Source organism: Campylobacter corcagiensis (genome assembly GCF_013201645.1).
GTDB classification, from domain to species: Bacteria; Campylobacterota; Campylobacteria; order Campylobacterales; family Campylobacteraceae; genus Campylobacter_B; species Campylobacter_B corcagiensis.
Window position 1 is genome coordinate 1,553,160 of sequence record NZ_CP053842.1, and the last position, 54,665, is coordinate 1,607,824.

Below are 54,665 nucleotides of genomic sequence, written 5' to 3' on the forward strand. Positions count from 1 at the left end.
CTTAAAATATCAAAATCTGTTACAACCCAGTAGTATCTACCATCTTTTGCAAGGTTTTTTACAACTGCTGCCATATTTTCACCTGCTTGAATTCTCTCCCACATAATCTTAAAAATAACTCTTGGCATATCTGGATGGCGTATTATACTATGTGGCTGACCTAGAAGCTCTTCGGCAGAATAACCTGAAATGCCTTTAAAATATGGATTTGCAGATGTTATAATGCCTTTTGTGTCTGTCGATGAGATAAAATATCTATCTTTATCTAAATTTATCATCTCATCAATCGGAGTTGGTCTTATCATTTTATATCCTTTTATAAATTTTATTAATGTACTAAATTTTGCCTTAAGAATTGTTTAAATTTTTGCATTTCATATTTTGAAATTTCATCTTTAAGCCATCACAATTTTCATAGTAGTTTGGAAGTATTTTTATAACCTTAAAACCAAATTTTTTATATAAATTTATAGCTGTTTTATTATCACTTCTAACTTCAAGTCTTAAAGAGTTAAATTTAGTAGTAAGATAGTTTAAAATTTCACTTCCAACTCCTAAATTTCTACTACTTTTTGATACAGCTATAGAGTAGATACGAGGTGTTTTAAGATAAGTAAAAACCAAAGCATAGCCTAAAATTTCACCATTTTTTTCATAAACAACTAAGAAATTTCGCTTTATATGATAGTAAAAACTAGCTCTACTTAGTTTAAACTCACTAAAGCTCTCTTCTTCTATCTTTAAAAGAGCGTTTACATCTGCGTTTGTAGCTTTTCTCATTTTTGGTAAATGGTATATTTTATGTCAAGTTTATGTGGACGATAACTCATTTTTACCTTTTTTAGATTGCTAAAGCCCATATCATCGCCAACATTGATAAACTCACACTCAAATTTATCCTTTAAAACCTTAGAAAATTCTCTAAATATAAACTGAGCACACCCCAAAGTCTCAAAATCAGTCTTTTCTATCAAAACACTAGCTACACCTTTATTTATCATCTCACCAACAGTAAAACCTTTCATCTCACCTTCTATATATAAAACAATTCCGATAAGTTCTAGCTCTTTATAGTAAGTAAGCATTCTTTTTATAGCTACATTTTCTTGATAAATTCCCTCCATAAACTCATCAGTTCTTTCTTTTGGCATATATTTTATACGCTCTTTTGCCCAGATATTTGATAAATTTATGATCTCATCTTTGTGTTTTAAAGGGTCTAATCTTTCAACTCTAAAATTTGGATAAGTTTTTTTAAATTTGTTAACTTCAGTTCTTTTAGTGTGGTAGGCATTGCCTTTTAACTCTATTAAATCATCACTTTTATAAATATAATCATTTAAAGCCTTTTCAAATACAAAATCTTCAAACACATCAAAGATATTTGCACTCTCATCCAAAGAAGTAGCAAATTTCTCTAAAATACTCTCAGCAACATAATCTATCCTTGACAGATATGGACTTGAGTTATTATCATTCATAAGCTCAAAGCACTTTAATATTGCGTTTTTAAGGTCTGAAATTCTACCAAGTGGAGGTAGTAGCATGCTTAGTTCTCCACCACTCATCGCAAAAAGACAAAAGCTATTTTCAACTATAGCATAAAAACCACTCACATTTTGAAGCCATATAAAATTTGAAGCAAAGGTATAATCACTTATATCAACCTGTAAATCCTCACCAAGCCTTAGCAAATACTCTTCCATTAAAGGTTTTGAGTTTATGTCAAATTTGCTAAACTTAACATTTTTTACACTAAATTCCATCTATTAATCCTTTTAAAAATAGTGATTATACACCAAATTTAGCAAATTTATTCTGCTTTTAAACTATCGTCAATATAGCGTTTTTTCTTAATATCCTTTACCTTATCAATATCTACAACAATAAACCCATCTGTGCAGTTTTCAAACTCAACATCTACTCCAAAATCCAAAAATTTAGCCCCACCTTCATCGCAAAGTTCGCTGTATTGCTTATATAAAGTAGGCACACCAAGACCATAAATCGCAAGACTTTCTTTTAAAATTTTAAAGTCTTCTTCGTAGTTTTTTCCACTAAAAAGCTCTTCTAGTTCGCTATACTCTTGCTTTGGGATGATATATCTGTTTTTAGATAAAACAATATCGCCACTTAAACCAAAGTGTTTTTTATAAAAATAAATCATCATATCGCGCGCTGTTTTGTGGTAGTTTGCACTTATGCTAACAGGACCAAAAAGATACCTAGTTTGTGGAAAATTTCTTATATAAGCACCTATTCCATACCACAAATAATCAAGTGCTCTTGTACCCCAAAATTTAGGCTGAACAAAGCTTCTACCAAGCTCTACTGAGTCTTGAAAAAGATACGTAGCATCATCTTTAAACTCAAAAAGAGTTTGAGTGTAGAGTTTTTTGCTATCTAAATTTGGCTTAATTTCGTTTGTAATACCTAATCTATAAGCACCAACTATCTCTTTTTGCGTTGCATCAAAAAGCACAAGATGCTTATAATAAAAATCAAACTCATCTACATCATAAGCCCCTCCGGTTCCTTCTCCAACCTTTCTAAATGTAAATTCTCTAAGTCTTCCTATCTCTAAAAGAAGCGGGGTTTTAGTGGGAGTTTTACAAAGATATATCTTTTTGCCATCTTTGGTTTCGCCTAAAAGCTCGCCCTCTTCTATCTCTTTACTAACAATATCTTTATTTTGTGGCTTTAAAAGGCATTTTTGAGTTTTAAAAACTCGCTTTTTATCTTTACCAACGCTATAAAGATGCTTTTGTAAAAGCTTTAAAGTATCGCTATTTCTACGAATTTCAGGCATGATTATGTTTTTAAACGGTATCATTTCGCCAACTTTTATAGTTAGGCTTTTTCCTTTTTTATTAAATAGCTCATTTCCTAGCAAAAGTCCAGCTAAAGGTTTATGTATGGCTGAAACCGCATAAAAAAGCGTTGAGTTTTTAGCATTTACAAAAATAGGAACTATTGGGACTTCTCTTTTTTTAGCAAATTTTAAAAATCCACCTTTCCATTTAGTATCTTTTATGCCAAAAGGACCAACTCTTGAGACCTCTCCAGCTGGAAATACTATAATAGCCCCTTCATTTTTAAGCGTATCATCGATCTGTTTTATAGCATCTTTTGAGTTTTTGCCGCCGATGTTGTCTATTGGTATTAGCATATCGCTTATTGGATCAAGTGCTAATAAAATTTCATTTGCTAAAATCTTAACATCTGGGCGAATTTTTCCTATAAAGCTCATTAAAGATAGTGCATCAAGTCCGCCTAGTGGGTGATTTGCTATAAATATAACCCTGCCTGATGTAGGGATGTTTTCAACTGAAATATTATCGATATTATAACTAAAACCTAGATAATTTAAAACAGCATCTATAAACTCTACATTTTTAAGGTGAGAATTTTCTTTTAAAAAGTTATTGATCTCATCTTCATGAAAAAGTTTTCTAAGCAACCATACAAAAGAATTTGATATAAATTTTGGATATTTCTCAAAAATTCCTGGATATCTATCTTTTAATTCTTGGTTAAAATTAATCATTTTAAAACTCCTAAACCCTAATAATAGCATAGTTTAGTTTCAAATCAAAAACAAAATTTTAACTATTAAAGATAGAAAGCTAGGTAAATTTACCTAGCTTTTAGTTTTAGTATTTCATCTCTTTAAAAGGTCCATATTTATGCTGCTCATCGCTAAATTTATCATCGTGCGGTCCAACATCCATATCTATAGCTTTTACCTTTCTATTTGGAAAATCATTTTCTCTGCCATCTTTTATTGGGCGAGGTTTGGAGTTGATATAAGCTGCCACATCAAACGCCTCTTCATCTGTTAGAATTTCATTAAATTGTGGCATATTTTGTTTTATAAATTGTGCTGCTTTTATCATCCTATACATTCCAGCTCCTGTGTTGTAGCTATCATCACCCCATAATGGTGGATAGATGTAGTAATCTGCCGAAGCAAACTCTGGATTTTTCATACCCTCGCCGTTTTCGCCATGACAAACTGTGCAGTGAGTCTCATAAACCACCTTTCCTTTAGCAAGATCAGCTGGTCTATCAAGAAGTTCTACTTTTTTAAGGCTTTGACCTTTGATGTTAGCACCAACTGGAACGCCTACGCTTAAATAGTGCATATATGTTACAATTGCACGCATTTCTGGCGAGTTAAGTGGCAAAGTTTTACCATTCATGCTTCTTTGCATACAGCCATTAATTCTATCTTCTAAGCTTACGATTTTATCGCCTCTTGCGTTGTATTGTGGAAATCTTGCAGTAATACCAATAAATCCAGCTGAGTACTGTTTGGTTCCGCCTTGGGCATGACAGCTATTACAGGATAGGTGATTTCCAGCGTAGCGTTTTGACTCATCTTTTGCATTTGGACCGATATAGTTATGTGTTTGAGAGATTAATTTATAACCATACTTTACCATATCGCCATAAGGTGAATCTGGAAGTTTGCTCTCATCTAAAACGCCCGACTCATCAAATGCTGGTGGAAGTTTCCACTCTGCTACAGGTAGGCTGGTGCCTGTTTGCTTTTTTTGATTATCTAGTGCCAAATCAAGACCAAAAGCAACACTACAAGCTAACATACTAGCGATGACTATATGAATTGTTTTCATGCATCTCTCCTTAACCATAAAGTTTATAGAATTATATGTTAAAAGCATTAAAATGGTAATTAAATAAAATATATAAATAAATTTTTAAGAATCTTATAAGGATTGCATCGCTTTAAATTTAAAAAATTGGTGGAGTTAAGCGGGATCGAACCGCCGACCTCTTGAATGCCATTCAAGCGCTCTCCCAGCTGAGCTATAACCCCAAAAGAGTCGTAATTTTATCTTATTATTTCTTTATTTTGAATTAAATAAGCAAATTTTTACAAAATAAATAAAATTTTAAGGTTAAATTTGATATCATTTCATTTCGCAATTAAAAAGCATATATTTTGCGGGAATAGCTCAGGGGTAGAGCACAACCTTGCCAAGGTTGGGGTCGCGAGTTCGAATCTCGTTTCCCGCTCCATATTTGAGTTTATAATTGTGCCCGGGTGGCGGAACCGGTAGACGCAAGGGACTTAAAATCCCTCGGATCTTTTCATCCGTGCCGGTTCAAGTCCGGCTCCGGGCACCACTAGATGAGCATTTGTAAGGCGACATCGCCAAGTGGTAAGGCAGAAGCCTGCAAAGCTTTTACCCTCGGTTCGAATCCGAGTGTCGCCTCCAAAACTAAAACAAGGAGTTAGGTATGCGTTATGTTTTAGCTATTGTGGCTCTATCTATATTTTTCGTAGGCTGTTCAAACACTGCAAAAGGTGTCAAAAAAGACATTAATGAAGGTGCTCAATACGTAGAAAAAAATACAAGATAGCTCTTTATGGAGCTGTGCATAACTACGATGATAGCTCCAATAATTATCGGGAGATGGCTGAGTGGTCGAAAGCGGCGGTCTTGAAAACCGTTGAGGTGAAAGCCTCCAGGGGTTCGAATCCCTTTCTCCCGGCCATTTATACTACACAATATTTCAAAATAACAATACTATCAATCTCTAAGATTTATAATTTTTTAAATTTAATGTCTATTGAAAAATAAGAATTGAGAGTCAAGTCTAGGTTTTTTAAAATAATTAAATAGAAAATTAAAATATATAAAAGCTTTAAATAAATAATTTAATTTTAAAATCAGTTATCAAAAAATAATAGTTATTAAATTTTAAAATAGTTTTGCCAATTATAACACGCTCATACAAATCGCAATAAATATAGAGAAGTCTGATTTTATTTAATAAAACTAGATATACAAAATATTAAACTCTTATAAAGGTAGGAATTTAAGAATTTCAATAAGTATCATTTTTTAGTATGGATTTATAAAAGTCTTAAAATGTATTGTAATAAATTTTAGCCCACAAAAAGGGGCTAAATTCTATTTCTTTTTCTTATCAATCTTATTTAGATTATCTTTTGCTCGTTTTAGATAATCATCCCTAAAAAGCTCATCTCTCATACTTTTTGTAAGTGGAGATGACTTTTCAAAGTGTGCATCAACAGCCATTTTTTGGGTGCCATTTTCATCTAAAATTTGCATAAAGTCGCCATTATGTAGATTTTTAATAGCATTTATTTGCGGAGTTGAATGTTTGCTTAAAGGCTTACCATCTTCGCCCTTAGCGTCCATATAAAATGGCTCACTAGGATTTGCATCGTAAAATCCATATCTCATACCAAAGCCCATAGTTTGTGGGTTTTGATGACACTCTTCACACTCTCTAGCCTGCCTTGTAGAAGTGTGAGGATTAAGTGGCTGCATATCAATCGTTACAATCCCATCTTTATTTGTTGCGACATTATTAAGTAGTGCGATCTCGCCATCTGGTGCGATCACAGTCCCAACCGTTTGTATAACGCCAACTAGTGGTGTAACTCTACCTTCGCCATTTATACCTAAAACTGGATCTTCCCACCTAGCATGTGAGTAATTCCCAGTTGAGCCACCTGGCTGCATAACAGGATCGCCATAATAATCACTTGGAGTGCCATCTTTTGCTATTTTCTCAGCTGATTCTATCCAATCAACGAATTTATTGTCTTTTGAGTAATCCACGCTGTAATCATATCCGTAATATGACGACGCCCAAGTTGAGTGACATGCGTAGCATTCCATCGTTTCAAGGTGTTTTGAAGCCCCAACCATAGCAAGTCTTCCCTTTTGGTTTTTCCATAAATTTTTATCTTCTATATCTTTTAAAAGTGGCACTTCCAAGGTCTTTCCAGAAGCTGAGTGAAGCACGACTTTACCCCCATCTTTTACCACATTACCCAAAGGATTTCCCCTTGCACTTAGCAAATATCCATCTTTTGGCTCATAAATTTTGGTATGTGCTGAAGTTTGAGAAAGTGGCTCTTTTCCAAGCCCCCTTTGATTAAACAGCATATCTTTGATCTCATTAGTAACTTTATTTGGATCAAGAAGTTCGTCCCCATAACCCAAAGCTAACTCCCACGGATATTTTGTAGGTGTTCCATGGCAATCACTACACTCTATCTCTATTTCTCCAAGTGCGACTGTGCCGATGTTTCCATTGCCGTGCATATCAGGACTTGTGTGGCAGTCTTGACAGAGCATCCCAGCGTCATAATGCACATCTGCTTTAATGTGCTTATAAAGATAAGTCCCATTTGGTTGTTGAAGTGTTCCATCATCGTTAAATGGCACATACGCACTTCCTCTATCAACCGCAAAAAGCCCTTGATACTGCAAGCTTACACGACGCCCTGAGCTGTGACATGCATTACAAGTTGAAATTTGTATGCCTGAGTATTCCTTACCATTTACTTTTACTTTTGAGTTTTCGCCTGATTGCATCGTATGGACTAGCATATGACCTTTTTTGGTTTTATCAATAGTTGGATCGCCCCCTTCATAGTAGCCTTCCGCTCCATAAACAGCGTGACATGCAAAGCACCCAAGCCCTCTAAAATGCCCTCTTACTTGCTTTCCTTTTGACTCTAAGTGGCAAGCGTTACAATTTCTAAGGTAGCTATAAGCTGCCTCGTTTGGATTTTCTTTTATGGTGTTTAAGTTGGCTTGAGGAATTTTATCAAGCTTTGCAGGAAATTGATCTTTATGAAGTTCAACCAAAGCCATTGTATATTTTTTATACTCATCAGTGCCATAAATTGGCTCAAAGCCGTCCTCATCGATCGTTTCATGATTTGCATAGCGGTGCAAGAAATCATCATTATCAAGCCCCCAGCCATAAGTTATAACTTTGATCTTTCCAGCATCAGTGTTCATCATCGCTTTTTTCATACTTGAAATTTGCTCAAAATGGCAAAGCCCACAGGTTTTATCATTTAGCGCAAATGACCCAGGAGCTGGAGTAAAATACTCAAGCATCGCACCATCAGGAGATTTTCCATGAGCGATATTTTTATCTTTTGCTTCATTTGGATTTCCACCATGGCAGATTATACAGCCATTTGGATCGCCAAAAGCACTTCCCATCGCATAAATTTGCTGTGCCATGTCAGAATCGTGATCTTTTATCGGTTCAATTCCTTGATGACAACTAAGACAGCCGGTTTTGTTTGCTGGATAGGCGTTTGGGTCTAAATTCCCAAACGCCACGCTACAGCAAAAAACTAAAAATAGAACTATTTTTTTCATTGTTTTGCCTTTTTTGTAAAATCAAATTTAACAAATATTTTATAAAAATTTAGTTTTATTTTAGCTGAATTTAATTAATTTTTCATTTTATTAATTAAGTTTTTATAAAATTTTTACAAATATAATAATTTATAAAAATTTATGGCAATTACGCTAAAATTAAAGAAAAATTTTAAGGTTAAAAATGGAAAAAAATTTGATTTTAGGCATTGAAAGTAGCTGTGATGATAGCTCGGTTGCGTTAATGGACGCTAAAACTTATGAGTTGGTTTTATACAAAAAAATCTCACAAGAGAGTAGACACTCTGAATTTGGTGGTGTTGTTCCTGAGCTTGCTGCTAGACTTCACACAGCAGCTTTGCCAAATTTAGCTCTTGATTTAAAGCCATATTTTGAGGATATAAAAGCTATTGCTGTAACAAATGAGCCTGGACTTAGCGTAAGCTTGATAGCTGGAGTTAGCATGGCAAAGGCTCTAAGTATATCTTTAAATATCCCGCTAATTGCTATAAATCACCTCATCGGTCATATTTACTCGCTATTTTTAGATCAAAAAATCAAACTTCCACTTGGAATTTTGCTAGTAAGTGGCGGTCATACTATGGTTTTAAATATAGATAGCCACGGTAAAATCACTCTTTTAGCTAGCACAACTGATGATAGTTATGGAGAGAGCTTTGATAAAGTGGCTAAAATGATGAATCTTGGCTATCCAGGAGGGGCTGTTATAGAAAGCTTTGCTAAAGGCTGTGTAGATGATATGTATAAATTTACAGTGCCGTTAAAGGGCAATAAAAAACGCCTTGAGTATAGTTTTTCAGGGCTTAAAAATCAAGTTCGTTTAGCTATAGAAAATTTGGGTAAAAATTTAAGTGAAGATGAAATTTCAAAAGTTGCATTTTCATTTCAAAAAGCAGCAACGGAACATATCATTGACAAGCTAAAAACAGTATTTGACATATATAAATTTGAAAATTTTGGGGTAGTTGGCGGTGCAAGTGCAAACCAAACGCTCCGCGGCGAACTAGAAAAAATATCCACCAAATATAACACAAACCTACTTTTTGCACCACTTAAATTTTGCTCTGATAATGCTGCTATGATAGCAAGAGCTGGGGTAGATAAGTATGAAAAGAAAGAATTTATAGACTATAAAAACCTAAGGATAAGTCCTAGGTCAGATTTAAATGGAGTTATTATATAAAAAGTGGAGCACTTTGGCGTTTTGCTCCATCTTTACTACTATTTAAATCTTTTAAAATATCATCTTTTATGGAGTTGTAGGTATCGTTTATATCTTTTTGTAAGCTTTTAGTAGTGGCGTTTATATCAGACTCTTCTAGCTTGTTCATCATAGAATTTATTGTTTTATTCGCATCACTTTTTAGCTCTTTTAGGCTCTTTTTAGCACTAGCTGTAGCGTTATTAAAGGTATTTATTGTTATATCTATAGATTTTGAAGTCTCTTCTTTTATATTTTCTTTAAAATCTTCAATACTTTTATTTACCTCTTTTAAGCTTTCTTCCGCTAGTTTATTAGCCGCATCTACGCTCCTTTTTAAACTATCTTGGAATTCGTTTTTAGCCTCATCTATCTTTGATGATTCGCTGTTGTTATCACACCCCGTTAAAAAAAGAGCTATAAACATTAAAATTATAAAACAATTTTTCAAAAATCAACCTTTCTATAACTCATTAGCTATATATTTAGCTAATGAGTTAAGCTCTTCATATTTGAGATTTTTAATATTTGCCTTCATAGTAGCTGCAAACTCTCCACCATAAGTTCCATCTTTAAAGCCCTTAAGAGCGAAATTTATCTCATCTTCGCTTAAATCTGCTATAACTCTACTTCTACTTAAAGCACTTCTTTCACCATAGTTTCCATGACAGCTTGAGCAGTGATTATCAAAATAGTTTACTACAGATTCTCCAGCTATTTTTTGAGATAAACTGTTTTGAGCTATATCATCATTTTTGGGCAAATCTTCCTTAGATATCTTTTCATAACTAACCACTTCTTTGCTAGTGCTACTATCTTTGTTGCATCCAATAAAAATAAATATACTAGCTATCCAAACTACCGCTACTATCTTCTTCATCATTACTCTTTTCTGATTTTATTGTAATTTTTACAAGACTTATGCTATTTCCATCCATCTCTAAAATTTCATACTCACAGTTTTCATCCACAGCTTTATCGCCAACTTCAGGCAGTCTTCCTATAAGAGTAAAAACATAACCACCAATAGTTAGTTCTTCAACATCATCTTCAAATTTAACACCCGTAATATCAGAAACATCTTCTAAATAAGCTTTTCCCACAAACTCATAAACGCCATTTTGTATAGCTTTATACTCAAGTTCAGCATCATCGTGCTCATCGTTTATATCGCCAAAAATTTCTTCAATAATATCTTCCATAGTAATAAGTCCTGAAGTCCCACCAAACTCATCTATAACAAGCCCAGCTGAAATTCTCTCTTTATTCATCATCGGTAAAATCGAAGCAATAGAGGCATTTTCAGGAAAAATCAAAATTTTTCTTACTATCTTATCAAAGTCTTTCTCGCCATCTTGTTGGATAATATCTCTTATATGAACCATGCCTAAAACGCTATCTTTACTACCATCAACATATGGAAAACGAGTAAATTTAGACTCTAAAACTCGCTTATAGTTCTCTTCATAGCTTTTTTGCTTATTTAAACAAACCATATTTTTTCTAGGTGTCATAACCTCTTTTGCAACTGTATCACTAAAATCAATAGCATTTTTTATAATCTCAGTTTCTACACTATCAAGAACACCGCCTTTGAGGCTTTCACCAACGATAAATCTAATCTCTTCTTCAGAGTGAGCAACTTCGCCACCACCAGCTGGTTTGATACCAATAAGCTTTAAAATTCCTTGAGCTAAAACATCAAAAATTTTAATAAAAGGCGAAAACATAACCCAAAATGCATGAAGTGGTTGTGCTATTAAAAGAACTGATTTTTCAGGTTTAGCTATGGCTATACTTTTTGGAACAAGCTCCCCTAAAACAACATGTAAAAGCGTAACAAGGGTAAAAGAAATGATAAAAGATATGCTATGAAGTGCAACAGAACTCTCACCTAAAATCATAACAACAGGAGCTTCTATAAGACCTGCTACAGCTGGTTCTCCTATCCAACCAAGAGCAAGAGAACTAATAGTAATGCCAAGCTGAGTAGCACTTAAGTATGAGTCAAGAGAATTTGTAATATTAAGAGCTAATTTGGCGTTTTTAACACCATCATTTACCAACTCTTCGAGTTTACTTTTGCGAATTTTAACTATCGCAAATTCAGAAAGAACAAAAAAAGCGTTTAAAAACACAAAAACAAAGGCTAAAAAAAGCATCAAACCCGAACTATCCGTGTCCAATTATATATCCTTAAAAATAAAATAATCTGATTATATCAAAAATTTTAAAATTTATATAAAATTTTGATTTAAATTTAGCCAAAAACCATAAGTAGCATTATAGAGATAATTCCAAGCAGTATGCCAGCAAAATTTAGCCTGTTTAACTGCTCTTTAAAAACCAAACTTCCAACTAAAAGGCTAACACAAATCACTCCAATATTCATAGCTGTAAATACCAAAGATGGATTATCTTTTAATGTCTGATGAGCTTTGATATAAAAAACAATATTTAAGAAATTTAGCACTCCTAAAAGTAGACCCAGTAAAACAGCTTTTATCTCAAATTTTACATCTTTAAATTTAAGGTAAGAAAATAGCAATACAAAAGCTAAAATAAAAGCTATAAACAAAGTAGCAGAAAACTCGCCACCTTGCTTTGAAATAAGCTTAAATATAATATCACAACTGCCATAAATAATCCACACTAAAAATAGATATAACGAACCGCCTCTATAAGTGCTACTTTTTTTATAAACTAAACAAAATATCGCTAAAAACGCTAGTGATATAGCTATAAAAAGTCCTAAATTTAGCTTTTGTCCTAAAAATAAAAAAGATGCAACTATGGGTAAAAACAAAGAAAGCCTAGCTGCCGAGTCAGCTCTAGCAATCCCTGTAAATTTTACAGCTCTTGCCATGATAATAAAGCCACTTGGAAGCAAAATTCCAAGAATTAAGAATAGATATGGAAATTTTATCTGTGTTAAATTTGCTAAATTTGGGTGAAAAACAAACAAAGTGAGCAAACTAGCAGAGGCGTAGTTAAAAAGCACCATAACCTCTGCTTTTAAAGTCTTAGTAACCTTTAGCAAAACTGAAACTAAAACATTTGCAACAACTGCTAAAACAAGATATATCAAATTTAGTTCTTTTTAGCTGCTAGATATATCGGGTTAAGCTTTTGTGCTATTTTAGTTAAATTTGCTATCCTGCTTGAGTGAGATGGGTGAGTTGACATAAATTCTAATGGTTGTTTTGAATTTAGTGCTGACATCTTTTTCCATACATTTATAGCAGAATTTGGATTATACCCAGCTCTTGCCATAAGTTCAGTTCCAATATTATCAGCTTCTGTTTCTTGTTCTCTTGAAAAAGGTAGTAAAATAGCATATGTTGCAGCCATGTTGGCTAAATTTGCTATTTCATTGCTTCCTGTTGCTATACCAACAGCAAAAATTCCTACATTTTTAAGCTGATCGCGGCTTGCTTTTTCTCTGCTGTGCTCTCTTAAAGCATGACTCATCTCATGACCTACAATAGCAGCAAGCTCAGCATCTGTTAGTTTTAATTTATTTATGATTCCTGTATACACAGCCATCCTGCCACCAGGCATACACCATGCATTTGCTTCATCGCTTTTGATAACATTTATCTGCCAGTTCCAATTTCTAGCATCAGATCTAAAGACATCTACATGATTTATTAAATTCTTTGCGATTTTTTGGACTCTTTTAGTTTGAACTGGGTCTACATTTAGAGCTTTTTTAGCACTTGATTCTCTAAGAATTTTAGTATAAGCCATGGCTGCTCCTTTATCCATTTCAGCAGCACTTACTAACATCATTTGAGAGCGGTTAACTCCAACTGCACCTGAATTTGTTGTTGATGCACAACCTGTGATAACTAATGCTATCACAACTGCATAAATGAATTTTTTCATCTTATCTCCTTTAATATCCGATGTTTTCTTCAAATTCCTTTAATCTTTTGTGAATACTTCTTAGCTCCGTAATCGTCGTCCAGTTCTCTATAAATACGCTAAAACTCTCTCTAACCTGAGAAAAAGCATTGCTTACTTGAACCAAAATTCCAAGAGTTACAAGCCCAGTAAATAGCCCTGAACCCATTATCATATATGGCACAATGACCATAAATTGTGATAGCGAAATAAGCCAAATATTAAAATACCCGTAGTGTAAAAATAATCTATAATAGTTGGTTTTAAGACCAGTAAAGAGCGAAAAAATAGTTGGAGTTGCAGCGAAATTTACCTTATCATCTTCAGCATATACTAACTCTTTTCTAAAGGCTGCTTCTGCTTTTTGATTATTATACTCAAGACCTGGAAGCTTAATACCTACAAACCATGACACTATAATTCCACCTATACTAACAATAAGAGCTATCCAGACTAAATTTCCAGGAATCTCTCTTAGCCACTCAATTGGCATCTTATCACTTAATGCCCAAAGTATCGGTATAAAAGCTATCAAAGTCATAAAAGCCCTTACAACTCTAACTCCTAAGCTTTGGATAATCTTAGCGAAGTTATATACATCTTCTTGCATTCTTTGGCTACTTCCTTCGATATCATCTTCACACTCCTTCCACTTAGAAAGGTATGAAAATGTAATCGCTTCACGCCACCTAAATGCCCAGTGACTCGCAAAAAATGTAGTTATGGTATAGACTATAACATATGGCATCGCTATATATAAAAACCGCCAAATCTCAGCCCAAAACTGATCTAAAGTGTGATTTTGGATATTTTGCATCATGTCGTAAAAATCTTTATACCAGTCATTTATCGCTACATTTAGCTGAGTTTGAAAAACAAGCGAAAGGAGTATAAAAACTACGCCGCCATACGCCCAAAGTGCCCATTTTTTATCTTTAAAAAATGCCTTTATCATTTAACCTCATCTTTGCTATCTGGTACACTCTGGCTAGTTTCTTTACTCTTTTTTACCTTATCTTTTGATGCTTCAAATGCCCTATCAGCAAGCTCTTTTGTGCTTTCGTTTTTACTAAATTTAGACCTTATATTTTTATCAAGTTCTGCCATCTCTTTTTTAAGGCTTTCGATCTTCTCATCAAAGTCAAAATCATTTAAAAATTTAGAGCCTTTTTTCTTTAGTTCATCAAGTTTTTCAGAAGCAATTTTACTAAATTCTTTATAACTATCGCCAAATTCTACCTTTTCTAAGCTCTCTCTAAGTTTAGCTGTTGCATCGCTTGAAATTCTAACCATCTTAGCAAGATAGTTATCATAATCTCTTTTTAAAATAGTCTCTAGTTCGCTTTTTGCTGGATCTTGCGTAGTAGCTGCTAAGCTTCTTAAAATCTCTATATACTCACTATCAATACCAGCTAGTTCTTTAACAGTCTCATTTAACTCCAAGCTTATCTCATCAGGAGCGAATTTGATACTATCTTTAAATTTTTCCATAGCTTTTAAAGTGCCTGCATTAATGCCATCAACTGTTCCACAAAGCAGATCTGAAGTATAAATTTTACTCTCATTTGCCACGCTTACAGCTGTACTAAGGACGGTTTTTGCAATAGAAATAGCATTGTATTTTTTAAACTCACTCTCTCCTAAAGTCTTATAAACGATATTTTTGCTAAATTCAAAAGCGGTCTCTTCAACATCATCACCATTTTCTAAAATACTTAAAAACACGCTCTCGCTTACCTCTTTTATCACATCTGTTAGTTGGGCTGACTCAACTAAAGTTTCATTTATGATAGATAAAACAGTTTGAGCTTCGATTGTGTTTTTACCTTTTATAATGCTTTCAATGTCTTCAAAACTCTCAAAAATAGCCTCTTTTATAGCTCTACCGCTACAAGATATCTCTTTTCTTATCTTTTCGCCTTCGTAAATAAGAGCTAAAAGTCTTTCTTCTTCTTCTTTTATAAGGGCTGATTTTAGCATATATAGCAATGTTTCAAGGCTATCTTTATTAAGCAAATCTTGAGTTTTTAACTCATCATAAGCTTTTTCAAAAATTTTGCCACATAATGCCTTTTTCTCTTCTAAATTTTTTCCTTTAAATTTGCTATTTATCTCCAAATTAAGTCTGTTTTTTAAATTTTCCATTAAGTTTCCTTTTTATAACACAAATTTTGCAATACTTTTAAGAGCGTTAAAAATCTCAACTCTTTCATTTTCGTTTTTAACAAATACGCTAACTTCAAAGCTTATATACTTCCCGCCACTACTAAATTTAGAGAAATTTATCTTATGCTCTTTACTAGCTACTACTTTTTCAATTTTATCTCTAATATCACCACTTCCTATAACTCTATAACTCCAAAACAAAGGATAATCAATCTCGGGGGTATTGTTAAGCTCGCAAATAGTTGCCACTTTTACCCCCTTCTTTGCTTTCTAAAACAATATCAGTTATTATCATTGATTTATCAATAGCTTTTACCATATCATATATCGTTAAAAGCCCCACGCTAACGCCTGTTAAAGCCTCCATTTCAACGCCAGTTTGACCTTTTATTTTAACAGTCACAAAAAGCTTAAAAGCTGAAATTTCACTAAGTTCTACGATATCGGTATCAACACTGCTTATTAGAAGCGGATGGCACATTGGTATAAGCTCGCTTGTTTTTTTAGTTCCCATAATAGCCGCAACTACGGCTGTTTGAAGTACTGGACCCTTTTTTGCGGTGTTTGTTTTGATAGCACTAAAAGCATCTTTATTCATCTTGATAATGCCACTTGCTGTTGCTACTCTTAAAGTTTCACTTTTTGGAGTGACATCAACCATTTTTGGTCTATTTTTTTCATCAATATGTGTAAGCATAAATTTCCTTAAATTTTTAAGGTATTTTACTATAAAATTTAAAATAAAGTTAATTTTTGAATAATTTGTGAAATTTTGTAGTTTTATAAAAGACCCAGGTGTTAAACACCTGGTTTCTACAAAAAGGAGGTTTTTATCTTGTTGGACGGCAAAATTATATTCTGATGACTTTAACCTGCTATGAATTTATTATTAATATTTCATAACAAGATGAATCTACTCTTAATTAGCCTAATCTTGCTCTAAAATTTCAGCTTTTTGAGCATTTTTAACTATTAAATCAATAACCTTTAAGCAGTCCTCTTTGGCTTTAAAATCCTCACTAGTTGCAATGACTTGTCCATTGCTTGCTTTTAGTCTAAATCTAAATTTACCAGCTTTATCTTTATAAACCTCAAATTTAGGATTTGTGACTTCATCGCCTTTTACATCTAAATCATCAATTTTATTTAATGAAGCGTTTTTCTTTACGCTATCAATGCCATTTTTACAAGCTTGCAAACTAGTATAAACTTCTGAAGTAAGGACTATATGACCATTTATGTCTAAGTCAAATTTAGTGCCAGTTGGGGTAGTTTTGATGATAAAATTTGCCATTTAAAATCCTTTATAAAAATTTCAAATATTGTATCTAAAGTCTTTATCATTTTGGAAACAAAAATCTAAATTTTAGTAAAATTTAGGTAGAATTTCAGCATAAATAGTAAGGTTTTATATGGAAATAGTAGTTAATATTTATATTTTCATAATGGTAGTTTTTGTAATAATCTACTATATGTTTGATTTTTTATTTAAATCAAAACTCTCTTTTAGAGAGATAAAAGGTGGAAATTTTATATATAATCAACCAAAGATGCTTAGATACTCTAGCACAGTTTTATTTTTTGGAACGAGCACTTTGATAAGTGTTGCTATGGTTGTGAAAAATCACTTTGATTTTATGCTATTAATTTTTGGAATTTTAACTTTGTATGTTTCTTTTTATACCATAAATATCCAAAAAATTATCATAAATAAAGAGTATTTTACAGTAAAAAGATTATTTACAAAAGACACTAGCATAAAACTTGAAAATTTATCTTACGAGCTAAAAAGAGAGTGGGCTTATAAGGCAGGTTACGTGCTAAGGCTTTATATAAGTTATGATAATAAAACCAAGCAAATCACTGCAAATTTCACAGAACCTGATCTTTATAATATGGTTAAAATTTTAGATAAATATAAAGCGTTAAGAGAAAACAAGCTTTAATGGCGGATAGAGTGGGATTCGAACCCACGGCGAGTTGCCCCACACACGCGTTCCAGGCGTGCTCCTTCAACCACTCGGACATCTATCCTTAAAATGCAGGTAAATCACCTGCGTTAAGTTAATTAAGATAAATTTCTTCTTTTACTGTTATGTTTTGAGTTTTGTTTTTACTAAACTCAACTATACCATCTTTTCCTTTAAAATGAATATTCACACCATTTTTATCTTCCATATAAATGCCATTTGCTGATGGCTTTCTAGTTAAGTAGTAAGCGTTGTTGTCCTTATCTTTCATAAGTGCACTATCAAACATATCTGTTGTAACTAGCTCTATTCCATCACTAAAGATAACTCTTTGTGCCATGCCTGTTGGTTCTGTTTTGGCAAACTGTGCACACCCTGTGATAAATATAGCTAAAAAAGCTACTAAAATAAAATTTCTCATCTATTTCCTTTCTACTAAAAATTTAACTATTTTTAATCATATCATCAAAAGTATTAAAACAAATTTAATGATATGATAAATTTATAGCTTTTTAAAGTAGATCTTTGGCAAATTTAGCGATATTTTCACCAGTAAAGCCAAAGTGCTTGAAAAGATCACTAGCTGCGCCACTTTCTCCAAATGTCTTCATAGAGTAAATTTCATCAGCAAATTTATACCATTCCAAAGCACTAGCTGCTTCAACGGCTAAGACTTTACCAACAAAAAGTCTATTAATATAACTATCATCTTGCCCACATAAAAGCTCAAAACAAGGAGCTGAAACGACATTTGCTGTTATGTTATCTTTACTTAAAATTTTAGCTGCTTCTAAACATACCTGAACTTCACTTCCGCTAGCAACTAGCGTAATGCTAGCGTTTTGCTTTTCTTCTATTAAATAAGCACCATTTTCTACGCCGCCAAATTTAGCCTTTGGAAGTGCTTTTAACTTCTGCCTTGAAAGCACAAAAGCACTAGGAGCGTTTTTATTTAAAGCGATTTTCCAAGAAGCTACATTTTCATTTCCATCAGCTGGGCGGAAAGTATAAAAATTTGGCATAGCCCTAAGAGATGATAGATGCTCTATTGGTTGATGTGTTGGACCATCTTCACCAACGCCGATGCTATCGTGAGTAAAGATAAAATAGTGTCTTAAACTCATAAGAGCAGCAAGGCGAGCACCTGTTTTTAAATAATCACTAAAGACAAAAAATGTAGCCGAAAACGGTATAAAAAGCCCATATCTTGCATATGCGTTATTTATCGCTGCCATAGCGTGCTCTCTTATACCATAATGGATATTTCTACCACATGGAAAATCCCCTAGACCTTTTAAATCACTCTTATTTGATGGCGCTAAATCAGCACTTCCACCTAAAAATCCAGGCACAGCATTTGCAATAGCATTTATTATTTTACCATTACTATCTCTTGTGGCTAAATTTTCACCTTTTAAATCTGGAAATTCTATCTTAGAAAAATCTGGATTTTCAAGAGCTTTTAAAAGCTCTTTTTTCTCACTACTTAGATTTTTAAGAGAGTCCTTCCAAAGAGCTTCAGCTAAATCACCTTTTTCAACCGCCATTCTTGTTTCAAACAAAACATCTTCGCTTACAAAAAATTTAACCTCTGGATCAAAACCAGCTTTGATTTTTGCTCTTTTAACAATATCTTCGCCAAGTGGTGCACCGTGAGTTTTTTCACTTCCTTCAAGCTCTAAAGCTCCTTTGCCAATCTTAGTATTTGCAATGATAAGATAAGGTTTATCTTTGTTTTTAGCTTCATCTAAAGCAAAAGCTATCTGCTCATAATCATGCCCATCAATTCTTGCTACATCAAATCCCATCGCCTCAAATCTAGCCTTAACATCTTCGCTCCACGCGATGTTAGTTGATCCTTCAATAGTTATCTCATTTGAGTCATAAATGATAACTAAATTATCCAAAAGGTGCCTGCCAGCCAAAGAACACGCTTCATAGCTTATACCTTCTTGTAAATCCCCATCGCCACAAAAACAGTAAACTTTATGATCAATAACTTTTAACTCATCTGTATTTAGCATACTAGCTGCGGTTTTTGAGGCCATAGCAAAGCCAACTGCGTTTGCAATGCCTTGACCTAAAGGACCAGTAGCTATCTCAACGCCTGGGGTTGTAATTTCTGGGTGACCTGGAGTTTTTGAGTGAAGTTGGCGGAAATTTTTAAGATCATCAAGGTCTAAATCATAGCCAGTTAAATATAAATAACTATAAACTAAAGCGCTTGCATGCCCGCCTGAGAAAACCAGTCTATCGCGGTTTAGCCAGTTTGGATTTTTAGGGTTGTGGTTTATAAATTTCATTAACACACTCATCACATCACTTAGACCCATCGGTGCTCCAGGATGACCTGAATTTGCAGCTTGAACCATATCAGCACTTAAAAATTTAATGGTATTTGAGATTTTTTCTAACATTTTTATCCTTTTAGGTATTTTTCTATTAAGTTATCTAGTAAATTTTGAACTTTTTTATCATCTATTTTTATCTCAGATATAAGTTTATCTCGCTCATCTTGAGCACCTTTAAGACCTAGTAAATTTACAAATGAGTTTTTATCTTCATCATGATGAGTAGGTTTTCCTGCTTCATCTTTTGTCATAGTTACATCGATTATATCATCAACTATTTGAAATAAAAGTCCTAGTTTTAGCCCTACTTCTTTAAATTTCAAGCTATCTTTAACTCCAGATATAACAGCTCCTAGTTCAAAACTAGCAGAGATTAAAGCACCAGTTTTATGAGAGTGTAAAATTTTAAGCTCTTCATAACTTAGAGTCTTTTTTTCAAAATAGCAATCAAGTGCTTGCCCTAAAACCATCTGGGTTGCAGCAAAACTTAAAATTTCTACACATTTTATAGCTACTTTTGGCTCTAAATTTGCTCTTGAAATTTCATAAAATGCTCTTGAGTTTAACGCATCTCCAACAAGTAAAGCCGTAACTTCATCAAATTTTTTATGAGTTGTTAAAACCCCTCTTCTTAAATCCGAATCATCCATAACAGGTAAATCATCATGAATTAGCGAGTAAGTGTGTATCATCTCAACACCCAAAGCAACTCTTAAAGCACTATCAATCCTACTTGGATTTAAAGTTTCAACCACGCCTAAAAGTAGCTGAGCACGAAAGTGTTTTCCGCCGCTTAAAAGCATGTAATTAAGTGCTTCTTCGTAGTAAGGGTGATAACTTTTAGCTTGAATTTGGTTTGCTTTTAAAAAGCTTTCAAATTTCTCTTTCACTTCTGCTCTCCAAAGTTACCTAAATTTCCAAACCCGCCCATCATCTTTAAAGCTAGGTTTTTCTTTTCATTTTCTATGAGTTTTACAGCATCATTCATCGCTGAAATAAGTAAAATTTGCAAGCTCTCTTTATCTTCAAGCAAGCTATCATCGATGTTTAAATCCATAACTTCGCCTTTACCATTTATCTTTATTTCAACCATTCCAGCACCACTTTTTACAGAAAATTCTTTATTATCGTTTTCATTTTCTAGCTCTTTTGCCTTGTTTTGAAGCTCTTCGAGCATATCTGTCATCTTGCTAAAATCAACTCCATCAAACATTTTAGTCCTTTAAAATTTGGTTTTTAGTATCAACTTGTACAATTGTCGGTTTAAATTTATCAGCCTCTTCTTGGCTCATATTAGCATATGCTACAATGATAACTATATCGCCTTTTTGCACCTTTCTTGCAGCTGCTCCGTTTAGGCAAATTTCACCCATTTTGCCCTCTATTACATAAGTTGAAAATCTCTCACCATTATTAATATTTAGAATTTCAACTTTTTCAAATTCTCTTAAATTTGCTGCTTTTATAAGTACTTTATCTATCGAAATAGAGCCTACATAGTTTAAATTTGCATCTGTAACTGTGGCCCTGTGAATCTTGCTTTTTAACATATTTATTTGCATAAAATTTCCCTTACTACTTCTTTGTCTGAAAAATGGTGTTTTACTCCATTTATCTCTTGATAATCTTCATCGCCTTTGCCTAAAATAACAACAACTTCACCATTTTGTGCTAAATTTAGTGCTGCTTTAATGGCTTTTTTTCTATCTACTTCTCTTAAAACTTTACTTGAATCTTTAAAGCCTTTAAAAATATCATCAATAATAGAATTTGCATCTTCGGTTCTAGGATTATCGCTTGTGACTATAATTTTATAAGCAAAATGCTCTGCTATAGCCGCCATTAAAGGGCGTTTAGTCTTGTCTCTATCTCCGCCTGCACCAAATACTACGATTAATTTATCATGTTTTAATGCATTTAAAACCTTTTCAACGCCATCAGGAGTGTGGGCAAAATCCACAATAACTCTAGGATTATCTGAGACTAGTTCCATTCTGCCAGCAACTCCAGCAAAATTTGAAAGTGCTTTTGTAATCTCTAAATTTGGCTTTTTAGTTAGAATTGCTACGGCACTAAAAGCAGCTAGTAGGTTATAAAGATTAAACTCGCCAACCATATCGCTTTCAAGTTCGCCATCTTGATTTAGAGTTTTGATAGTTGCATCAATGCCTTTATCTATACTATAAGCTACAACCTTAAAAGTAGCTATCTCTTTAATGCCGTAAGTATAAGCGTTTTTTGGGTTAAAAACTAAGCCATTAAGCTGATCTTTGTTGATAAGTTTAGGGGTTTCATCCATAAAAAAGCTACTCTTTACAGCTAAATACTCAGCCATGGTTTTGTGGTAATCAAGATGATCTTGAGTGATATTTGTAAAAATTTTAAGGGCAAAATTTAGCCCTTCTATGCGGTTTTGAGCTATTGCATGAGAGCTGACTTCCATTATGAAATAGTCACATTTCTCATACGAGGCTGTTTTTAGATAGCTAAGAATTCTAATAGGACTGCTTGTTGTTAAGCCCTTTTTATCAACTTGTTTTTCATTTACAAATGCCCCCCTTGTGCCACATAAAAACACGCTATATCTAAGATCTAAAAGCGTTGAGTAAATAGCGGCTGCGGTTGTGGTTTTGCCATTTGTGCCTGTAATGCCAACGATTTTTATATTACTATCAATACCTAAAAGCTCTTTTGCCTTATCTAAATTTATAACTTTTACACCGTTTTCTTTGGCTGTTTGTTCAAATTTAGCATTAAATTTTGAGCTTAAAAAATAGCACCCTTTAATAACTTCTCTAGTATCGTCTGTTATAAAATTATCTTTTAATTCTATTTTCATAATCTTGTATCTTTCTTGCTACTGCTTGAGTTTTATCATCAAATGAGCCATGAATTTCTAAAAATGTCTCAAAATAGTTTATTGCACTCTCTTCCATGCCATTATCTAATAAATTTAGAATAAAATCAAGAAAATTATCACTATTTTTAATTACGAGTTTTGTTGATGCCATAACCCCCTCTATAGCGTCTTTGAAATTTATACCTTTTTTTATGATATTTCTTAGTTCATCATAAGTTATTACATTTTCAGAAGTTAAACTATCATCTAAATGTTTTATCTCGATGCTTTCTAAAAGCTCCCAAAGCTCACTCATATCTTTAGCATCTTTAACTAAAAATGTGTAAAAATCAAAAAGCATATTTGCATCATCAAAGCTATGTTTAGCAACTTCACAAAGCGATACTAAAAACATTATTTCATCTTTATTTTTATCATTTAAAGCTAAAGAAAAATAGTTTTTAGCCGCATCAAATTTTAAACTCTTAAAGGCTTTTATGCCTAAAATTTTATACTCTTTGGATGTCAAAATCTTGCCCTAATGGAATGTTTACAACACTAAGTTCTGGATGGATATCGATTCTTAGCTGTCTTTCCACGCCGTGTTTTAGAGTGCTTGTGCTTGATGGGCAACCATGACAAGCTCCAACAAGCTGAACATACACAACTGCGTTTTTAATGCCTAATAACTTCATATCGCCACCATCATTTTGAAGCATTGGACGAATTTTATCAAGGCTATCTTTTACTGGACCTAGCAGATCTTCATCACTAAATGGTATCATCTCATATCCTAAATTTATTTCTGGGTATTTTAGCGTAAAATTTATTAAGAATCTTTAAAAATGGGTAAATAAGGGAAAATAAAATGTAGGTAAACCACCTAAATTTAGGCGGTTTTAAAAATTATACTAGCTCTATATAAGCCATCTCAGCAGCATCGCCTCTTCTAACTCTTGTTTTAATAATTCTAGTATAGCCACCATCTCTATCTTTATAAGTTGGTGCAACTTCTGTAACTAGCTTATTTGTTGAAGTTTTATCTTGAAGTTTAGCAAAAACTGCTCTATGAGCATTTGAGTCCTCAAGTCTTGCTCTTGTGATAAGTTTTTCTACATAGCTTCTAAGCTCTTTTGCTTTTGGAAGTGTAGTCTCAATCTTACCATTCTCGATAAGAGCAATAGCTAAATTTTTAAGCGTAGCAGCTCTGTGGGTTGAAGTTCTGCCTAGCTTTCTATAACCGTGTCCGTGTCTCATTATCTTATCCTTGTTTTTTTAATTCATTTATCTTTCTTAGCAGTCCATCTTTTTGATCAGATAGAGACATATCGCCGATAGGATAGCCAATATCTTCCATAACTGCTTTTATCTCCTCTAGGGATTTTTTACCTAAATTTTTGATATCTTTAAGCTCACCTTCTTCCATCAAGACAAGTTCACCTATAAATTTAATACCTGCTCTATCTAGGCAGTTAAAGCTTCTAGCACTTAAATTTAGGTTTTCAATATTTTCAAAAAGCTTAGCGTGTTCACTACTTTGACTTGTTGAAATCGGCGCAGATGGAATTTCAATATCCACAATACCACCAAAAACTGAAAGTTGTTGATACATAGCTTCTAAAGCATTTTTAAACGCTGTAATAGGATCAACTTGACCATTTGTTGTGATGGTAAATATAATCTTTTCATAGTCAGGATTATCCTCAACTAAGATATTTTCTATATCATAAATAGCTCTTTTTACGGGCGTAAAAAATGCATCAAGTGCCATATAGTCAGAATCTATATAATCAGCCAACTCTTCACTTGGAACATATCCAATACCTTTTTCAACAATGACTTTAAATTTAAGATCGGCATCTTCATTTAGTGTGGCGATATAGTGATCTGGATTTACAATATCAACTACATCATTTGCTAAATCTTTGCCTCTAATCTCAGCAGGTCCTTTGAAGCTATACTCTAAAATTTCTCTTTTTGAGTCACCTTTAATCTTAAATCTTAAGTTTTTTAAATTTATGATAAATATAGCAACATCTTCAAGCATTCCTCGAATAGAGTCAAACTCATGTTCAACTCCTTCTATCTTAACAGCAGTAGGTGCAAAACCAACAGAACTTGTATATAAAAGCCTTCTAAGTGGATGTGCAACTGTCACAGCATAACCCGTCTCAAACGGGTATGCTATAACTTTTGCCACATTTTCACTAACATTTTCAACTCTTATCTCGGTTGGCATATATGCTGATGTTGTAATCTTTCTCATCTTTACCTCCTACTATTTTGAGTAAAGCTCTACGATGAATCTCTCTTCAACTGGAATTTGAATCTCTTCTCTTTCAGGAATTCTAGTAAAAATTCCAAATTTTTTATCTTTTTCTACATCTACCCAGCCAGCAATTCCTGTTTGAGCTGTTAAATCAATAGCTCTTTGAATTTGTGGATTTTCTTTACTTTTTTCTCTAATCTCTACTTTTTGACCAGCTTCAACTCTATATGAAGGTATATCAACCCTTCTGCCATCCACTAAAATATGACCATGGCTAACAAGCTGTCTTGCAAATCTTCTAGTTGTAGCAAAGCCCATTCTATAAACAACATTATCAAGTCTTTGTTCTAACATTTTAATGAAAATCTCTCCAGTATTTCCTTCTTTTCTTGTTGCTTCTTTAAAGAGATTTCTAAATTGCTTTTCATTTAGACCATACATAAATTTAGCTTTTTGTTTCTCTCTTAGTTGAAGTCCATACTCACTAATTTTCCCTCTTCTTTGCCCGTGCTGACCTGGTGCAAAAGGTCTTTTAGCAAGAGAGCTCTTACCTGCTAATCTTCTTTCACCTTTTAGAGCCAAATCAACGCCTAAACGTCTCTCAATTTTCTCTACTGGTCCTGTATATCTTGCCATTTTAACCCCTTACACTCTTCTTCTTTTTGGAGGACGACAACCATTGTGTGGAAGTGGGGTAATGTCTTTAAAAAATGTTACTTTAATTCCTTCTACGCCACCAACACTTTTAACCGCTGTCTCTCTACCACTACCTGGTCCTTGAACCTTAATACCAACTTCTTTTATACCATGCTCTTTTGCTTTATTTAGTGCATCTTCAACTGCTTGTTGTGCTGCGTAAGGAGTTGATTTTTTACTACCTTTAAAGCCAAGCGCACCTGCACTACTCCAAGAAATTCCATTTCCCATCTCATCAGTTACAGTAACCATTGTGTTATTAAATGAAGCACTGATATAAACTATACCTTTAGCTATACTTTTTTTAGCTACTTTTTTTCTAACTACTTTTCTTTTTGCCATATCTTAACCTTACTTAGTTGCTGCGCCGACAGTTTTACGCTTACCTTTTCTGGTTCTTGCGTTTGTCTTTGTTTTTTGACCACGAACTGGAAGACCTTTTCTATGTCTTAAACCTCTATAGCTTCCTAAATCCATAAGTGCTTTTATATCCATAGCTACACTTTTTCTAAGATCACCTTCAACCATATAGTGCTCTTGGATCTCTTTTCTTATCGCAGCAGCCTCATCTTCACTTAACTCATGAACTCTCTTATCATAAGAAATTCCAACTGCATCAAGGATTTTTCTTGATGAGAAAAGCCCTATGCCATATATGTAAGTTAAGCCATATTCAACTCTTTTTTTCTTCGGTAAATCAACACCTGCTATACGAGCCATATTTTAACCCTGCCTTTGTTTATGTTTTGGATTTGAGCAGATAACAAATACTACTCCTCTTCTTTTGACAATCTTGCAATTGTCACACATCTTCTTTACAGAAGGACGAACTTTCATCTGAATTCTCCTAAAAATAATTCCACTGTAAATGCTTGTGCTCTTAGGTTTAAAGAGATTTTTTAAACCAACTGTTTTTAAAATAGTGGTGATTTTAAAAACACTTCTTCACACAGTTTTTTGCAAAGCTATGATTGTATCAAATTTAAGCTTTAAATTTACTTATATCTGTAAGTAATCCTACCTTTATCAAGGCTATAAGGCGTAAGTTCGACTTTTACTCTATCGCCTGGCATGATTTTTATATAGTGCATTCTCATCTTGCCTGCGATATGGCATAAAATAACATGCTTATTGTCAAGTTCTACTTTAAAAGTAGCATTTGGTAAGGCTTCTATAACATTACCATCTATTTCTATGACATCATCTTTTGCCACATTTTCTCCTTTCTTTTGAAATTTTTATTTTACAAAATAGTAAAAAGCCTAAGTTTATCATAAATTTACTTTAAAATTAATTAAAGGTTAAATATCTATTGTTGCAACTCATAAAATATAATTAAATTTAGAGTAGTCAATCCCATAAAGTGTGGAAATATTTTCCTCATTTAAAATTTCAGCATTGCCAAATTTAAAAATAATCTGGTCTTTTATCATCAAAACATTTGAGTTTATAAATTTAACATGTCTTGGATGATGCGATCTCATAACTATCATGTAGCCACTTTTGATAGAGTTTTAATTAAATTTAAAAGCTTTATTTGATTTCCAAAGTCAAGCCCGCTAACTGGTTCGTCCATAAAAATAATTTTAGCTTTTGAAGAAAGCACTCTTGCTAAATAGACAAGCTGTTTTTCACCACCGCTTAAATTTGTAAAAATTCTCTCTTTTAAATGTGAAATTCCTAGTTTTTCAAGAGCGTTCTGGCAAATTTCATAATCTTTTTTAGAGTAATTTTCAAAAAACTCTTATGAGAAATTCTTGACATCAAAACAATATCTATAACTTCATACTCAAATGGCAAGTTTTGAGACTGCGGTATATAGGCGATTTGCTTGGATAAATCTTTTCTTTTAATGCTTTTTATATTTTTACCATTTAGTAAAATTTCGCCACTATAAGGAAGTAGGTTTAACATACATTTTAAAAGTGTGCTTTTGCCAGAGCCATTTTCGCCTAAAATAGCTAAATTTTCCCCACTTTTTAGATTAAAATTTATGCCATTTAAAATCACTTTTTTAGAGTAGAAAAATTTTAAATTCTTAACTTCAATCACACTCTACCTCTAACTTTAAAAAGTGCAATGATAAAAATTGGAATCCCAAAAAGCGATGTGATAAGCCCCAAAGGAACTTCATAACTGAAAATCTCTTTTGCAAAAGTATCACAAACTAGCAAAAACAAAGCCCCAAAAATCGCTGATGAAATTATGACATATCGGTTATCGCTTCCATAAAAAACCTGCAAATATGAGGTACAACAAGCCCAACCCAGCCAATCACACCAGCTAAAACCACACAAAGCGAACTTGACAGAGTCGAAGTTGTAATCAAAATAAGTTTTAAATTTCTAGTGTTAATGCCAAGGCTTTTTGCCTCTTCATCGCCCAAACTTAGGGCATTTATCTGCTTTGATAAAAAAATATTTACCAAAATACAAAGTAAAATCACCCAAGAAGTTGCAAAAACTAGCTCTTTATTTGCAAAACTTAAGCTTCCCATTAAAAAATAAATTATATTTGGCAAAACTTCGTTTGGGTCGGCAAAATACTTTATAACTGAACTTAAACTTGTAAAAATCGCCCCACTTATAATGCCACCTAAAATAAGCATCAAAACCCTTGAAGTTTGGCTAATTAGCGAGATCAAAACCGCGATAATAACAGCTAAAACTCCAAAAATAAAAGTTAAAATTTGAGTGCTATAAATGCTTAAATTTAAAATCATCCCAAGTCCAGCACCAAATCCAGCCCCACTTAAAACGCCCAAAACACCAGGACTTACCAAAGGATTTACAAACATCGCTTGATAGGTCGCCCCACTTACTGATAAAGCCGCTCCAACCATAATAGCAGCTAAAACTCTAGGAAGTCTGATTTCAGTTATGATGACATTTGCTAGGATATTTTCTTCATTAAAAATTCCCAAATAATCGCTTAAATTTAAAGAGTATTTTCCAATAAATAGCGACGCAAAAGATAAAACTACTAAAATCAAAAACAGAGTTATTATGCTAAATTTTCTCATTTAAAATATCTTTTATCTCATCATCGCTTAAATCCAAATATAAAAAAAGTTTATAAAACTCTTTTGTTTTATCGTATAAATTTATGCTTACTAGTTCTGGATATAGCGTCTTTCCAAGCCAGTAAATTCCTAAAAACCGCATAAATGAAGCTGGTTTTCCAACCCAGGAAAATGGCTTTCTAGGGATTAAATAAACCTCTTTATTTTGAACTGCTTTTAAAAGCTGCCACTTTTTATCGCTAAAAATTTTATCATAAAATGCTTTGTGATAGACGATGATTGCGTCTGGGTCGTAAGATAAAATTTGTTCGAAATTTAGGCTAACTCTACTATTTTGCTTTAAGTTTTCACATTTATGGACTAAATTTGCCCCAACTAAATTTAAAACCTCTCCAAAGCCACTTTTATCACACTCAGTTTGTAAGCCATCATCTCCAAAAGCGTAGTAAATTCTTTTAGGATTTTTAACATTTTGTTTTAAGTTTTTAGCAAATTCAAGCGAATTTAGGGCGAAATTTTTAAGTTTTTAGCTCTATTAGAAGCATCTAAAAACTCGCCTAAAATTTCAAATGAGTTTAAGCTATCTTCGATAGTTAATGCGTCTAAATATAAAACTGGAATTTTTGTTTTTTTAAAGATGTTTTGATAAAGTTCGGTTGTATTTGTTGAGGCTAAAATCAAATCTGGCCTTAAGGCTAAAACTTGTTCGATATTTGGCGTTCTACCTTGCCCAAAAAAGCCACCAACAACAGGTAAATTTGTAAAATTTTCATCCAAAAACTCCTTTTCAATATCCCAAAACTCAAAAACTAGCCCAGCAGCCTTGCTTTTATCAACGGCGTAGAGTTGATATAAAATAACAGGATTTGATGCATAGACTTTTTGGACTTTGTTTGGGTCTAAATTCTCGCAGTTTTCGCAATTATAATTTGCATTTAGACTAAAAATCGCTAAAAATAAAAACAGTAAAACTCTCACAAAATCCCTTTTTTTAAAATTTATCTAAAAATCATACCTTAAATTTACAAAAAATGTTCTACCATCTTCGCTGTAGCCCTCTGTATATTCATAATATTTATCAAATATATTATTTACTCCAGCATTGATTTTAAGCCCTTCAAATGGCTCATATCCCACTTTTAAATTTGTCACGCCAAAACCCCTTGCATAGTATTTTTCATCATTATTATAGCTACTTAAACTCTTACTTTGGATCTCCCCACTTGCATATAAACTCCATTTTGGTGCAAATTCCCAGTCTAAATATGCAAAGAATTTATGCCTTGGAACATCGCTAAGATAGACCTCTTTACCATCTTCATCGCTTGAGAGATCATAATCCATATAAGTATAATTTGCTCCTAGTTCTAACTCATTTGCCAAAAACCAAACCGCACTTAACTCAAAGCCGTAAAACTTAGCATCTCCTACATTTTTAAACTGTCTTAAAAGTTTGCCTTGGCTATTTTTCTTATTTATATACTCGCTTTGAATTTTATCTCTAACATCTGAGTAAAAAATCGCCCCGCCTAAATTTAACTCATCAAAAAATGTTCTATTATAGCCTATTTCATAGTGATAAGCGATCTATTCTTTTAAGTAAGGATTTGGTTCTGTGCTATCAAAACGCCTTGAGTAGCGATCTTTTATAGTTGGAAAGCGTGATTTTTTAGCAAAACTTAGGGTTAATTCATCATTTCCATCAAAGCTATGTTTTAATAAAGCTTGGTAGTTAAACGCTTTAATTTTATCTTTATCAAACTCCCAAACATAAGGATTTTCATCCCATAAAAGTCTGCCTTTTTTATTTGTTTTTTGTTTTCTTGTTCTTTTGTCAATCACAGGTTTTGGGTCAGAATAGTTTTGGGCCTTTTTTGCATCTCTTATATCGTAAGATAACCCAACAATTAAGCTTGTATTTTCGCTAAATTCGTGAGTATCTTCTAGGGCAAAAGATAAAGTCTCATCTATCATTTCTTGCCATGGATCGCCGATATTATGCTCTTTATGGAGATCTTTTTTATAATTTGAGGCAAATTTTAGCGTGTTATTTGTAAAAATTTCGCCACCTATCTCAACTCCAAAGCCGTAGCTATAATCATCATAAATGCTTGTCCATGTGTTTTTAGAGTAAGTTTTATCAGTGTAATTTTCCAAAGTATTTTCAAATTTATCATAAAATGCTTTTGTTTTTATGTAAAAATTATCAAATTTTGTATTTGATAAGAAGTAAAAACTCTCTTTATCCCAGTCTTTCCACTTCCAGTAGCGATCTCTTCCAATATTATTGATATCTCTTCCTTCGTAAATTCTTTATTTTTTTTCGCCTTCTTGTTTTGAGTAGATAAATGCATACTCATCTGTTTCATTTGGCGTTAAAGCTACTTTTAAACTGATTTTATAATCATCGCTATTTGAGCCAGGGATTTTCTCATATTTTGAGTCTTTACTTGCTTGGCGACCCTCTACATCGTAAATTTGACCGCTAAGTTGAATATAAAAAAGCTCTTGTTTGCTTCATAGTCTAAATCCACCTAAATTTGAGTAAGTATTACTATCTTTTCCAGTTGTAAAGCTGTAATATAGGCTTCCTTCAAACTCTTTTGTTGGCTTTGTGCTTACTAAATTTACAGCTCCACCTAAAGCATTTGGTCTATAAAGAACAGAACTTGCTCCTTTGCTGATATTAACCTAACTTAAATCCCCAGTTAAAAAGCGGTTTAAATCCATATTTTCATCACAAGGAATATAGATTGGAACTCCATCCATATAGATAGGAATTTCAGTTGATTTAAAGCCACGAATGATTAAATTTGTCTCATTTCTTGAACCCTAGCACCTTGTAAATAAACGCCAGGAGTTTGCTTTGCAACTTCGCTAACTCTTTTAATGCTATTTTTTTTTGCATGTTTTTTTGATCAACTACAACAACATTTGTGTCTGCTTTTTGTTCTTTTTTAGCACCAACTTCTATAACGCCAAGTTCGAAAACTTCGGCGTATAAAAAACGAGCTTAAAACTAAAGATATCGTTAAAGCTTTTTTCATTTTATAATCCTTATTTAAGTTTAAATATGAGATTATAATGAATTTAAAGTTAAATTTAGCTTTAATAAATTTTTAATGTTAAAAGTTAATAATGGATTAAAATCTAAAAAATAATAGGATAGTTAAATTTTTATAGATATTTCTATGAAATTTATTACAAAATAAGAGAATTAATATAGCCTAAATTTAAAAGAAAATCCTTTTAAATTTAAGCTATACTTAGAATTTCAGCTTTGCCGTTTATTACAGCGATGCAGTGTTCATAGTGGCTAGTTCTAAGTCCATCTTTACTAGTAACTGCCCAGCCATCACTTGCCACAACAGCTTCACCACTTTTTTGACAAATCATCGGCTCAATGCAAAAAACCATTCCATTTTTTATCTTTGGACCTTGTTTTGGATTTTTGCCTGTTAGGTAGTTTGGAATTTCTGGTTCTTCGTGAGGTCTTTTTCCAATCCCATGACCACAATATCCCTGTAATGGCACATAGCCTTTTTCTAGGATAAAATTTTCAATTAAAAAGCTTAACTCTTTAAAATGCATTCCTACTTTTATATTTTTAATAGCAAAATAAAGAGCGTCTTTACTACAATTTATAAGATCCTCATCGCTTTTTGAAATTTTGCCAATCCCAAAAGTCCTAGCACTATCACCATAATATCCATTTAACTTAGTCCCAACATCAACGCCTAAAATATCGCCTTCTTGCAAGATAGTATCATCAGGAATTCCATGGATACAAACTTCATTTAGCGACAAACAAGCTGCATTTGGAAAACCATAAAGTCCTTTAAATGCTGGATAGGCTCCATTTTTTGTTATAAAATCGTCTATTTTTTTATCAACTTCTAAAAGGGTCATTCCAGCTTTTAAGAACTCACCTGTATAATCAAGAGTGGCTGCAACTAATTTGTTTGCAGCCCTTAATCCTTCTAAATCTTTAGCGTTTTTTAGAGTTATTGCCATTTTATAGGTCCATTGCGCTTAGAGTTTGGTATCTATTCATATAAATTTGAGCTTCTATCTTTCTCATCGTATCAAGTGCAACTGATACAACAATTAAAACTGAAGTTCCGCCAAATCCAAATGGTACACCCATAAGCTTAACTAAGAGCCATGGAAGAGTAGCAATTATTCCTAGATAAATAGCACCCCAAAAAGTTAGACGACTAACTACATCATTTAAGAATGTTGCAGTTGGCTTTCCTGGTCTTACTCCTGGTATAAATCCACCTTGTTTCTTTAAATTTTCACTAATATCATCTGTTTTAAATGCAATTGAAGCATAGAAAAATGCAAAGAAAACAACAAAAATAAACATTAACAGGTTAAACATAAATCCATTTGGATTTAAAAAGTCATTTATCTTCATCATTACTGGATTTGTGCTTGCTTGAAAAATAGTTGCTGGAAACATTAAAATCGCACTAGCAAATATTGGCGGTATAACTCCACTGATATTTACTTTAATAGGTATATAGTTCATAATGCGTTTGTTTTGGTTTTGCATAACTACTTTTCTTGAGTAAGAAACTGGCACTCTTCTTTCGCCAAGTTCTACATAAATAACAGCTCCAACTGTTACTAAGATAATCAAAATTATAGCTATAAGTTTTAAGAAATTCATCTCTCCAGTATTTACTAAATTTATAGCACCACCAATAGCTGTTGGAATACCACTTACAATACCTGCAAAGATTATAAGACTTATTCCGTTTCCAATACCTTTTGAAGTTATTTGCTCACCTATCCACATTAAAAGCATAGTTCCAGTAAGCATTGATGCACAAGCTATTATTACAAAAAGGCTTTTATCTATCATAATTGCACTTTGACCACCGCTAGAGTTCATAGCAAAAAGTCCTGCACTAACACCGATTGCTTGAATTACAGTTATGATGACAGTTGAATATCTTATAATTTGCATATATTTTTGCATACCGTCACGCTCTTTTTTTAGAGCTGCTAGCTTAGGAAATGTAGCTGATAAAAGCTCCATTATAATCGAAGCAGTAATATAAGGCATAATACCTAATGATATAATACTTAAGCGTTCAGCAGCATTACCACTGAACATGTTAAACATTCCAAATGCGTTATTGCTGTTGTTTTTAAAAAATTCAGCAATAACATCAACATTTACCCCAGGAACTGGGACATATGCTAGAATTCTATAGATAAACAAAAATCCAAAAGTTATTAAGATTTTGTTTCTTAGAGATGCGTTCATATTATTTTCCGCTCGTACTTACATTTTCATCTTTAATCTTAGAAGCTAAATTCCTTGCACTTGCTCCAATTAACTTAATTTTTTTTGTAGTAGCTGGAAATTTATGAACACTTCTAATGCTTTCAAATGTAATCTCACTCAACTCTTTAATGCTACTTATTTTTTCTACATTTATAACATAAGGCTTTTGAAATTTTGTTCTAAAACCAACCTTTGGAAGTCTTCTTTGAAGAGGTTGTTGACCACCTTCAAAACCTCTTTTTTCTGAGTAGCCTGTTCTTGCAGTTTGACCTTTACCACCTCTACTTGAGGTTTTGCCCCAACCGCTTCCTTGACCTCTACCAACTCTTTTTTTGCTATGAGTTGAGCCTGGAGCTTTTTGTAAATTCTCTAGTCCCATTTATTATCCTTTTAACATACTAAGAGCTTTAACTGTAGCTCTAACAACATTTGATGAGTTGTTTGATCCAAGAGACTTAGTTAAGATATCTTGAATACCTGCCAACTCTAAAACTGGTCTAGTTGAACCACCAGCGATAACACCTGTACCTTCACTTGCTGGTTTTAATAAAACTCTACTTGCATTAAATTTAACTTCAATATCGTGAGGTATTGTTGTACCATTTAGCTTAACTTCAACTATGTTTTTAAATGCATCATCAACTGCTTTCTTAATAGCATCTGGAACTTCCTTACTTTTTCCAAAACCATAGCCAACTAAGCCTTTTTTATTACCAATTACAACAAGAGCTGTAAATCTAAATCTTCTACCACCCTTTACAACCTTAGTAACTCTACCGATATTTACTATTACTTCTTCAAATTCTTCTCTATTATACTTTTCCATCACTTAACCCCTGCTTATAGCTTAATGCCATTTTCTCTTAGACTGCTCGCAAATTCTGCGATAACGCCATGGTAAAGATAGCCATTTCTATCAAAGACAACCTCAGTGATGTTTTTAGCTTTTAGCTTATCAGCCAAATCAGCTCCAAGTTTAGTAGCACCTTCTTTGTTTGCTTTAAGCCCTAGAACTTTTCCATCACTCACACATAGTGTTGTTGCTTCAACATCATTAATAGCTTGAGCATAGATGGTTCTATTTGATTTAAAAATCGAAACTCTAGGTCTAGTAGCAATGCCTGAAATTTTAGCCCTTAATCCTGCTTTTCTCTTAGCTCTTACAGCTAGTTTTCTTTTTAATATATTTGCTCTCATAAACTACCCCTACTTCTTAGATGTCTTACCAGCTTTTCTGATAATACGCTCTTCAAGATATTTAACGCCTTTACCTTTATATGGCTCAGGTGGTCTAAATTCTCTAACTTCTGATGCAACTTGACCAACAACTTGTTTGTTGTGACCTTTTATAGTAATAAGGTTTTTTTCTACGGTTGCTTCAACTCCATCTGGTAGGTCGTAGTTAATAGGGTGAGAAAAACCTAAGTTTAGCTCTAAAGTTTTACCTTTAACAGCTGCTTTGTAACCAACACCGTTTACTTCAAGTTTTTTCTCAAAACCATCAGTTAAACCAACTACGATGTTGTGAGCAAGTGAGCGATAAGTTCCCCAATAAGCTCTACTTTGTCTATCTTCGCCTTTTGGGCTAAATACGATATTTCCATCTTTAACTTCTACATTTACATGGTTTTTAGTATCTAAAATTTCTTCAATTTTTCCTTTTTTGAAGTTTAGAAGAGAACCATCTACTTTTACCTCTACACCATTTGGTATAGATATAGGTTGTTTTCCTATTCTTGACATTTTTATCCTTTTTATTTGTCTACGGCTTACGCCAAATGCCATAAAAAGTTACTTATTACCATATGGTACAAAGAACCTCACCGCCGATGCCATCTCTTGAAGCATCTCTACCTCTCATAACACCTTTACTTGTAGAAACAACAACAGTACCATAGCCATTTTTGAAAAGTCTGATTTCATCTTTTCCTTGATATACACGTCTACCAGGTTTTGAAACTTTTTTTACTTCAGTTATTACGCTTTTGCCTCTCTCGTCATATTTTAAAACAACGTTTATAAATTTCTTGTTATCTTCTTCAACTACATTAAAGCTCTCTAGATAACCTTCGTTTACAAATATTTCAACAATTGCTTCTACAACTTTTGAATGTAGAAGCTTTGTTGTATCAAGTCTTCTTAAAGCAGCGTTTCTTATCCTAGTTAGACTATCTGATACTATATCATTTACCATAATAATCTCCTACCAACTTGATTTTTTAAGGCCTGGGATAAGACCTTCATTAGCCATTTTTCTAAGGCAAACTCTACAAATTCCAAAATCTCTATAAACTGAGTGCGGTCTACCACAAATTTTACATCTTCTAACCAGTCTTGAGCTAAATTTTGGCTTTCTATTTGCTTTAGCTATCATTGATTTTTTAGCCATATTTTACTTTCCTTTCGCAAAAGGCATACCAATAAGCTCTAGTAGCTTATAAGCCTCTTTATCGCTATTTGTTGTTGTAACTATAGTTATGTTCATACCGTGAGTTCTTAAAATCTTATCATACTCAACCTCTGGGAACATAAGTTGCTCATCTAGACCAAAATTATAGTTTCCTCTACCATCAAAACCATCCTTTGGCAGACCACGAAAATCTTTAACTCTTGGAAGAGCCACAGAGATAAGTTTATCTAGAAATGTAAACATATTCTCTTTTCTTAAAGTTACTTTAATACCAACTGGAAAGCCTTCTCTAACTTTAAATCCAGCAACTGATTTTTTTGCATTTATTATAACAGCTTTTTGACCTGCTATTAATGAAATAGTATCAGCCATATTTTGAAGAACTTTTTGATCTTTCGCACTATCACCAACACCAACACTTATTACGACCTTTTCAATCGCAGGAATAAGCATAGAGTTTTTATAATCAAACTCTTTGCTTAGAGCATCTTTTATATCACTTGCATATTTGCTTCTAAGTCTGTTCATAAAACTACTCCTCCACCTTAGCTACATTTGAGATATCTATCGGCATCTCTTTTGCTATAAAACCACCATTTTGGTGCTGTTCACTCGGTTTTACAGCTTTTTTTGCTACTTTAATACCTTCAACTATAACTTGATGGTTTTTAGGGAAAACTGCTTTTACAACGCCTGTTTTGCCCTTATCATCACCAGCTATAACTTTTACTGTATCACCTTTTTTGATTTTAAATTTGATATTTGCCATTATAAAACCTCCGGTGCTAGCGAAACTATTTTCATAAATCCGCCATATCTTACTTCTCTTCCAACTGGTCCAAAAATACGGGTTCCAACTGGTTCTTTTTTAGCATCAAGTATAACAGCTGCGTTATCATCAAATCTAATAAGTGAGCCATTTTTTCTTTGAAGCTCTTTTTTAGTTCTTACAACTACTGCTTTTACAACTTGACCTTTTTTAATTTTGCCATTTGGAAGAGCTTTTTTAACTGAACATACGATGATATCACCAACTGTAGCATATCTTCTTTTGCTTCCGCCAAGAACTTTTATACACATAACTTCTTTTGCACCACTATTATCAGCTACATTTAGTCTTGTAAATCCTTGTATCATTACTCAACTCCTCTTTTTAGCACTGCTTTTAAGCGAAAAGATTTTCTCTTGCTTATTGGTCTACACTCAATTGCTTCAATAGTATCGCCTACATTTGCCTCATTTCTCTCATCATGAACAAGGTATTTTTTAAAGCGTTTTACTATCTTTCTATATCTTGGGTGTATAACTCTTCTCTCTACTAAAACTGTAGCTGTTTTCTCTCCAGCTTTTTTTAGTACTACACCTTGAATCTCTCTTTTTAACGCCATATTACGCTCCCTTTTTCGCATTTATCGCAGTTAAAATCTGAGCTATCTCTTTTTTAGTAGCACTTATTTCACTAGTATTTGTTAACTGCATAGTTCTAAGCTTATGTCTTAAAACAAAAAGCGACTTTTTCTTCTCTTTAACTAGCTCGTTTAGCTCTTTTATATCTTTATCTTTTAACTCAGTATAGTTCATTTTCGCTCTCTCTTGTTACGATTTTAGTTTTAAATGGTAACTTATGGATTGATAAAGTTAAAGCCTCTCTTGCCAAACTCTCATCAGCTCCTGCCATCTCAAATATGATCCTACCTGGCTTAATATTCATTACCCACTCTTCAACGCCACCTTTACCTTTACCCATTCTAGTTTCTAATGGTTTTTTAGTAAGTGGTTTATCTGGGAAAACGCAGATCCAAACTTTAGCTTGTCTTTTAACATGTCTTGTCATAGCAACACGAGCTGCTTCAATTTGACGAGAGTTAATACGACCAGCTTCTACTGCTTTAAGACCAATAGTGCCATATGTTAGCTGTGTACCGCGAGTTGCGTAACCGCGGTTTCTGCCCTTCATCTGCTTTCTATATTTTGTTCTTTTTGGCATCAACATGGTTAGCTTCTCCTTCTTCTTCTATTTTTCTTAGGAGCATCTTCTGTTTTTTCTGGTTGTATTCCTTTTTGAAGAACTTCACCTTTAAATATCCATACTTTTACACCTATATTTCCATAAGTTGTATGAGCCTCAGCAAAACCATAATCTATCTTAGCTCTAAATGTATGAAGCGGAACTCTTCCTTCCAAATACCACTCAGTTCTTGCCATCTCAGCTCCACCAAGTCTTCCTGAAACTGAAATTTTAATACCTTTTGCTCCTGCTTTTTGAGCATTTTGGATAACTTTTTTCATAGCTCTTCTAAAAGCAACACGGCGTTCTAATTGCATAGCAACATTTTCTGCTGCAAGTTGAGCTGAAGCGCCTGATTTTCTCTCTTCGCCGATGTTAATATTAACATCTTTGCCTATTAGTTTTACAACTTCATTTTTAAGGTTTTCTATCTCAGCACCTTTTTTACCTATAATAACACCTGGTCTAGCTGCAACTATAGTAACACGAATTCTTTTAGCTGTTCTTTCTATAATGATTTGACTAATTCCAGCGTAGTAAAGTTTAGCTTTTAGGAATTTTCTAATCTTATAGTCTTCAACAATATTCTCTGGCAAGTTCTCCTTAGAAGGAAACCATCTAGACTCCCAGTTTCTATTTATACCTAGTCTTAGGCCTATTGGATTAACTTTTTGTCCCATTACGCATCCTTCTTGCTTGGTCTAGCTACTTCAACTGTTATGTGTGAAGTTGGCTTTCTTATCCTGCTAGCAGTTCCTCTAGCTCTTGGTCTAAATCTTTTAAGAACTGGACCTGCATCCACTCTACAACTTACCACTTCAACCTCTTCAGGCTCAAAGCCGCCATTTGCAACTGCTGAACTAATAGCCGAAGCTATATGTTTAGCTGCTCTATTTGGAGTAAACTGAAGCGTAGCTAGAGCAAACTCAGCATTCATTCCTTGAATTTCTCTTGCAATAAGTCTTGCTTTTGTAGGTGAAAGTCTTATAAATTTAATAGTTGATTTACTCATATTTTACCTACTTACCGATTTTCTTTTGAACTGAGCCACGGTGGCCTTTAAAAGTTCTAGTTGGAGCGAACTCACCTAGCTTATAACCTATATGATGCTCTGTAACATACACAGGAATAAAGCTCTTACCATTATGGACATTAAATGTTAGTCCTATCATATCAGGAACTATTGTGCTTCTTCTTGACCAAGTTTTGATAGGTTTGCCATCGTTTGCTTTTTTAGCAGCGATAACTTTTTTCATTACATGATCATCTACAAAAGGTCCTTTTTTAAGCGATCTAGCCATGATTATTTACCTTTCCTTCTTGAGATTATAAGCTTATCACTAGCTTTTTTGCGTCTAGTTTTAGCACCCTTAGTTGGTTTACCCCATGGTGTAACTGGATGACGACCTGAGTTTTTCTTGCCTTCACCACCACCGTGTGGGTGATCTACTGGGTTCATAGCAGAACCTCTAGTTTGTGGTCTTATACCTAAGTGACGATTTCTACCAGCTTTACCTATAACTGTATTAGCAAAGTCTTCATTTCCTACTTCGCCTATTGTAGCCATACACTCACCTAATACTTTTCTCATCTCACCGCTTGGTAGTCTTAAAATAACATACTTATCTTCTCTACCCATTAACTGCGCATATCCACCAGCACTTCTTGCCATTTGAGCACCTTTTCCTGGTTTAAGCTCAATGTTGTGTAAAATTGTACCAACTGGGATATTTATTAACTTCATAGCATTGCCTGGTTTTATATCAAGACCACCCTCAGCTGAAGCAATAACATCGCCTACATTTAAACCGTTTGGTTTAATAATATATCTTTTCTCACCATCTTTGTAAGCAATAAGAGCTATACGGCAATTTCTATTTGGATCGTATTCAATAGCCTCTACTCTACCCTCAATGCCAAATTTGCGGCGTTTAAAGTCGATGATTCTATATAGTTTTTTAGCACCTGCTTCTTTATGGCGACTTGTAATTCTACCATTGTTATTTCTTCCTGCAGTTGCTGGAATTTTAACTAAAAGGCTTCTTACGCTTGCTTTTGCTGTGATATCTTCACTGCTTAGACCACTCATAAAGCGTCTACTAGGTGTATATGGTTTATAATGTTTTACTGCCATCTTACGCTCCTATATTTTCTAAACTAACGCCATCAGGTAGCTTGATGTAGAATTTCTTGAAATCATTTCTAGCACCTACTCTACCTCTAAATCTTTTAACTTTTCCATCCATTCTTAAAGAGTTTATCTTAAGTGGTGTTATACCAAAATACTCTCTTAAGATCGCCTTTAGGCTATTTTTAGTCATACTTGGAGCTGTTTGGATAACAGCTACATTTCCTTCGCCTAAACCTAAAGTTTTCTCTGTATAAAGGATTGCTTTTATATCTGTTATATCTGCCATATTAGTCCTCTTTCACGATACTATCAAGTGCTGATTTCTCAACTACTATAGAGCTATAAACTGCTACCATATAAGCATTTATCTCACTTGCTTCGATAACATATGTATTTCTTAAATTTCTATAAGCAAGTAAAGTGTTTGAATCTAGCTCATTTACTACAATTAGTGCATCCCTTACACCCAAAGCACTTATAACTTTTGCTGCATCTTTTGTTTTAGCACTCTGTACAGATAAGCTATCAACTACAAAAAATTTACCTTCATTTGCTTTATCAGCTAAAGCTCTTTGAAGTGCAAGCTTTTTTTGTTTTTTGTTTATCTTTTGAGTATAGTTACGGTTATTTGATGGTCCAAACGCCACGCCACCGCCAACCCAAACATTGGTTCTAGTTGATCCAGCTCTTGCGCCACCACGACCTTTTTGTCTCCATGGCTTCTTACCACCACCGCTAACTTCAGCCCTAGTTTTAGCGTGAGCTGTGTTTGAACGAATACCTGCTAGGTAAGATTTAACATAAAGGTATAGGTTGTGTGAGTTTACTTCGTCAAATTTAGCAGGAAGTTCAATCTCACTTGTTTTTTCAAATTTATCATTTATTACTACTGCTTTACTCATTTTACTATCCTTACTCTACCAAGTGCTCCGTTAAATCCTGGAACTGAGCCTTTAACTACTATAATACCATTGTCTGTATCAAAGCTAATAACTTCGTTTTTAACAGTAACCTTGTTATTTCCTGTTTGTCCAGCCATTTTCATACCAGGTTGAACTCTTCCTGGCCATTCACAGTTACCAATTGAACCATGGCGTCTATGAAATCTTGAACCGTGACTCTTTGGTCCACCAGCAAATCCGTGTCTTTTCATAACACCTTGATAGCCTTTACCTTTTGTATTAAAGCTAACTTTTAGAACTTTTGCTTGACTTAATGGCGCTTTATCTTGATCACCTGCTTCTGTGTTGCTAACCATTAAAGTTGCAAATTTATTATACTCTTTGCTAAGACCATATTTCTTTTGTTGTCCTAAAACTGTCTTAGGGCAAGCTTTTCCGTTTGCATAAGCAACGATTGCTCTACCATTTTGATCTAATTCACAAACCTTAGCATCTACTACTTTTAGCAGACTTACTGGGCTACTATCTCTGTCTATTGTCCTGCTCATGCCTACTTTTTCTACTAAATATTCCATTTATTCACTCCTTACTTGCCCAAAGCTCTAACTTCAACATTAACCTCAGGTGCTAAGTCTAGTTTAGTTAATGAGTCAACCGTCTCTGGAGTCGCTGCTACAATATCTAGCATACGAGTGTGGATTCTCATCTCAAACTGCTCTCTTGAGTCTTTGTTAACATGAGGTGATTTTAAAACTGTATATTTTTTGATTTTTGTAGGAAGTGGCACCGGGCCTCTAACATCTGCTCCTGTACGCTTAACAGCTTCTACAATTGCTGCAACTGTTCTGTCTAGAACTCTGTGGTCGTAAGCTTTTAACTTTAACCTGATTCTTTCCATTGTATTTCCTTCTAAAGAACTTGTCACGTGGCGTGACCTTTTTAAATAAAGATGATGATTATAGTGGGAATTTTTTCTAGTGTCAAGAATTTAAGCAAAATTTATTAAATTTATTAAAATTCTTTCCTTTAAATAAGGAAACTATCTAAGAGTGGCTATACCGTTTTGTAAAGCAAATTTTAAGGCTTTTATATAAGTTTACCTTTTTTATGTAGAATTGCTGGTATGAATATAGAGTATTTTTATGATGCTGATTATAGCGTTAAATTTCACCCACGAAAAAAAGAGATCTTATCGCCAAAAACTCTAATAAAAGGCGGCTTTAATAGTGGCAAAACTTATCTTTTACTAAACAGCTTAGATGAGTACAAAAAAGATGAAATTTTATATCTTGATTTGGCTGATTTAAGGGTTAAATTCAGTGAAAATGAGCTTATAAATTTTATAAATTCAACAAAAAATATAAAAGCTTTGGGTATTGATAATCTTACTTATGAAATTCCTGCTCTTAACTCCTTAAATTTAGAAAAAATAGTTTTATCAACAACTCTAAATTCCTTAAATTTAGATGGTTTTAAGAATTTAAATTTATATATGCTTGACTTTGAAGAGTTTATATCTTTTGAGAAAAGAAGTGATGATTTGGGCATTTTGATGAGTAGATTTTTAAGCATTGGAAATGGAGCTAAAAACAGCTTTTTAAACTCAAATGATAGAGTGAAATTTATCCAAAACTCGCTTTTATCTATGCTTAATAAAAGTGAGATTTTAGCCCTTATGGAGTGTGCTAAATTTAATCAAAATAGCTTTAGCATTAACCAAATTTATACAAATTTAAAGTCAAATTTTAAAATTTCAAAAGACACGCTTTATCAAGCAATTACTAGGTTTGAAAATGAAAATTTACTATTTTTTCTTCACAAATTTGGCACTCTTAATAAAAGAGTTTATTTTTATGATTTTAGTTTAAGTGATGCTTTAGCACTTAAAAAAGACTTTAATAAAAAGCTTATAAACGCCCTACTTTGTGAACTTTTATATCTAAAAGATGAGAAATTTTATACAGATAAATTAGATATTGTAATACCAAATATAAATTTAGCATTTTTAGTTATACCATTTACGCCACCAGATCTTATAAATTTGAGATTTAAAACACTTACAAAAGAGCTAAAAGAGCTAGAAATTTCAAAGCTTTTTGTTATTACGATGGGAAATTCTGCTAAATTTGAGAGCGAATTTTGTGAGTGTGAAGTTATGCCTTTTTGGGAATTTGCTTTGGGATTTGATCTATGATTTGTGGAATTGATGAAGCTGGCAGAGGCTGTTTAGCTGGAGATTTATGTATAGCAGGCGTTGTTTTTAAAAGTGAAATTTTAGGGTTAAAAGATAGTAAAAAACTAACTCCTAAAAAAAGAGAGGCTTTATTTGGCGAAATTTGCGAAAAATCAACATATAAAATTGTAACTTTTTCTAGCCTTGATGTTGATCATCTTGGGCTTTCGAAATGCCTAAATTTAGGCCTAAAAGCTATAACTGAATTTTTTGGCAAAGAGTATAAATTTATCTTTGATGGCAACTCAAAATTTGGAGTAAAAGAGCTTAACACTATGATAAAAGCTGATGCGAAAATACCAGAAGTTAGTGCTGCTAGTATTTTAGCAAAAGTTACAAGAGATAGAAATTTAACTATAGCTCACAAAAAGTATCCAGATTTTGGCTTTTTGACACATAAAGGATATGCCACAAAAGCTCATATTGAAGCACTAAAAAACTTTGGATATACAGAATTTCACCGTAAAACCTACCATATAAAGGCTTTAGAAAAAGTTCTTTTTTAGTTAGATTTGGCTAGAATATGCACTAAAAATTTATAAAGGAAAAATATGATTAAAAAAGCAAGACCGAGTGATTTTATAAAATGTTTTGAAATTTTAGAACTAGCTATGAGTGATTTTACAGATATAATTTTTAATGAAACATCTAAAGAGAAAAAACTTGAGATTTTTGAAAAATTTTTTAAAACAAAAAATAACCGCTTAAGCCATGAAAACATAATGATTTATGAAAATGAAAACAGTGAAATTTGCGGTGCTATTTGTGCTTATGAAGGCAGAGATAGTGACTTTTTAGATATGGTTTTTAACCAAAGGTTAAAAGAGTTAAAAGCTAAAAATCTAATCAAAAAAGAGTGTGATGATGATGAGTTTTATATTGATAGTGTGGCGGTTTTACCTGAGTTTAGAGGTAGGGGATATTTTAAAGCAATGGTAAATGAGACCATAAATAAAGCTAGAGATTTAGGGTTTAAAAAGGTAAGTCTTATAACACAAACGCCTGAAATTTATACAAAATTTGGCTTTAAATTTGATAAAAATGATGAGTTTTATGGAGAAATTTACCAAAAGATGATTTTAGAGCTTTAAGTAAACTAAAAACATAAATTTTAGTAACGCTAAACAGACAAGATTATAAATTTAAAAAGTATAGAAAAAGCTTATAAAAAAGAGATTTTTTCTAAAAAATTAGAGGTTATTTTGATTTAATCTTTTACTATTTTAAACCAAATAAAATCAAAATTTCCTTTAGTGCATTTAACAATTCTAGCGTTACTATCCTTACGTAATATTTTCTAACACGCATCTTATAAAAATAAGCTAAAGATATAGCTAAGATTTTAAATCTAAACAGCAAAATTTGGCTAATAAATAGCATAAATTTAAACCCAAAAGTTTAAACCACCAAAAATAGCCCCTAAAAAAGTAAATTTATAAAAATTTTATAAATAATGGTAAAATTGGATTTTTGAAAGGAATCTTGTGAAATACTTCTACTCGTCATTTTTTATTACAACTGTTGGGCTTGTTATTGCTTACTATCTAGGGGGCTTTACGGCGGTTTACATATGCGTGCTTTTATCCATCCTTGAGATAAGTCTTAGTTTTGATAACGCTGTTGTTAATGCTAAAGTTTTAAACACGATGGATGAAATTTGGCAACGCCGTTTTATAGTTTATGGAATTCCGATTGCAGTTTTTGGTATGCGGTTTTTATTTCCACTTCTTGTTGTATCAATGGCAGCTGGTCTTAGTATGCTACAAACGCTAAATTTAGCCATTTCTAACCCAGAAGCTTATCACACAGCTCTTGAAAGCAGCAAAGAGCAAATTTATATCTTTGGTGGGGCATTTCTTATCATGGTCTTTTTTGACTTTTTCTTTGATAAAAACCGCCAAATCCACTGGCTTAAATTTCTAGAAGATAACTTCTTAACAAAATATCTTAAAAAAGTGCCAAATATCGGCATAATAATCGCAGTTTTTGTAGGAATTTACATAGTTACGCTAACTGATAATTCAGTTTATGCAGTTGCTTTTTTCTTAGCTATTGCTATTCATATTCTTATATTATCAGTTAATGAGATGTTTAGCATAGATGGCGTAAGAAACGGCTTAATGGGCTTTTTATACCTTGAAGTTTTAGATGCTAGCTTTAGTTTTGATGGAGTTATAGGAGCTTTTGCATTAAGTAGTAATATTTTTATCATAATGATAGGGCTTGGAATTGGAGCGATGTTTGTAAGAAGCATTACGATTTATCTAGTTAAAAAGCAAACTTTAGCTGAGTTTGTTTTTTTAGAACACGGTGCACATTATGCGATATTTGCTCTAGCACTCATTATGTTTTTAAAGGTTTTTTATGAAGTTAGTGAAGTTATAACTGGAACGATAGGATTTGGCTTTATTTTGATCTCATTTATCGCTTCAGTTTATGAAAACAAGCGTCGAAATAAAAAACTTATGGAAGTTGAAAGTAAGAATTTTGACTAAATTTTTATTTAAAATTTTTAGTTAAGATTTTGCCGTTAAAAGGAAAAAATAATGAGAAAAATTATATTAATTTGTTCTATATTTTTACTAAATTTATTTGGGAGTAATATGAAAGATATTTACCTAGCAGGTGGTTGTTTTTGGGGCGTTGAAGGGTATTTTAAACAACTTATTGGTGTAAAAAATACAGAAGTTGGCTACGCAAATGGTAGCACTGATGATACAAGCTATAAAGAGCTTTCAAAAACAGGTCATGCTGAAACGCTTCACTTAATCTATGATGAAAGCGTTATAAGCTTAGATGAAATTTTAAGACATTATTTTAGAATAATAGATCCAACTTCACTAAACAAACAAGGAAATGATGTAGGAACTCAGTATAGAGTAGGAATTTATACAATAGATGAAGCAAGTCTAGAATTTGCTAAAAATTTTATAAAAAATGAGCAAAAAAACTACACTAAACCGATAGTTGTAGAAGTTATGGAGCTTAAAAATTTCATAAACGCTGAGGAGTATCATCAAGACTATCTTGATAAAAATCCAAACGGATACTGCCATGTAGATCTAAGTTTAGCCAAAGTTCCATTAAAAAAGCTAAATTTAGAAGATGAACTTAGCCCCTTAGCTTACAAAGTTATGAAAGAAAACGGCACAGAACCACCATTTTCGAGCGAATTTGATAAACACTTCAAAAAAGGAATTTATGTAGATAAGATAAGTAAAAAGCCACTTTTTAGCTCATCTGATAAATTTGATGCAGGATGTGGGTGGCCAAGCTTTTCTAAACCAATAGGCGAAATTACTACACAAACTGATTTAAGCCATGGTATGGTAAGACAAGAAGTTCGCTCACCTAGTTCCAATAGCCATTTAGGACATGTTTTTGACGATGGCCCAAAAGAATTAGGGGGCTTAAGATACTGTATAAATGGCGTGGCTTTGGAATTTATACCATTTGAAAAAATGGACGAATTAGGCTACTCTTTTTATAAAAAATTTGTAAAATAAGGATAAATATGAAAAAAATTTTAATTTTAAGTGGGCTTTTAAGTGGGCTTTTGTTTGCTAATGACTTATTAGTTGTTGAGAATAATTTTGAAAAATGCATCACAAAAAGCGATAAAGATGCATGTGGATTTGTAGAAAACTACCTAAAAAGCGGCTGTGAAGCTGGAAGCTGGTCAAAGTGCTTTTTATATGCTGACATGATAGGTAGAGCAATAGGCGTAGAAAGAGACTATGTAGGAGCATATGAGCTATTTAAGGCTGGGTGCGAAGCAAACGCAAGTGAGAGTTGCTACGAACTAAGCGTTCAATATTTAGATGGAAAAGGTGTTCCAGCTGATTTTTCAAAATCAGGTGAAGCTTTAGTAAAGGCTTGTGATTTAGGTAGCAAAAGAGCGTGCGATGTTTTACAGTTCGTACAGTAAAAATTTATAAATACATTGCCACGCTACAGATATATTTTCTAGTGGCGTGGTTGTGATGGCTTTAAAGCTCTTTGGAGTCTTTAAAGGCAAAAATTACTCTTTTTATAAGATTTCTAAATCTTACACTATGTAAACAAACTCCACCAACAAAACCTATAACGCTACCTAAAGCGATATCTGAGAGTCTTGTTATAATAAGATGAGTAGAATTTCCAGCTCCAACAACACCACTTATCTCAGCCATAAAAACAGTAAGTGGGGTTATAAAAATAGCAGCAAGACCGTAATTTCTAACTACGAAAACCTCAACCAAACACGCCAGTACAGCTATTAATATTCCAACTTGATACTCTTTAAAAGGTACTAAAAGTAAAAAATAAACTAAAACTATACCAACTAAGGTTCCGCTGATTCTGTGAATTTGGCGAGTCCATTTGCTCCTTAAAGTCATGCCTTGTAGGATTGCTAGAGTTGAAATTGGAACCCAATAAGGTTTATCAAAGCCCACAGCTCCTGCAAACCACGCTGAAAATCCCACAAAAAGCCCAATTATCAAGCTATCAAGTATAACATTGTCAAATCCTTCATAAACTATCTCTTTTATGGGTTCTGGTTTATTAAATTTAAGCAAAACTACACTATAGATAAAAGCCACACTAAATGCCCACATACAACCTAAACTAAAATACCCACTAGCCTCTATAAGCTTTGTTGGCGGAAATGGCATATAAGCAGCCAAAGTAGCAGTCATCAAAAAGAAAAAATTCCCAGGACCTCCTACTTGATAGTACCTAACTATCATCGTTGCCACAACCGTTACAATCCCAAGAGTTAGCGGTATCATGCTAGGCATTATGTGAGTAAAAGTTCCTGATATAAAAGATACTATCATACCAAAAGAGCACGCCATAAGAACTATTGCTCGGTGGTAAAGTGGAGTATTTGACATATACAAAAAGACCATTCCACCCATTGAGCCAATAGCTCCTGTAATCATTGGCATTCCTAAAATAGCAGCAATTATCACAGGTCCACCTGCTGAAATTCCAGCACAAACAGGCATATGCCACGGACGATTTGAATCATTTACTTTTAAAAGCTCTTTTGTCCCTAATTTTATCGTATCTTTCAATCACTCTCTCCTAAATTTTATCTTTTTCAAGTTTTCTTATACTGTTTTGAATAGCATTCATCTTAGCAAATTTATCTGGATCACTGCTTATTTTTAGTAAATTTAGTCTTTTTTTATAATTAGCAATGATAAGAAGCTTTAAAGCTTTAAAAAATTCCTGTACTTCTTTAAATTCATCAACACTATCATCTATCTCAAGTTCTCTAACTAAAATTTCGCCATCTGGGCTATTTTCAAATATAGCCTCCCAAATATCATAATGAGTAATAAAATAATCTTTGCGTATGCTATTTTTTACGCTGTTAAAAATCTCTTTATCAACCGCTAGAGTCTTTAAAATTTGAAGTTCTAGGTAGTCTTTTTTAGGTGTTAAATTTGCTCTTTTATCTTGTTTGGCATTTGGCGTAAATTTGCCCTGAGTCAAAGAAAATGAGCCAATATCAACTCCTAATAAATTCGCCACTAAATTTTGATATGAATTTGCAACTATCATGGGCAACTCTTTAGTAAATTTCTGTATCTCTTCAAGGGCTTTTTGCTTTTGTAAAGGACGGGCAAGCTCAAAGTTATTAGCGATATTTTTTATCACAAATTCCCCTGCTTCTATCTTAGTATTTAAAATTTTATCTAGTTTTAAAACCTCTCCTGCTTGCACTAAATCAGCAGGATCAGCACCGTCTGGTATGATAACCACGCTCGCATCGATTTTATTTTTCATAAGTAAAACAGAGCTTTTATAAGCAGCACTTTTACCAGCACCATCTCCATCAAACATAAGAACTACTTTAGCTCCGCTTCTACGAATAAGTGGAAGATGTTTTTGAGTTAGGGCTGTTCCAAGAACTGCTACGGCGTTGCTAAATTTTGCCTTATGGAGCATTATGGTATCCATATAGCCTTCAGTTATTAAAATTTCGCCTTTTTTGTGAATCTCATCTTTTGCTTTATCATAAGCATAAAAAATCCTAGACTTATCAAAAACTACGCTTTCTGGAGAATTTACATACTTTGCGGGATGGTTTGTAATGGTTCTACCACCAAAACCAACAAGTTTTCCTGTGTGGTTTTTTATAGGAAAAGTGATCCTTTCTATAAAACTTGCATAAACGCCATTTTCATTTTGCTTTATAATGCCAACTTCAAGAGCGTCTTTTTTATCAATTCCTTCATTTTCTAAAAGGTTTGTCGTATAGTGTGAAGCTGGTGCGTAGCCAAGCTCAAATTTATCTATCAAAGCATCATCAAAGCCCCTTTTGTAAAGATAATCAAGTGCTTTATGGTTTTGATAAAGGCAGAATTTATAGTATCCATTAACTACATCTAAAATTTTAATATCAAGATGCTTTTTATTGATATTATCTTTAGTGTATTCTAAAGTAAAGCCTTGCATATTTGCTAGTTTTTCTATAGCTTCAGGATAGCTTAAATGCTCATACTCTTTTATGAAATTTATAGCATTTCCACCAGCCTTACATGAAAAACAGTGATAAATTCCCATATCTTGACTTACACTCATGCTTGGGTTTCTATCATCGTGAAAAGGACAAAGCCCAACGAAATTTCTTCCACTTCGCTTTAAATTCACATACTGGCTAACAACATCAACAATATCAGTAACTTCAAGTAATCTATCAATGCTTTCTTGCTTAATCATAATCAAAATTATACTTAAATTTGCTATAATTAGGCTAAATTTAGCAAAAGAGGAAATTTGGAAAACTTTTTTTTAGACTACAGGGATCCTATTTTTGGGATTATTGTGTTTATTTTTGCAGGACTTATAATAGCCATATTTAGCTATCTTTGGGGCGTTTTTAGTAAAAAAGAAGAAGCCAGCAAGATAGAGAAATTTATACAGAAATTTGACCTAAACAAAGGGCTTGGTAGCAAGTATCAAGAAATTTTAAAAAGCGGCGGCATAGGCATTGATGGACTTGTGATTTTAGCAAATGTATTTAGTAAAAGTGGAGATTTTGATAAGGCAATAAATGTCTATTTAATCGCTTTACAAAGAGAAAAAAACAGCAAAAAAGATAAAGAATTTATTCTAACAGAACTTGGTAAAATTTACTTTAACGCTGGCTTTTTGAAAAAATCAGAACAGACTTTACTTCAAAGTATAGAACTAAGTCCTAGAAATGAAGTAGCACTTAAGTATTTAAGCGTGATTTATGAGCGTTTAAGGCTTTTTGATAAGGAGTTAGAAGTTCTCGATGCACTTAAGGAACAAGGCATTGAAACCTCAAAAAATGAAGCTTTTACCAAAGCTCTTATCATCTCAAATGATAATACATTAAATTTTGATAAAAAAATAAAAGCCATATCAAATTTAAACTCACCACAAGCTCTTAGATTAATACTAGAACTTTTCATCAAAAACAACGAACCACTTTCTAAAATCAAAAAATTTCCACCACTTAGTAGCGTTATAGATATAATCTGGCATCTAAACGAAAGCGTAAATTTAAAAGATAGCGAGTATAAAGCACTATTTTATGCTAAAAATTTAAGTAGTGAGTATGTAAAAAGCTCATTTTTTGAGATAGAAGCTATTTCGATGATGAGAAATTCAGGATATTTTGGTGCAGATTTAAATTTCAAATACATATGCCCTAGCTGTAAATCAAGCCTTCCAACCTACTTTTACCGCTGTCCTATATGCTATAGTTTAGATGATACTATAATAATTCCGAGACTTGTAAAGAGAGATGATGAAATCAATATGCCTTTTTAGTGATGGTTCGTGCTTAGGAAATCCAGGAGCTGGTGGCTGGGCGTATATTTTACGCTATCAAAATCACCAAAAAGAAGCTAGTGGTGGTGAAACATACACTACAAATAACAAAATGGAACTAAAAGCTGTAATAGAAGGACTTAAAGCGATAAAAGAGCCTTGTAAAATCAATCTCTACTCAGATAGCAACTATGTCGTAAAAGGGATAAATGAGTGGCTCAATGGCTGGGTTATGAAAAATTTTAAAAATGTAAAAAATCAAGATTTATGGAGTGAGTATTTAAAGTATAGCAAAGATCATAAAATCACCGCTTTTTGGGTAAAAGGTCATGATGGCCACCCTGAAAATGAACGCTGTGATGAACTAGCAAGAGCCCAAGCTGAAAGGATAAATGGATGTTAAAAAATTTAAACTATAAATTTAATGATGAAGAGCTATTAGAACTAGCCTTAACTCATAAAAGTGCAAAAAAAGGCACAAATAATGAAAGGCTTGAGTTTTTAGGAGATGCTGTTATGGATCTAATAGTAGCTGAGTATTTGTGCGATAAATTTCGCTCTACTCAAGAAGGTGATCTCTCAAAGCTTCGTGCGGCTTTAGTAAATGAAACAAGCTTTGCTAAACTTGCTAAAAAGCTGGATTTAGGAGATAATATCATCATCTCAGCTGCTGAAGAAAATAATAATGGAAGAGAAAAAAACTCAATCCTTTCAGATGCTTTTGAGGCATTAATGGGTGCGATTTACCTAGAAGCTGGGCTTGAAAAAGTAAGAAAGATCGCCATAGATCTCTTAGAGAGCGAATACAAAGATATCAGCCTAAAAGCACTTGCTAAGGATTATAAAACCACTCTTCAAGAGATTACTCAGGCTAAATTTGGCATAACGCCTGAGTACCGCCTTATTGACTCAAAAGGGCCAGATCATAAAAAAGAGTTTAAAATGGGTATTTTCTTAAACGATAAGCTCTATGGTGAGGCTGTTGGTAAAAGCAAAAAAGATGGTGAGCAAAAGGCTGCAAAGATTGCTATTGATCTGATAGAAAAAGGGGCAAAATGAACACTTTTGGAGTAAGACTAAGACTTACAACTTATGGCGAAAGCCATGGCATAGCAATCGGTGGCGTAATTGATGGGCTTCCAAGTGGTGTGAAAATAGACCTTGAGTTTTTACAAAATGAACTAGACAGGAGAAAACCAGGTGGCAAATTCGCAACTGCTAGAAAAGAAAGTGATAAAGTCAAAATTTTAAGTGGTGTTTTTGAAGGAGTAAGCACAGGAATGCCAATAGGAATTTTAATAGAAAATGAAGATCAAAAAAGCAAAGATTATAGCAGTGTAAAAGATCTATTTCGCCCAGGTCATGCTGACTTTACATACTACCACAAATACGGCATTAGAGATTACAGAGGCGGTGGTAGAAGTAGTGCTAGAGAAAGTGCTATTCGAGTAGCAGGTGGGGCGTTAGCTCAGATGATGCTAGATGAGTTTGAAATAAAAGTTGAGAGTGGAATTTTAGGTGTTGGCAAAGCACAAACTAGCGATATGGATTTTAACTACGCTAAAACAAGTGAAATTTATGCACTTGGAAACGAAGAAGAGATGAAAGCTGAAATTTTAAAAGCTAAAAAATCTCACGATAGCGTTGGCGGCGTGGTAATAACTAAAATTTCAAACTGTCCAGTTGGACTTGGAGAGGTTTTGTATGATAAGATTGATGCTAGATTAGCTGGTGCTATGATGGGGATAAACGCTGTAAAAGCTGTAGAAATTGGTGCTGGAACAAAGGTTAGTCAAATTTATGGTAGCTTAAATAATGATGCTATAAACAAAAATGGATTTTTATCAAACAATGCTGGTGGCATACTTGGTGGTATAACAAATTCAGATGATATCATCATAAAAACACACTTTAAGCCAACTCCGTCAATTTTCATATCTCAAGACACAATCAACATAAATGGCGATGAGGTAAAGTGCGAGCTAAAAGGTCGTCACGATCCTTGCGTCGCTGTTCGTGGAAGCGTTGTAGCAACTGCTATGGCAAGGCTTGTTGTGGCTGATATGTTACTTTTAAATGCAAGTGCGAATTTGAACAGTTTAAAAAAGATATATTCTAAATAATCTTTTTAAAATACAAGTAGCCTAAAATAGGTAAAATTTAATATCATTTATAATATAAATTTTAAGTTGTAAAATATTATAAGCTTCATTTAAAATCAGAAACTGTTTTGTAATAAATTTAAAATAGAAGTAATTTAAATAGTTAAATTTATAAGGAGCGTAAAAACGCTCCTTGATTTTACTTCGAACAACCGCAACTTGAACCAGCAAGTTCTGGATGAACATCTTTTATATAAAATTTGATAGAATCAACTCCTTCTTTTAGTGCCCATTCATAAGCTTTTGATACAAATTCCCAGTTGATATTATCATAAAATTTCTCTAGATATGAAGCTCTTGCATTTCTTGCATCTATATAATAAGCGTGCTCCCAAACGTCAACTACAAGAAGTGGAATTTTGCCATCTGTTACAGGTGTGTGAGCGTTTGAAGTATTGATTATCTCTAGTTTTTTAGAATTTGGATCATAAGCTAACCATGTCCATCCTGAACCAAAATTTCCAGTTGCCGAAGAGATAAACTCATCTTTAAAATTTTTAAAACTAGACTCTAGTTCTTTTTTAAGTTCAGAACAAATATCGCTTTTCTTTGCTATACAATCCCAGTAGAAGTCATGATTATAAACTTGGGCTGCGTTGTTGTACAAGCCACCTTTTGCGTTTTTAAGAATTTCATAAAAACAAGCATCTTTAAACTCACTTGTTTCAACTTGTTTGTTAAAGTTATCAACATAAGTTTTATGGTGTTTACCGTGGTGATACTCACAGGTTTCTTCACTTACTACAGCATTTGACTTTGGATCAAATGGAAGTTCTCTTAGTTTTAACATCTTTCATCCTTTAATGTGAATTTGTAAGAATTATATAACATAAAAGTAAGTATATTGTAAATAAGAGCTATTAACTCTTATTTACACAAAAATTCTACTCTTCATCATCAAAGCTATAGTCATCATCGTCATAACTATACTCATCATACTCGTCATCTTCAAACTCTTCGAAGTCTTCATCTTCAAAGTCTTCGAACTCATCATCAAAATCATCGTAAGCCATTTTGCTCTCCTTAAAATTTTAACTCTATTTTACACTAATTTTATTAAATTTAGTCATCTTTTTTATCAATTATTTTCATCTTGATT

75 protein-coding genes, 6 tRNA genes and 4 pseudogenes (2 of these 85 cut by a window edge) are annotated in these 54,665 nt (G+C 33.2%); 17 read left to right on the plus strand and 68 right to left on the minus strand.

What is annotated here, in order from left to right:
- The 6 genes from CCORG_RS07955 to CCORG_RS07980 all read right to left on the minus strand — a co-directional run.
- Positions 1-305, minus strand: partial view of a PAS domain-containing protein gene (locus CCORG_RS07955; RefSeq protein ID WP_025801962.1) — the 5' portion only. The gene continues 253 nt to the left of window position 1, outside the view; 305 of the gene's 558 nt are visible here — the first part of the coding sequence; its start codon is at positions 303-305; the stop codon falls past the left edge of the window.
- Between the two features lie 43 nt (positions 306-348).
- The gene (locus CCORG_RS07960) at positions 349-780 is read right to left on the minus strand and encodes a GNAT family N-acetyltransferase (RefSeq protein WP_025801964.1); all 432 of its coding nucleotides are present in this window, start codon (positions 778-780) and stop codon (positions 349-351) included.
- Positions 777-1,766, minus strand: a complete 990-nt coding sequence (locus CCORG_RS07965) for a DUF2156 domain-containing protein (RefSeq protein WP_025801967.1) — start codon at positions 1,764-1,766, stop codon at positions 777-779. The genes CCORG_RS07960 and CCORG_RS07965 overlap by 4 nt, the downstream gene beginning before the upstream one ends.
- Positions 1,767-1,813: 47 nt before the next feature.
- Complete coding sequence (gene olsF / locus CCORG_RS07970) at positions 1,814-3,547, minus strand: bifunctional ornithine lipid synthase OlsF (RefSeq protein WP_025801969.1); 1,734 nt, start codon at positions 3,545-3,547, stop codon at positions 1,814-1,816.
- A gap of 106 nt (positions 3,548-3,653) precedes the next feature.
- Positions 3,654-4,637: a c-type cytochrome gene (locus CCORG_RS07975; RefSeq protein ID WP_025801971.1), complete on the minus strand. Its 984-nt coding sequence runs from the start codon at positions 4,635-4,637 to the stop codon at positions 3,654-3,656.
- A 127-nt stretch (positions 4,638-4,764) separates the two neighbouring features.
- A tRNA-Ala gene (locus tag CCORG_RS07980) sits at positions 4,765-4,840 on the minus strand.
- A 128-nt stretch (positions 4,841-4,968) separates the two neighbouring features.
- Here CCORG_RS07980 and CCORG_RS07985 point away from each other — a divergent pair.
- From CCORG_RS07985 to CCORG_RS08000, 5 genes are all read left to right on the plus strand, one after another.
- Positions 4,969-5,043 (plus strand) — tRNA-Gly (locus CCORG_RS07985).
- 19 nt (positions 5,044-5,062) lie between these two features.
- Positions 5,063-5,151, plus strand: a tRNA-Leu gene (locus tag CCORG_RS07990).
- An 18-nt stretch (positions 5,152-5,169) separates the two neighbouring features.
- A tRNA-Cys gene (locus CCORG_RS07995) sits at positions 5,170-5,243 on the plus strand.
- Positions 5,244-5,265: 22 nt separating this feature from the next.
- Positions 5,266-5,388 carry a hypothetical protein gene (locus CCORG_RS09060; RefSeq protein ID WP_265092843.1) on the plus strand — a complete coding sequence of 41 codons (123 nt, stop codon included), beginning with the start codon at positions 5,266-5,268 and terminating at the stop codon, positions 5,386-5,388.
- Between the two features lie 47 nt (positions 5,389-5,435).
- Positions 5,436-5,523, plus strand: a tRNA-Ser gene (locus CCORG_RS08000).
- A gap of 419 nt (positions 5,524-5,942) precedes the next feature.
- Here CCORG_RS08000 and CCORG_RS08005 read toward each other — a convergent pair.
- The gene (locus CCORG_RS08005) at positions 5,943-8,186 is read right to left on the minus strand and encodes a hypothetical protein (protein WP_025801972.1); all 2,244 of its coding nucleotides are present in this window, start codon (positions 8,184-8,186) and stop codon (positions 5,943-5,945) included.
- A gap of 196 nt (positions 8,187-8,382) precedes the next feature.
- Between CCORG_RS08005 and tsaD the strand changes: the two genes are divergently transcribed.
- Positions 8,383-9,390, plus strand: coding sequence for a tRNA (adenosine(37)-N6)-threonylcarbamoyltransferase complex transferase subunit TsaD (tsaD, locus tag CCORG_RS08010; protein ID WP_025801974.1), 1,008 nt, complete (start codon positions 8,383-8,385; stop codon positions 9,388-9,390).
- Here the strand turns inward: tsaD and CCORG_RS08015 are convergent.
- The 10 genes from CCORG_RS08015 to CCORG_RS08060 form a co-directional block, all read right to left on the minus strand.
- Entirely contained in the window at positions 9,383-9,859 is a 477-nt protein-coding gene (locus tag CCORG_RS08015; protein ID WP_025801976.1) for a hypothetical protein, read from the minus strand. The two genes, tsaD and CCORG_RS08015, sit on opposite strands and share 8 nt — an antisense overlap.
- A gap of 12 nt (positions 9,860-9,871) precedes the next feature.
- A complete protein-coding gene (locus CCORG_RS08020; protein ID WP_025801978.1) occupies positions 9,872-10,288 on the minus strand; it encodes a c-type cytochrome in 417 nt (138 codons plus the stop codon).
- Positions 10,254-11,570, minus strand: a complete 1,317-nt coding sequence (locus CCORG_RS08025) for a hemolysin family protein (protein WP_034971352.1) — start codon at positions 11,568-11,570, stop codon at positions 10,254-10,256. Before CCORG_RS08025 ends, CCORG_RS08020 begins: the two co-directional genes overlap by 35 nt.
- A gap of 98 nt (positions 11,571-11,668) precedes the next feature.
- The gene (locus CCORG_RS08030; protein ID WP_025801982.1) at positions 11,669-12,496 is read right to left on the minus strand and encodes an EamA family transporter; all 828 of its coding nucleotides are present in this window, start codon (positions 12,494-12,496) and stop codon (positions 11,669-11,671) included.
- Between the two features lie 2 nt (positions 12,497-12,498).
- Positions 12,499-13,296: a M48 family metallopeptidase gene (locus tag CCORG_RS08035; protein ID WP_025801984.1), complete on the minus strand. Its 798-nt coding sequence runs from the start codon at positions 13,294-13,296 to the stop codon at positions 12,499-12,501.
- Positions 13,297-13,306: 10 nt separating this feature from the next.
- Complete coding sequence (locus CCORG_RS08040; protein WP_025801986.1) at positions 13,307-14,269, minus strand: putative transporter; 963 nt, start codon at positions 14,267-14,269, stop codon at positions 13,307-13,309.
- Entirely contained in the window at positions 14,266-15,459 is a 1,194-nt protein-coding gene (locus CCORG_RS08045; protein WP_025801988.1) for a hypothetical protein, read from the minus strand. The genes CCORG_RS08040 and CCORG_RS08045 overlap by 4 nt, the downstream gene beginning before the upstream one ends.
- 12 nt (positions 15,460-15,471) lie before the next feature.
- The gene (locus CCORG_RS08050; protein ID WP_025801990.1) at positions 15,472-15,729 is read right to left on the minus strand and encodes an HP0495 family protein; all 258 of its coding nucleotides are present in this window, start codon (positions 15,727-15,729) and stop codon (positions 15,472-15,474) included.
- Positions 15,707-16,177 carry a cyclic pyranopterin monophosphate synthase MoaC gene (moaC, locus tag CCORG_RS08055; RefSeq protein ID WP_025801992.1) on the minus strand — a complete coding sequence of 157 codons (471 nt, stop codon included), beginning with the start codon at positions 16,175-16,177 and terminating at the stop codon, positions 15,707-15,709. Before moaC ends, CCORG_RS08050 begins: the two co-directional genes overlap by 23 nt.
- Before the next feature lie 231 nt (positions 16,178-16,408).
- Positions 16,409-16,774, minus strand: a complete 366-nt coding sequence (locus tag CCORG_RS08060; protein WP_025801994.1) for a YegP family protein — start codon at positions 16,772-16,774, stop codon at positions 16,409-16,411.
- A 118-nt stretch (positions 16,775-16,892) separates the two neighbouring features.
- On the opposite strand from CCORG_RS08060, the gene CCORG_RS08065 reads away from it, so the two are divergent.
- Entirely contained in the window at positions 16,893-17,426 is a 534-nt protein-coding gene (locus tag CCORG_RS08065; RefSeq protein ID WP_025801996.1) for a hypothetical protein, read from the plus strand.
- Here the strand turns inward: CCORG_RS08065 and CCORG_RS08070 are convergent.
- The 46 genes and pseudogenes from CCORG_RS08070 to rpsJ all read right to left on the minus strand — a co-directional run bounded on the left by CCORG_RS08070 (position 17,427) and on the right by rpsJ (position 42,275).
- A tRNA-Ser gene (locus CCORG_RS08070) sits at positions 17,427-17,514 on the minus strand.
- A gap of 30 nt (positions 17,515-17,544) precedes the next feature.
- Complete coding sequence (locus CCORG_RS08075; protein WP_025801998.1) at positions 17,545-17,871, minus strand: hypothetical protein; 327 nt, start codon at positions 17,869-17,871, stop codon at positions 17,545-17,547.
- A gap of 91 nt (positions 17,872-17,962) precedes the next feature.
- Positions 17,963-19,867 (minus strand): transketolase, encoded by a 1,905-nt coding sequence (gene tkt, locus CCORG_RS08080; RefSeq protein ID WP_025801999.1) that lies wholly within the window; start codon positions 19,865-19,867, stop codon positions 17,963-17,965.
- A gap of 2 nt (positions 19,868-19,869) precedes the next feature.
- Complete coding sequence (locus tag CCORG_RS08085; RefSeq protein WP_025802001.1) at positions 19,870-20,691, minus strand: polyprenyl synthetase family protein; 822 nt, start codon at positions 20,689-20,691, stop codon at positions 19,870-19,872.
- On the minus strand, positions 20,688-21,014 hold the full coding sequence (locus CCORG_RS08090) for a YbaB/EbfC family nucleoid-associated protein (RefSeq protein WP_025802003.1): 327 nt from the start codon (positions 21,012-21,014) through the stop codon (positions 20,688-20,690). Before CCORG_RS08090 ends, CCORG_RS08085 begins: the two co-directional genes overlap by 4 nt.
- Position 21,015: 1 nt before the next feature.
- On the minus strand, positions 21,016-21,363 hold the full coding sequence (panD, locus tag CCORG_RS08095; RefSeq protein ID WP_025802005.1) for an aspartate 1-decarboxylase: 348 nt from the start codon (positions 21,361-21,363) through the stop codon (positions 21,016-21,018).
- Positions 21,354-22,640, minus strand: a complete 1,287-nt coding sequence (locus CCORG_RS08100) for a UDP-N-acetylmuramoyl-L-alanyl-D-glutamate--2,6-diaminopimelate ligase (RefSeq protein ID WP_025802007.1) — start codon at positions 22,638-22,640, stop codon at positions 21,354-21,356. Before CCORG_RS08100 ends, panD begins: the two co-directional genes overlap by 10 nt.
- The gene (locus CCORG_RS08105; protein ID WP_025802009.1) at positions 22,618-23,169 is read right to left on the minus strand and encodes a hypothetical protein; all 552 of its coding nucleotides are present in this window, start codon (positions 23,167-23,169) and stop codon (positions 22,618-22,620) included. Before CCORG_RS08105 ends, CCORG_RS08100 begins: the two co-directional genes overlap by 23 nt.
- Positions 23,150-23,425 carry a NifU family protein gene (locus CCORG_RS08110; RefSeq protein WP_025802011.1) on the minus strand — a complete coding sequence of 92 codons (276 nt, stop codon included), beginning with the start codon at positions 23,423-23,425 and terminating at the stop codon, positions 23,150-23,152. Before CCORG_RS08110 ends, CCORG_RS08105 begins: the two co-directional genes overlap by 20 nt.
- A 121-nt stretch (positions 23,426-23,546) precedes the next feature.
- The gene (gene rplQ, locus CCORG_RS08115) at positions 23,547-23,897 is read right to left on the minus strand and encodes a 50S ribosomal protein L17 (RefSeq protein ID WP_025802013.1); all 351 of its coding nucleotides are present in this window, start codon (positions 23,895-23,897) and stop codon (positions 23,547-23,549) included.
- Between the two features lie 4 nt (positions 23,898-23,901).
- On the minus strand, positions 23,902-24,906 hold the full coding sequence (locus CCORG_RS08120; RefSeq protein ID WP_025802015.1) for a DNA-directed RNA polymerase subunit alpha: 1,005 nt from the start codon (positions 24,904-24,906) through the stop codon (positions 23,902-23,904).
- Between the two features lie 12 nt (positions 24,907-24,918).
- Positions 24,919-25,545, minus strand: coding sequence for a 30S ribosomal protein S4 (rpsD, locus tag CCORG_RS08125; RefSeq protein ID WP_025802017.1), 627 nt, complete (start codon positions 25,543-25,545; stop codon positions 24,919-24,921).
- Between the two features lie 9 nt (positions 25,546-25,554).
- Positions 25,555-25,947, minus strand: a complete 393-nt coding sequence (gene rpsK, locus CCORG_RS08130; protein ID WP_025802019.1) for a 30S ribosomal protein S11 — start codon at positions 25,945-25,947, stop codon at positions 25,555-25,557.
- A 9-nt stretch (positions 25,948-25,956) separates the two neighbouring features.
- On the minus strand, positions 25,957-26,325 hold the full coding sequence (gene rpsM, locus CCORG_RS08135; protein ID WP_025802021.1) for a 30S ribosomal protein S13: 369 nt from the start codon (positions 26,323-26,325) through the stop codon (positions 25,957-25,959).
- A 3-nt stretch (positions 26,326-26,328) separates the two neighbouring features.
- A complete protein-coding gene (gene rpmJ, locus CCORG_RS08140) occupies positions 26,329-26,442 on the minus strand; it encodes a 50S ribosomal protein L36 (RefSeq protein ID WP_081755055.1) in 114 nt (37 codons plus the stop codon).
- A gap of 158 nt (positions 26,443-26,600) precedes the next feature.
- Positions 26,601-26,819, minus strand: a complete 219-nt coding sequence (gene infA / locus CCORG_RS08145) for a translation initiation factor IF-1 (protein WP_005869854.1) — start codon at positions 26,817-26,819, stop codon at positions 26,601-26,603.
- 108 nt (positions 26,820-26,927) lie between these two features.
- On the minus strand, positions 26,928-27,098 hold the full coding sequence (locus CCORG_RS08150) for a hypothetical protein (protein WP_172658572.1): 171 nt from the start codon (positions 27,096-27,098) through the stop codon (positions 26,928-26,930).
- Positions 27,099-27,226: 128 nt separating this feature from the next.
- Positions 27,227-27,313, minus strand: a pseudogene (locus CCORG_RS09150) (ABC transporter ATP-binding protein); the annotation flags it as partial.
- Entirely contained in the window at positions 27,286-27,657 is a 372-nt protein-coding gene (locus tag CCORG_RS08160) for an ATP-binding cassette domain-containing protein (protein WP_051487243.1), read from the minus strand. The pseudogene CCORG_RS09150 and the gene CCORG_RS08160, both read right to left, overlap by 28 nt.
- Positions 27,654-28,627, minus strand: a pseudogene (locus tag CCORG_RS08165) (FecCD family ABC transporter permease). Before CCORG_RS08165 ends, CCORG_RS08160 begins: the two are co-directional and overlap by 4 nt.
- Positions 28,614-28,769, minus strand: a complete 156-nt coding sequence (locus tag CCORG_RS09000; protein ID WP_232088139.1) for a hypothetical protein — start codon at positions 28,767-28,769, stop codon at positions 28,614-28,616. The pseudogene CCORG_RS08165 and the gene CCORG_RS09000 overlap by 14 nt, the downstream one beginning before the upstream one ends.
- 96 nt (positions 28,770-28,865) lie before the next feature.
- Positions 28,866-29,605 (minus strand): annotated as a pseudogene (locus CCORG_RS09155) (ABC transporter substrate-binding protein); the annotation flags it as partial.
- A 24-nt stretch (positions 29,606-29,629) separates the two neighbouring features.
- A complete protein-coding gene (locus tag CCORG_RS08180) occupies positions 29,630-30,214 on the minus strand; it encodes a TonB-dependent receptor domain-containing protein (protein WP_152534241.1) in 585 nt (194 codons plus the stop codon).
- Complete coding sequence (locus CCORG_RS08185) at positions 30,215-30,784, minus strand: TonB-dependent receptor (RefSeq protein ID WP_025802028.1); 570 nt, start codon at positions 30,782-30,784, stop codon at positions 30,215-30,217.
- Positions 30,785-31,882: 1,098 nt separating this feature from the next.
- On the minus strand, positions 31,883-32,641 hold the full coding sequence (gene map, locus CCORG_RS08190) for a type I methionyl aminopeptidase (RefSeq protein ID WP_025802030.1): 759 nt from the start codon (positions 32,639-32,641) through the stop codon (positions 31,883-31,885).
- A 1-nt stretch (position 32,642) separates the two neighbouring features.
- Positions 32,643-33,905 carry a preprotein translocase subunit SecY gene (gene secY, locus CCORG_RS08195; protein WP_025802032.1) on the minus strand — a complete coding sequence of 421 codons (1,263 nt, stop codon included), beginning with the start codon at positions 33,903-33,905 and terminating at the stop codon, positions 32,643-32,645.
- Between the two features lies 1 nt (position 33,906).
- A complete protein-coding gene (gene rplO / locus CCORG_RS08200; RefSeq protein WP_025802034.1) occupies positions 33,907-34,305 on the minus strand; it encodes a 50S ribosomal protein L15 in 399 nt (132 codons plus the stop codon).
- 3 nt (positions 34,306-34,308) lie between these two features.
- Positions 34,309-34,752: a 30S ribosomal protein S5 gene (gene rpsE / locus CCORG_RS08205; RefSeq protein ID WP_025802036.1), complete on the minus strand. Its 444-nt coding sequence runs from the start codon at positions 34,750-34,752 to the stop codon at positions 34,309-34,311.
- Positions 34,753-34,766: 14 nt separating this feature from the next.
- The gene (gene rplR / locus CCORG_RS08210; RefSeq protein ID WP_025802038.1) at positions 34,767-35,123 is read right to left on the minus strand and encodes a 50S ribosomal protein L18; all 357 of its coding nucleotides are present in this window, start codon (positions 35,121-35,123) and stop codon (positions 34,767-34,769) included.
- 9 nt (positions 35,124-35,132) lie between these two features.
- The gene (rplF, locus tag CCORG_RS08215) at positions 35,133-35,669 is read right to left on the minus strand and encodes a 50S ribosomal protein L6 (protein WP_025802040.1); all 537 of its coding nucleotides are present in this window, start codon (positions 35,667-35,669) and stop codon (positions 35,133-35,135) included.
- 55 nt (positions 35,670-35,724) lie between these two features.
- Positions 35,725-36,120 (minus strand): 30S ribosomal protein S8, encoded by a 396-nt coding sequence (gene rpsH / locus CCORG_RS08220; RefSeq protein ID WP_051487245.1) that lies wholly within the window; start codon positions 36,118-36,120, stop codon positions 35,725-35,727.
- Positions 36,121-36,129: 9 nt separating this feature from the next.
- On the minus strand, positions 36,130-36,315 hold the full coding sequence (locus tag CCORG_RS08225; protein ID WP_025802044.1) for a type Z 30S ribosomal protein S14: 186 nt from the start codon (positions 36,313-36,315) through the stop codon (positions 36,130-36,132).
- 3 nt (positions 36,316-36,318) lie between these two features.
- The gene (rplE, locus tag CCORG_RS08230; RefSeq protein WP_025802046.1) at positions 36,319-36,864 is read right to left on the minus strand and encodes a 50S ribosomal protein L5; all 546 of its coding nucleotides are present in this window, start codon (positions 36,862-36,864) and stop codon (positions 36,319-36,321) included.
- A gap of 4 nt (positions 36,865-36,868) precedes the next feature.
- Positions 36,869-37,105 carry a 50S ribosomal protein L24 gene (gene rplX / locus CCORG_RS08235; protein ID WP_025802048.1) on the minus strand — a complete coding sequence of 79 codons (237 nt, stop codon included), beginning with the start codon at positions 37,103-37,105 and terminating at the stop codon, positions 36,869-36,871.
- Positions 37,105-37,473 (minus strand): 50S ribosomal protein L14, encoded by a 369-nt coding sequence (gene rplN, locus CCORG_RS08240; RefSeq protein WP_025802050.1) that lies wholly within the window; start codon positions 37,471-37,473, stop codon positions 37,105-37,107. The genes rplX and rplN overlap by 1 nt, the downstream gene beginning before the upstream one ends.
- On the minus strand, positions 37,473-37,724 hold the full coding sequence (gene rpsQ / locus CCORG_RS08245) for a 30S ribosomal protein S17 (RefSeq protein ID WP_025802052.1): 252 nt from the start codon (positions 37,722-37,724) through the stop codon (positions 37,473-37,475). Before rpsQ ends, rplN begins: the two co-directional genes overlap by 1 nt.
- Position 37,725: 1 nt before the next feature.
- A complete protein-coding gene (rpmC, locus tag CCORG_RS08250; protein WP_025802053.1) occupies positions 37,726-37,917 on the minus strand; it encodes a 50S ribosomal protein L29 in 192 nt (63 codons plus the stop codon).
- Positions 37,904-38,329 (minus strand): 50S ribosomal protein L16, encoded by a 426-nt coding sequence (rplP, locus tag CCORG_RS08255; protein ID WP_025802054.1) that lies wholly within the window; start codon positions 38,327-38,329, stop codon positions 37,904-37,906. Before rplP ends, rpmC begins: the two co-directional genes overlap by 14 nt.
- Before the next feature lie 2 nt (positions 38,330-38,331).
- Positions 38,332-39,024 (minus strand): 30S ribosomal protein S3, encoded by a 693-nt coding sequence (rpsC, locus tag CCORG_RS08260; RefSeq protein ID WP_025802055.1) that lies wholly within the window; start codon positions 39,022-39,024, stop codon positions 38,332-38,334.
- Positions 39,025-39,032: 8 nt separating this feature from the next.
- Positions 39,033-39,356, minus strand: a pseudogene (gene rplV, locus CCORG_RS08265) (50S ribosomal protein L22); the annotation flags it as partial.
- 7 nt (positions 39,357-39,363) lie between these two features.
- Positions 39,364-39,645 carry a 30S ribosomal protein S19 gene (gene rpsS / locus CCORG_RS08270; protein WP_025802057.1) on the minus strand — a complete coding sequence of 94 codons (282 nt, stop codon included), beginning with the start codon at positions 39,643-39,645 and terminating at the stop codon, positions 39,364-39,366.
- A gap of 2 nt (positions 39,646-39,647) precedes the next feature.
- Positions 39,648-40,478 (minus strand): 50S ribosomal protein L2, encoded by an 831-nt coding sequence (gene rplB, locus CCORG_RS08275; protein ID WP_025802058.1) that lies wholly within the window; start codon positions 40,476-40,478, stop codon positions 39,648-39,650.
- 1 nt (position 40,479) lies between these two features.
- A complete protein-coding gene (locus CCORG_RS08280; RefSeq protein ID WP_025802059.1) occupies positions 40,480-40,761 on the minus strand; it encodes a 50S ribosomal protein L23 in 282 nt (93 codons plus the stop codon).
- Position 40,762: 1 nt separating this feature from the next.
- Positions 40,763-41,377 carry a 50S ribosomal protein L4 gene (rplD, locus tag CCORG_RS08285; protein ID WP_025802060.1) on the minus strand — a complete coding sequence of 205 codons (615 nt, stop codon included), beginning with the start codon at positions 41,375-41,377 and terminating at the stop codon, positions 40,763-40,765.
- Entirely contained in the window at positions 41,374-41,952 is a 579-nt protein-coding gene (gene rplC, locus CCORG_RS08290) for a 50S ribosomal protein L3 (protein ID WP_025802062.1), read from the minus strand. Before rplC ends, rplD begins: the two co-directional genes overlap by 4 nt.
- A gap of 11 nt (positions 41,953-41,963) precedes the next feature.
- Complete coding sequence (gene rpsJ / locus CCORG_RS08295; RefSeq protein ID WP_025802064.1) at positions 41,964-42,275, minus strand: 30S ribosomal protein S10; 312 nt, start codon at positions 42,273-42,275, stop codon at positions 41,964-41,966.
- Positions 42,276-42,500: 225 nt separating this feature from the next.
- Here rpsJ and CCORG_RS08300 point away from each other — a divergent pair, with 225 nt between their 5' ends.
- The 6 genes from CCORG_RS08300 to CCORG_RS08325 all read left to right on the plus strand — a co-directional run bounded on the left by CCORG_RS08300 (position 42,501) and on the right by CCORG_RS08325 (position 47,538).
- The gene (locus CCORG_RS08300; RefSeq protein WP_025802066.1) at positions 42,501-43,571 is read left to right on the plus strand and encodes an ATP-binding protein; all 1,071 of its coding nucleotides are present in this window, start codon (positions 42,501-42,503) and stop codon (positions 43,569-43,571) included.
- Complete coding sequence (locus CCORG_RS08305; protein ID WP_025802068.1) at positions 43,568-44,116, plus strand: ribonuclease HII; 549 nt, start codon at positions 43,568-43,570, stop codon at positions 44,114-44,116. Before CCORG_RS08300 ends, CCORG_RS08305 begins: the two co-directional genes overlap by 4 nt.
- Positions 44,117-44,161: 45 nt before the next feature.
- Positions 44,162-44,701, plus strand: a complete 540-nt coding sequence (locus CCORG_RS08310; RefSeq protein ID WP_025802070.1) for a GNAT family N-acetyltransferase — start codon at positions 44,162-44,164, stop codon at positions 44,699-44,701.
- Between the two features lie 393 nt (positions 44,702-45,094).
- Positions 45,095-46,105, plus strand: coding sequence for a DUF475 domain-containing protein (locus CCORG_RS08315; protein ID WP_025802072.1), 1,011 nt, complete (start codon positions 45,095-45,097; stop codon positions 46,103-46,105).
- Positions 46,106-46,156: 51 nt separating this feature from the next.
- On the plus strand, positions 46,157-47,116 hold the full coding sequence (gene msrB, locus CCORG_RS08320; RefSeq protein ID WP_025802074.1) for a peptide-methionine (R)-S-oxide reductase MsrB: 960 nt from the start codon (positions 46,157-46,159) through the stop codon (positions 47,114-47,116).
- Between the two features lie 8 nt (positions 47,117-47,124).
- The gene (locus CCORG_RS08325) at positions 47,125-47,538 is read left to right on the plus strand and encodes a tetratricopeptide repeat protein (protein ID WP_025802076.1); all 414 of its coding nucleotides are present in this window, start codon (positions 47,125-47,127) and stop codon (positions 47,536-47,538) included.
- Between the two features lie 61 nt (positions 47,539-47,599).
- Here the strand turns inward: CCORG_RS08325 and CCORG_RS08330 are convergent, their stop codons facing one another.
- Positions 47,600-48,670 (minus strand): FUSC family protein, encoded by a 1,071-nt coding sequence (locus tag CCORG_RS08330; RefSeq protein WP_025802078.1) that lies wholly within the window; start codon positions 48,668-48,670, stop codon positions 47,600-47,602.
- A 10-nt stretch (positions 48,671-48,680) separates the two neighbouring features.
- On the minus strand, positions 48,681-50,324 hold the full coding sequence (dnaG, locus tag CCORG_RS08335; RefSeq protein ID WP_025802080.1) for a DNA primase: 1,644 nt from the start codon (positions 50,322-50,324) through the stop codon (positions 48,681-48,683).
- 57 nt (positions 50,325-50,381) lie between these two features.
- On the opposite strand from dnaG, the gene CCORG_RS08340 reads away from it, so the two are divergent.
- The 4 genes from CCORG_RS08340 to aroC are packed head-to-tail and all read left to right on the plus strand — an operon-like array spanning position 50,382 to position 53,527.
- Positions 50,382-51,404, plus strand: a complete 1,023-nt coding sequence (locus CCORG_RS08340; protein ID WP_025802082.1) for a tetratricopeptide repeat protein — start codon at positions 50,382-50,384, stop codon at positions 51,402-51,404.
- On the plus strand, positions 51,382-51,807 hold the full coding sequence (gene rnhA, locus CCORG_RS08345; protein WP_025802084.1) for a ribonuclease HI: 426 nt from the start codon (positions 51,382-51,384) through the stop codon (positions 51,805-51,807). Before CCORG_RS08340 ends, rnhA begins: the two co-directional genes overlap by 23 nt.
- Positions 51,801-52,463 (plus strand): ribonuclease III, encoded by a 663-nt coding sequence (rnc, locus tag CCORG_RS08350; protein WP_025802086.1) that lies wholly within the window; start codon positions 51,801-51,803, stop codon positions 52,461-52,463. The genes rnhA and rnc overlap by 7 nt, the downstream gene beginning before the upstream one ends.
- On the plus strand, positions 52,460-53,527 hold the full coding sequence (gene aroC, locus CCORG_RS08355; protein WP_025802088.1) for a chorismate synthase: 1,068 nt from the start codon (positions 52,460-52,462) through the stop codon (positions 53,525-53,527). The genes rnc and aroC overlap by 4 nt, the downstream gene beginning before the upstream one ends.
- A gap of 178 nt (positions 53,528-53,705) precedes the next feature.
- On the opposite strand, the gene CCORG_RS08360 is transcribed toward aroC, so the two are convergent.
- The 3 genes from CCORG_RS08360 to CCORG_RS08370 all read right to left on the minus strand — a co-directional run.
- Positions 53,706-54,356, minus strand: a complete 651-nt coding sequence (locus CCORG_RS08360; protein WP_025802090.1) for a superoxide dismutase — start codon at positions 54,354-54,356, stop codon at positions 53,706-53,708.
- A gap of 94 nt (positions 54,357-54,450) precedes the next feature.
- Positions 54,451-54,579, minus strand: coding sequence for a highly acidic protein (locus tag CCORG_RS09065; RefSeq protein ID WP_152534242.1), 129 nt, complete (start codon positions 54,577-54,579; stop codon positions 54,451-54,453).
- Positions 54,580-54,644: 65 nt separating this feature from the next.
- Positions 54,645-54,665 carry the end of a mechanosensitive ion channel family protein gene (locus CCORG_RS08370; RefSeq protein ID WP_025802092.1) on the minus strand. The gene runs 2,166 nt beyond the window's last position, so 21 of the gene's 2,187 nt are visible here — the last part of the coding sequence; its start codon lies beyond the right edge, outside the window — the gene reads right to left on this strand; its stop codon occupies positions 54,645-54,647.

Coding starts and splice junctions, on each gene's coding strand:
- CCORG_RS07960 (WP_025801964.1), bottom strand. CDS start 780: ATGAGAAAAGCTACAAACGCAGATGTAAACGCTCTTTTAAAGATAGAA.
- CCORG_RS07965 (WP_025801967.1), bottom strand. CDS start 1,766: ATGGAATTTAGTGTAAAAAATGTTAAGTTTAGCAAATTTGACATAAAC.
- olsF (WP_025801969.1), bottom strand. CDS start 3,547: ATGATTAATTTTAACCAAGAATTAAAAGATAGATATCCAGGAATTTTT.
- CCORG_RS07975 (WP_025801971.1), bottom strand. CDS start 4,637: ATGAAAACAATTCATATAGTCATCGCTAGTATGTTAGCTTGTAGTGTT.
- CCORG_RS09060 (WP_265092843.1), top strand. CDS start 5,266: ATGCGTTATGTTTTAGCTATTGTGGCTCTATCTATATTTTTCGTAGGC.
- CCORG_RS08005 (WP_025801972.1), bottom strand. CDS start 8,186: ATGAAAAAAATAGTTCTATTTTTAGTTTTTTGCTGTAGCGTGGCGTTT.
- CCORG_RS08020 (WP_025801978.1), bottom strand. CDS start 10,288: ATGAAGAAGATAGTAGCGGTAGTTTGGATAGCTAGTATATTTATTTTT.
- CCORG_RS08025 (WP_034971352.1), bottom strand. CDS start 11,570: ATGCTTTTTTTAGCCTTTGTTTTTGTGTTTTTAAACGCTTTTTTTGTT.
- CCORG_RS08035 (WP_025801984.1), bottom strand. CDS start 13,296: ATGAAAAAATTCATTTATGCAGTTGTGATAGCATTAGTTATCACAGGT.
- CCORG_RS08040 (WP_025801986.1), bottom strand. CDS start 14,269: ATGATAAAGGCATTTTTTAAAGATAAAAAATGGGCACTTTGGGCGTAT.
- CCORG_RS08045 (WP_025801988.1), bottom strand. CDS start 15,459: ATGGAAAATTTAAAAAACAGACTTAATTTGGAGATAAATAGCAAATTT.
- moaC (WP_025801992.1), bottom strand. CDS start 16,177: ATGCTTACACATATTGATGAAAAAAATAGACCAAAAATGGTTGATGTC.
- CCORG_RS08060 (WP_025801994.1), bottom strand. CDS start 16,774: ATGGCAAATTTTATCATCAAAACTACCCCAACTGGCACTAAATTTGAC.
- CCORG_RS08065 (WP_025801996.1), top strand. CDS start 16,893: ATGGAAATAGTAGTTAATATTTATATTTTCATAATGGTAGTTTTTGTA.
- CCORG_RS08075 (WP_025801998.1), bottom strand. CDS start 17,871: ATGAGAAATTTTATTTTAGTAGCTTTTTTAGCTATATTTATCACAGGG.
- tkt (WP_025801999.1), bottom strand. CDS start 19,867: ATGTTAGAAAAAATCTCAAATACCATTAAATTTTTAAGTGCTGATATG.
- CCORG_RS08090 (WP_025802003.1), bottom strand. CDS start 21,014: ATGTTTGATGGAGTTGATTTTAGCAAGATGACAGATATGCTCGAAGAG.
- panD (WP_025802005.1), bottom strand. CDS start 21,363: ATGCAAATAAATATGTTAAAAAGCAAGATTCACAGGGCCACAGTTACA.
- CCORG_RS08100 (WP_025802007.1), bottom strand. CDS start 22,640: ATGAAAATAGAATTAAAAGATAATTTTATAACAGACGATACTAGAGAA.
- CCORG_RS08110 (WP_025802011.1), bottom strand. CDS start 23,425: ATGATACCATTTAGTGATGAAGATCTGCTAGGTCCAGTAAAAGATAGC.
- rplQ (WP_025802013.1), bottom strand. CDS start 23,897: ATGAGACACGGACACGGTTATAGAAAGCTAGGCAGAACTTCAACCCAC.
- CCORG_RS08120 (WP_025802015.1), bottom strand. CDS start 24,906: ATGAGAAAGATTACAACATCAGCATATATGCCAACCGAGATAAGAGTT.
- rpsD (WP_025802017.1), bottom strand. CDS start 25,545: ATGGCAAGATATACAGGACCAGTAGAGAAAATTGAGAGACGTTTAGGC.
- rpsK (WP_025802019.1), bottom strand. CDS start 25,947: ATGGCAAAAAGAAAAGTAGTTAGAAAAAAAGTAGCTAAAAAAAGTATA.
- rpsM (WP_025802021.1), bottom strand. CDS start 26,325: ATGGCTCGTATAGCAGGTGTTGATTTACCGAAGAAAAAAAGAGTTGAA.
- rpmJ (WP_081755055.1), bottom strand. CDS start 26,442: ATGAAAGTTCGTCCTTCTGTAAAGAAGATGTGTGACAATTGCAAGATT.
- CCORG_RS08150 (WP_172658572.1), bottom strand. CDS start 27,098: ATGATAGTTATGAGATCGCATCATCCAAGACATGTTAAATTTATAAAC.
- CCORG_RS09000 (WP_232088139.1), bottom strand. CDS start 28,769: ATGCGGTTTTTAGGAATTTACTGGCTTGGAAAGACGCTATATCCAGAA.
- map (WP_025802030.1), bottom strand. CDS start 32,641: ATGGCAATAACTCTAAAAAACGCTAAAGATTTAGAAGGATTAAGGGCT.
- secY (WP_025802032.1), bottom strand. CDS start 33,905: ATGAACGCATCTCTAAGAAACAAAATCTTAATAACTTTTGGATTTTTG.
- rplO (WP_025802034.1), bottom strand. CDS start 34,305: ATGGGACTAGAGAATTTACAAAAAGCTCCAGGCTCAACTCATAGCAAA.
- rpsE (WP_025802036.1), bottom strand. CDS start 34,752: ATGGAAAAGTATAATAGAGAAGAATTTGAAGAAGTAATAGTAAATATC.
- rplR (WP_025802038.1), bottom strand. CDS start 35,123: ATGAGAGCAAATATATTAAAAAGAAAACTAGCTGTAAGAGCTAAGAGA.
- rplF (WP_025802040.1), bottom strand. CDS start 35,669: ATGTCAAGAATAGGAAAACAACCTATATCTATACCAAATGGTGTAGAG.
- rpsH (WP_051487245.1), bottom strand. CDS start 36,120: ATGGTAAATGATATAGTATCAGATAGTCTAACTAGGATAAGAAACGCT.
- CCORG_RS08225 (WP_025802044.1), bottom strand. CDS start 36,315: ATGGCTAAAAAATCAATGATAGCTAAAGCAAATAGAAAGCCAAAATTT.
- rplE (WP_025802046.1), bottom strand. CDS start 36,864: ATGAACAGACTTAGAAGCAAATATGCAAGTGATATAAAAGATGCTCTA.
- rplX (WP_025802048.1), bottom strand. CDS start 37,105: ATGGCAAATATCAAATTTAAAATCAAAAAAGGTGATACAGTAAAAGTT.
- rplN (WP_025802050.1), bottom strand. CDS start 37,473: ATGATACAAGGATTTACAAGACTAAATGTAGCTGATAATAGTGGTGCA.
- rpsQ (WP_025802052.1), bottom strand. CDS start 37,724: ATGGCGTTAAAAAGAGAGATTCAAGGTGTAGTACTAAAAAAAGCTGGA.
- rpmC (WP_025802053.1), bottom strand. CDS start 37,917: ATGAACTATACTGAGTTAAAAGATAAAGATATAAAAGAGCTAAACGAG.
- rplP (WP_025802054.1), bottom strand. CDS start 38,329: ATGTTGATGCCAAAAAGAACAAAATATAGAAAGCAGATGAAGGGCAGA.
- rpsC (WP_025802055.1), bottom strand. CDS start 39,024: ATGGGACAAAAAGTTAATCCAATAGGCCTAAGACTAGGTATAAATAGA.
- rpsS (WP_025802057.1), bottom strand. CDS start 39,645: ATGGCTAGATCGCTTAAAAAAGGACCTTTTGTAGATGATCATGTAATG.
- rplB (WP_025802058.1), bottom strand. CDS start 40,478: ATGGCAGTAAAACATTATAAACCATATACACCTAGTAGACGCTTTATG.
- CCORG_RS08280 (WP_025802059.1), bottom strand. CDS start 40,761: ATGGCAGATATAACAGATATAAAAGCAATCCTTTATACAGAGAAAACT.
- rplD (WP_025802060.1), bottom strand. CDS start 41,377: ATGAGTAAAGCAGTAGTAATAAATGATAAATTTGAAAAAACAAGTGAG.
- rplC (WP_025802062.1), bottom strand. CDS start 41,952: ATGGAATATTTAGTAGAAAAAGTAGGCATGAGCAGGACAATAGACAGA.
- rpsJ (WP_025802064.1), bottom strand. CDS start 42,275: ATGGAAAGAATCAGGTTAAAGTTAAAAGCTTACGACCACAGAGTTCTA.
- CCORG_RS08300 (WP_025802066.1), top strand. CDS start 42,501: ATGAATATAGAGTATTTTTATGATGCTGATTATAGCGTTAAATTTCAC.
- CCORG_RS08305 (WP_025802068.1), top strand. CDS start 43,568: ATGATTTGTGGAATTGATGAAGCTGGCAGAGGCTGTTTAGCTGGAGAT.
- CCORG_RS08310 (WP_025802070.1), top strand. CDS start 44,162: ATGATTAAAAAAGCAAGACCGAGTGATTTTATAAAATGTTTTGAAATT.
- msrB (WP_025802074.1), top strand. CDS start 46,157: ATGAGAAAAATTATATTAATTTGTTCTATATTTTTACTAAATTTATTT.
- CCORG_RS08325 (WP_025802076.1), top strand. CDS start 47,125: ATGAAAAAAATTTTAATTTTAAGTGGGCTTTTAAGTGGGCTTTTGTTT.
- dnaG (WP_025802080.1), bottom strand. CDS start 50,324: ATGATTAAGCAAGAAAGCATTGATAGATTACTTGAAGTTACTGATATT.
- rnhA (WP_025802084.1), top strand. CDS start 51,382: ATGAAATCAATATGCCTTTTTAGTGATGGTTCGTGCTTAGGAAATCCA.
- rnc (WP_025802086.1), top strand. CDS start 51,801: ATGTTAAAAAATTTAAACTATAAATTTAATGATGAAGAGCTATTAGAA.
- aroC (WP_025802088.1), top strand. CDS start 52,460: ATGAACACTTTTGGAGTAAGACTAAGACTTACAACTTATGGCGAAAGC.
- CCORG_RS08360 (WP_025802090.1), bottom strand. CDS start 54,356: ATGTTAAAACTAAGAGAACTTCCATTTGATCCAAAGTCAAATGCTGTA.
- CCORG_RS09065 (WP_152534242.1), bottom strand. CDS start 54,579: ATGGCTTACGATGATTTTGATGATGAGTTCGAAGACTTTGAAGATGAA.